The organism is Klebsiella sp. C360 (assembly GCF_048822415.1).
Taxonomy (GTDB): domain Bacteria; phylum Pseudomonadota; class Gammaproteobacteria; order Enterobacterales; family Enterobacteriaceae; genus Klebsiella; species Klebsiella quasipneumoniae.
Genome location: NZ_JBMEZZ010000009.1, coordinates 1 through 55479 on the forward strand (window position 1 = coordinate 1; position 55479 = coordinate 55479).

Genomic DNA, 55479 nt, shown 5'->3' on the forward strand with positions numbered 1-55479 from the left:
CATCCGGCGAGGCGGCGGTGGTCTGCGGGTTGGTAATGACGTCGACCTTTTTGTCGGCCGCGGCGTCAATTTTCGCCTGGCGGTCGGCCAGCGCTTTATCAACGGCTTTGGCGACAATGGCGTCGATCTGTTCCTGAGTAAATTCTTGCGCCATTACGGAAATTGGGCACAGCGCGGCGACAACCGCCATGGCTAAAGGCAGTTTTTTCACAGTATTCATGGTTATCTCGCTTTAATAATTAATATATTTCAGATAATAACCATCCCATTCTGGCTAAAATAAATAACCAAAATAAGCTGATTTGTTTTTTTAGGGTACAGCGACGCCGGAGAGTAATATTCTCGCTGACGTTATTCCATATTAATTAACGCTGGTACAGATGGATTAATTCTTCTGAGAACTCGCGGGCCAGCAGCGAATTCATCAGATGATCCTGGGCATGTACCATAATAAGCGTCATAGGCTGACGCGCTTCACCGGCATCCTGCTCGATGAGCTGGGTCTGCATCTGATGCGCCCGGCGGGCGTAACCGTCGGCCTCATTTAAGAGTAAACGCGCTTCGTCGATATTTCCGGTTCGGGCCGCATGCAGCGCTTCAAAACATAATGAGCGTGACTGTCCCGCATTGACGATAATTTCCATTACCGCATCTTCTAATTCAATCATGTGTATTCCTGAGGTCTTTATTATTTAATAATGCAGTGAAAGTCCTTTTTCTGCATTATGACGCTGTCATCATATTATCTCTCCGGGGCGGAGAGGAATTAGCTAACGGTTTCTGCCACCGGAACGCTATTTTTGGTTTTCTCAACTTCGGTTTTCATTAAGGAACGTTCATAGGCGCGCAGGAACGGCAGGTAAATCACCGCCGACATCACCATGCAGATAAGGCACATCACTACCGGGCTCAGCGTCCAGTTGGCCGCCCACGAGGCGCCAATCGGTGCCGGCGTGGTCCACGGAGTGAGAGACACCACCTGGCTCAGCCAGCCAAGACGCGTCGCGCCGTAAGCCAGCACCGCGTTGACCATCGGTACGCAGACGAAGGGGATAAACATCATCGGGTTCATGATGATCGGCGCCCCGAACAGGATCGGCTCGTTGATATTAAAGAAGCTCGGCACGATGCCCATCTTGCCGATGGTGCGCAGATGAGTGGCCCGGCTACGCAGCAGCAGGAAGGCCAGCGGCAGGGTCGAACCGACGCCGCCAATCAGCAGATAGTGATCCCAGAAACCCTGCAGATAGACGTGCGGCAGCACCGTGCCGGCCGCCAGCGCCGCCTGGTTTGCCGACAGGTTGGCCATCCAGAACGGGTTCATAATGCCGGTGACAATCAGCGAGCCGTGGATCCCGGCGAACCAGAAAATCTGGCACATCAGAACGGAGAGCAAAATCGCCGGCAGCGAGTCGGAGGCGGAAACCAGCGGCTCCAGCAGATGCATGATCGCCTGCGGCAGGATCATCCCGGTCTGCGCTTCTATAAACAGGTTCAGCGGATGCAAAGTACCAATCACCACCAGCACCGGGATCAGGATTTCAAATGAACGGGCGACGCCGGTCGGCACCTCTTTCGGCAGACGGATGGTGATGTTGTTTTGCTTCAGCCACGCGTAGACGCGGGTGGAGTAGATGGCGGTGATCAGGGCGGTAAAAATGCCCTGGCCGGACAGATACTGAGTGGAAATTTTACCATCGGCATAGGGCGCGGCGACCAGCAGGAAGGCCATAAACGCCAGCAGACCGGACATCACCGGATCGAGCTGAAACTGACGACCGAGGCTGGCGCCAATGCCGACCGAGATAAAGAAGGTCATTACGCCCATGCTGAGGTTAAACGGCAGCATCAGCTGTTCGCGGTAGTGCTGGGAGAAATCGAGCCAGCCGCGGGCAAAGCCGTTGGTGGTATCGGGTGAAAACGGCGGAAAGATAAATACCAGCATGAAAGAGCCGATGATCATAAACGGCAATGCGGCAGTGAAGCCATCGCGGATAGCGATAACATATTTCTGCTGCCCAAGGCGTCCTGCCAGCGGAGTAATAGATTGCTCGATCACGGCAATCATGGACTGATACAGAGAACTCATTTCAACACCTCTCAGTGCGCCGCTGGGATCAGCGACAGAGCATAATTCAGGACGTTGTCTCCCCGCTGCATGCCGTAGTCCATCGTATCGATGGGCTGAACCGGAATGTTGAGGGAAGCCGCTTTGTCAGACAGGGTTTTCAACATGTATTTCACCTGGGGGCCAAGCAACACCACCTGATACTGCGGAAACTGGATGTCAAATTCGGAAACGCCATAGGCGTCAATCTGCACCGGCAGATCACGTTCATTCGCCGCCTCCACCATCTTTCTGACCAGCAGACTGGTGGACATTCCGGCAGAACAGCACAGCATAATCTTGTACATCGACGACCATCCTCAAAATGTAAAAAGTTATTGCGTGGATGATTTGATATCAGACGGAAACCGGTTTCCATTTATAAAAAGCAGAACTGTGATAGTGGTCAAGATCTCCTGCTTATGGGGCGGATTTATTGGATTTGGCTCACATTATTCTGTCGATTTGGCGATGTTTTGCGCTGAAATGGAAAATCGGTTTCCAAACAAATGGCGAAATGGATATACTGCGCTGGTCATAATTGAAGCGATTCAGGTTTACGGGATTTTAGCGGGGCGCGGCGCCCGCGCAGGGGAAAATGATGTCGACAATCAATGATGTTTCACGACTTGCCGGGGTTTCCAAAGCCACGGTGTCGCGAGTGTTGAGCGGCTCACGTGGCGTGAAGGAGGCCAGTCGTCAGGCGGTGCTGCAGGCGGCGGAAACGCTCAATTACCGGCCAAACATGATAGCCCAGTCGTTGCTTAGCCAGTCCACCAGCTGCATCGGCGTCATCTGCGCCCAGGACAATATCAATCAAACCACCAGCTATCTCTACGCCCTGGAAAAACAGCTCAGCCAGCACCAGAAGCACCTGCTGCTGCGCTTCGCCAACACCAGCAGCGGCGTGATGAACTCGCTGGAGGAGTTGACCTGCGGGCTGTGCGATAACGTGCTGATCATCGGCGCGCGTTTTCCTCTGAATATTAACCGCCCGGACGTAGTGCTGGTGGACTGCCTCGACAGCGAGGGCGAAAACAGCATTCAGTTCGATCACGCCTTCGCCGCCGAAACCGCCTGTCACTATCTGATAAGCCAGGGCAGAAGGCAGATTGCGCTGATCCATCCCCAGAGCAGCGGCTTCGCCGATCAGGTGCTGCTGGGCTACAAGCACGCGCTGGAAAAAAACTTTTTGCCGTTTAATCGCAATCTGGTGTTTCTGGATAACACCTCGCCGTCGGTGGCGGTGCAGGAGCTGGTCAATAACGCCACGACGCTGAACTTTAACGCGCTGCTGGTGAGCGATGAACAGCAGGCGCAGCGCGTGGTGCCGCAGCTGCAGGCGTTTAACCGCGCCGTTCCGCAAAATGTGATGGTGTTTAGCCTCGCCGGATCGTTAGAGCTGCCCGGTATCCCGACTATCCCGGCGATTGAATATTCCATGGACGCGATGGCGTCGCGGATCGTCAACTGGTTGACCGAGAAAACGGACAACCCGGGCGGCAGTCCGCTGCGCGGCGATTTAATTATTCCGAAGCACTGATCGTCGCTCTTGCCCTGACCCGCCGCCGTTGGCTGCGGGTTTTTTAATGGCTGTTTTTTGTCGTATCCCTCACATTATAAATAAAACTCATATCTGTCGCCGGGTTTTCGAACCGGACAGCCTGCGTGACCTGCCTTAAGTTGAGTACGAAAGTTCCACTCAAAAAACACTAACCAGAACATTCGTACCGCCTGCTTGAGGAAGTCACCCTATGAATCACATGAACGTTGTCGATGTGAAAGCGTGGATAGATGCCCGCCCGGTCTCGCGCTTTCAATGGAACGTGCTGCTGCTCTGTTTCATCATCATTATGCTGGATGGGTATGACGCCGCGGTGATGGGCTTTGTCGCCCCGGCGCTCATCGAGGACTGGGGCATCAGCCGGGCTGAAATGGGGCCGATTCTTGGGGCGGCCATGTTCGGCGTCGCCATTGGCGCGCTGGTGGCGGGCCCGCTTTCTGACCGCTACGGCCGAAAGCGCATTTTACTCTGGTCGGTGGCGTTGTTTGCGCTGTTCAGCCTGGCCGGCGCCGTGGCGCAAAGCCCATCGCAACTGGCGCTGATGCGTTTTCTTACTGGCCTTGGACTTGGCGCGGTGATGCCCAACTGCGTCACGCTGGTGGCGGAATATATGCCGGAGCGGCGTAAAGGGGTGATGATCACCCTGATGTACAGCGGTTTTAACGTGGGTTCCGGCCTCGGCGGCTTTATCGCCGCCGGATTGTTATCGCATTACAGCTGGCATTCGGCGCTGATTTTTGGCGGCGTGCTGCCGCTCGTGGTGCTTCCCTTTATGATCGTGATGTTACCTGAGTCGGCAATGAGCATGGTGGCGCGCCGATTACCTGGCGAGCAGATCGCCAGGGCGCTTAACCGGCTTGGGGGCCAGTTTACGGCTGAAACCGTTTTCCAGCTGAATGCGCCGCCCATCACGCGGAGCAGTAAAGTGGCGCAGCTGTTCCGGCATGGCTATGCCCGCGGCACGATAGCGCTGTGGCTGACCTATTTTATGGGCCTGTTCGTGATATATCTGCTGAACGGCTGGCTGCCAACCATTCTTCGCTCCGGCGGGTTGTCGCTGCAGCAGGCGGCGATGATGACCGGCTTGTTCCAGCTTGGTGGCCCGCTGGGCGGGATCCTTGTCGGTATGCTGATGGATCGTGCCTCGGCGAAAGCGGTGATTGCGGCAACCTATTTTCTCGGCTGCCTGTGCTTGATGTCCCAGGGGTTGATGGATTTCGGATCGGCGGCGCTATCGGTGCTGATTTTTATCAGCGGGATGTGCATTAACGGCGCGCAGAACGGTCTGCAGGCCTATTCGCCAGCCTATTATCAAACCGAAATCCGCGCCACCGGCGTCAGCTGGATGCATGGTATCGGCCGTACCGGCGCTATTCTCAGCTCCACGCTGGGCGGGATGCTGATGCTGGCCGTACCGGGACACTCCTCGATCTTTTTAGTGCTTGCGCTACCGGCCTGCCTGGCGGGGATCTGTATTTTGTTGCACCGTATGAATCACGCTAAGCCTCGACTCACAGAGGCAGAACTGGACGCTTTGTCATCCCCCCTGGAACACCGATAAGTGGAGTTATCAGATGGCTAACATTCTCGGCGGTATCGCCGTCTCTCATACCCCGACTATCGGCTTCGCGGTCGATCATCATAAACAGCAGGACCCGGCATGGTCGCCGATCTTCCAGAGCTTCGAACCGCTGCAGCGCTGGCTGGAGGAGAAAAAACCGGATGCGCTGGTGTACATTTTTAATGACCATGTGACCGCCTTTTTCTTCGATCACTATTCGACTTTTACGCTGGGAATCGACAATCAATATGACGTTGCCGACGAGGGCGGCGGACCGCGCTGCCTGCCCCCGGTACAGGGCAACGCGGCGCTCTCAAGGCACATAGGCGCCAGCCTGATGGCCGATGAGTTTGATATGTCGTTCTTTATGGATAAAAAGCTCGACCACGGCCTTTTCTCGCCGCTTTCGGCGCTGTTGCCCTGGGATGAAGAGCAGGGGTGGCCGACGGCGGTGATCCCGTTACAGATCGGCGTGCTGCAATTTCCGGTACCAAGCGCGCGTCGTTGTTACAAACTCGGCCAGGCGCTGCGGCGGGCGATTGAAAGTTTCCCGGAAGATATCAATGTGGCGATTGTCGCGACCGGCGGGCTCTCTCATCAGGTCCATGGCGAGCGCTGCGGATTTAATAATCCTGAGTGGGACGCCCAGTTTGTTGACATGCTGGTTAATGACCCGGAAAAGCTTACCGAAATGACCCTTGGCGAATATGCCGAACTGGGGGGAATGGAGGGGTCTGAGGTGATCATGTGGCTGGTGATGCGCGGCGCGCTATCAGCCAATGTCACCGAAACCTGGCGCGACTATTACCTGCCGTCGATGACCGGTATCGCTACGCTGATCCTTGAGAACAATGCGCGCATGCCCCCCGTCGATACCCTGACGCGCCATCGCCAGCATATGGCGCAGCAGTTGGCCGGGGTGGAGAAACTGCCGGGAACCTATCCTTTTACCCACGAGCGCAGCCTGAATGGCTTGCGGCTTAACCGTTTCCTGCATCGGCTGATTGAGCCTGCCTGGCGCGAACGTTTTCTGCAGTCGCCTCAGTCGCTTTATGCCGAAGCTGGACTGAGTGAGGAGGAAAAGCAGTTGCTCAACGCACGCGACTGGCGTGGATTGATTCAGTACGGCGCCAGTTTCTTCCTGCTGGAGAAAATGGGCGCGGTGGTCGGCGTATCCAACCTGCATATTTACGCCGCGATGCGCGGGCAGACGCTGGAGGCGTTTCAGCAAACGCGTAACCAACAGGTAACTTACTCAGTGGCGGGTAAACGTTAAACGGTCCCGCCCTGAACCTGCTGATAAATAAAACGCAACAGCGCCTGCGTCGCCGGGGAGGGCAGGCTGCCGGCGCGAAACGTCAGTCCGATACGCCGGGTGGTATCAGGCAGGGGGACCGGCAACACGCTGAGCAGCCCGTTGTCTGTCTCAAAACGCATCTGGCTGGCGGAAACCGCCGCCAGCATGTCTGAGTCCCTCAGCAACCCTCGCACCATCGCCGCATCCCCGGTCTCCACCGTCGGCTGAGGCAGCGGCAATCCTAAGGTGACAAACGCCCTATCCAGCAAATGGCGTGCCGGGGCGTTGGCGCGCGGTAGCACCCATTGCGCTGTCGCCAGCTGGCTACGCGGGTCTGGATGGCGTAGCAGTGGGTGGTTATTACGCAGTAAAATCAGCATATCCTCTTCGAATAACGCCTCGCTACAGAGGTCCGGTAGATCTTCATCCTGGCGCAGCGCACCGATAATAAAATCGATATTACCTGCCCGCATATCGGCGACCAGCGACTCATACGGGCTTTCATTGGTCATGAGAGTAATGCTCGGGTGCTGTGCCAGAAAGGCGGCGATGGCGGTGGGCAGTAGCCGGGTGCGACTCAGCGGCAGAGCGCCAATACGCACGGTGCCCTCCAGTACCCCACGACGGGCGGCGAGATCGCTCCAGATATTTTCCAGTTCGTTGAGCGCTCTGCTGACCGGCGGATAGAGCAGTTCTGCGGCAGGCGTGGGGCGTACCCCTTCTGGCGTTCGGCGAAACAGCGCCGAATCCGCCCCTTTTTCCAGGACCTTCAGCGCGGCGCTGACCGCCGGTTGGGTGATCCCCAACTGTTGCGCGACGGTTTGGGTATGGTTGACGTGATAGAGCTGAATAAAAATGGCTAACCGGCGGGTATTGAACAGCCAGCCGGCGTCCGCCAGGGGGCCGCTGGTGCGGGTATGGTGTTTCTGCAACAGCGCCGGAATGGCCTGCAGGTCGTCAATCGCCCGCCGGGCGCGCGGCAGGATGCACTTGCCATACTCGGTGGGCACCATGCCGCTGTAATGGCGTTCGAATAGCGTGACGTTCAACGCGGCTTCAAGATCGCGGATAGCCCGGGTTATCGCTGACTGCGTGCGGAATAAGTCATCGGCAGCACGCGAAACGCTTCCGCGCAGCGCGACCTGACAGAAAAAACGCAGCTGCATGATATTTATGATTTTATTGTGCATTCTCTTCAGCATTATTCGTCAGGCCTGATACAGTGAGTGAGTCGACAACATAAATAAAAATCATAGCCTTCGCAAGTTAACGAATTACCTCCCAACGGCGGGACATGACAAGCTGAAAAAAACAACAGAGGAAGCCATCATGTCTCATCCGGTTAGCGAAAAAAGTGCCCTTGTCGTCAGCGCCCACTCGGCCGATTTCGTTTGGCGCGCGGGCGGTGCGATAGCCCTGCATGCCCTGCAGGGCTATCAGGTCCATGTGGTCTGTTTGTCCTTTGGCGAGCGCGGCGAGTCCGCCAAACTATGGCGTAAAGGCAACATGACGGAGGAGGCGGTGAAGCAAGTCCGTCGCGAAGAGGCGCAGGCTGCTGCCGAGATCCTGGGCGCCAGCGTCGAATTCTTTGATATCGGCGACTATCCGCTGCGCGCCGATAAAGAGACGCTATTTCGTCTGGCGGATGTGTATCGCCGTATCCAGCCCCACTTTGTCCTGACGCACTCCCTGCACGATCCCTATAACTACGATCATCCGCTGGCCTCCCATCTGGCTCAGGAAGCACGGATTATCGCCCAGGCAGAGGGCTATCGCCCCGGTGAGAAAATTGTCTCTGCTCCCCCGGTTTACTGTTTCGAACCGCACCAGCCGGAGCAGTGCAATTGGAAACCCGATGTGTTACTGGACATCACCGCCGTCTGGGAGAAAAAGTATCAGGCCATTCAGTGCATGCAGGGTCAGGAGCATCTGTGGGAATACTACACCCGCGTGGCGCTGCAGCGCGGGGTACAGGCCAAGCGCAATATCGGCATCACGGCCGCGCGCGATATCGTTCACGGCGAAGCCTTCCAGAGCATCTTCCCCCGCGTAACGGAGAACCTGGCATGAACCTGTTAAATAAAAAAGGCCTTGTGATCCGCCATCTGCCGCGCCATGACGAGGCGGTTTTGCGCCGCTGTGAGGCGGCCGGGGTGGCGACGCTTCATGAGGCCTGGGATCGTCAGGGGCTGATGGGGCCGACAATCCGTCCGATTCAGCAGGGTGTCAGTCGGGCGGGCAACGCGGTAACCGTGCTGGTGACGCCAGGTGACAACTGGATGTTTCATGTCGCGGTCGAGCAGTGCCGCGCCGGCGATATTCTGGTGGTGGCCCCGACGTCGCCGTGCGGCGATGGCTTCTTCGGCGATCTGCTGGCGACGTCTCTACAATCGCGCGGCGTGGTCGGTCTGGTGGGCGATATCGGCATTCGCGATTCGCAGACGCTACGGGAGATGGGATTCGCCGTCTGGTCTCGTCAGGTGTATGCCCAGGGAACAGTGAAAGAGAGCCTCGGTTCGGTTAACGTGCCGGTGATTTGCGCAGGCCAGCTTGTGCAGCCGGGCGATGTCGTAGTGGCTGACGACGACGGAGTCGTGGTGCTGCCGCACGCTCAGGTTCGTGATGTGCTTGATAAAGCGGAAGCCCGCATGAGTAATGAACTTGCGAAGCGTGAGCGAATGCGCCATGGCGAGTTGGGACTCGATATTTACGCTATGCGCCCGCGTCTGGCGGAAAAGGGGCTGCGGTATTACGACAGTGCTGATGAGGTGGAGGAGTAAGATGGCGCAACGTGGGATCCCTTGTCTGTGGATGCGCGGCGGCACCTCGAAGGCGGCCTGTTTTCTTGCTGACGATTTGCCTGCCGATCCGGCGCAACGTGATGCGGTGCTGCTGGCGGTGATGGGCTCGCCAGATCCTCGGCAAATTGACGGGATCGGCGGCGCCGATCCGCTGACCAGTAAAGTGGCGATTATTCGCCGCTCTGCACGGCCTGACGCCGATGTGGACTATCTGTTTGCCCAGGTGAACGTGGCGGGGGCCACGGTGGATTACGGCCAAAATTGCGGGAATATTCTTGCCGCCGTTGGCCCTTTCGCCATCGAGCGTGGGCTCGTTCCCCACGATGCGCCGCTTACTCGGGTGCGTATTTATATGGAGAACACGGGGCAACTGGCGGTGGCAGAGATCCCCTGCGATGCCGAGGGAGTCAACTACGTCGGCGAGAGTCGTATCGATGGTGTGCCGGGCAGCGCCAGTCCAATCCTGCTCCATTTTCTTGATGTGGCAGGCTCCAGCTGCGGGACACTGCTGCCGACCGGCAGGGTCCGCGACCGTTTTGATGGCGTCGAGGTGACCTGCATCGATAACGGGATGCCTGTGATCCTGCTGCGCGCTTGCGATCTGGGATGCACAGGCTATGAGACACGCGAACAACTGGATAATGATGACGCGCTTAAACGTCGCCTCGAGTCGATTCGTCTGCAGGCCGGGCCACTGATGCAGTTGGGTGACGTCAGCCAGCGTACGGTGCCAAAGATGACCCTGATCGCCGAGCCGCGACACGGCGGCGCCATCAGCAGCCGCACCTTTATCCCGCATCGCTGCCACGCGTCGATCGGCGTTTTTGGCGCGGTGAGTGTCGCCAGCGCCTGTCTGATCCCGGGCACTGTCGCGCAGGGCATGGCGCAGGTCGCGCCAGGCGAGACGCCGCTGCTCAGCGTTGAGCATCCGACAGGTGAATTTAGCGTGACGCTTCAGCTTGACGCTGATGGCGCCCTGGCAGGCTGCGGCCTGTTACGCACGGCGCGACTGCTGTTTGCTGGCGAAGTTTTTATTCCGGCCCGCGTCTGGCCGTGTGAGGAGTAATGATGACGACAATCGCGTTTATTGGTTTTGGCGAGGCGGGTGGCATTCTGGCGGCAGATCTGGCCCGTGAGCATGCGGTGACCATTTGGGATTGCAAGCTCAATGGCCCGGAGCGAGAGGCAATGGTCAGGAAAGCCAGTGAGTCGGGCGTTCAGGTGGGAAGTTCGCTGGCGCAGGCGCTGGAGAGCGCCACGCTGGTTTTTTCTACTGTGACCGCCGGTGAGGCGCTAAAGGTCGCGCAGCTGGCCGCCGCGCTGCTGCAGCCGGGGCAATATTTCCTCGATCTCAACTCCGTGGCGCCGGAGACGAAACGGCAGGCGGCTGGCCATTTTCTTCCCGGCGTTTACATTGATGTCGCGGTGATGGCGCCGGTGCCGCCGGCCCGATTGCAGACACCGTTATTGATCGGCGGGCCGCAGGCGGAGGCGATGGCGCCGCGTCTGCAGGGGCTGGGGCTGAACGCCCGCTATGGCGCCAGTACGGTGGGCCAGGTGTCGGCGATAAAAATGTGCCGCAGCGTGATGATCAAGGGTCTTGAAGCGCTCACCACTGAATGTCTGTTCGCGGCCCGTGAATATGGCGTCGAGGAGGAGGTGCTGAGCTCCTTGCATCATAGTTTCCCCTCTCTGGGCTGGACGGGGACGTTTCCCGACTATCTGATCAGCCGGGTGGCGGAACACGGAATTCGGCGCAGCGAAGAGATGGAAGAGGTGGTGAAAACCCTGCGTGACGTGGGTAGCCGCGGGGTCATGAGCAAGGCGATCGCGAAAAGCCAGCGCCAGCTTCCGCACCAGATGGCTGCCCGTAGCCTGAGCTACAGGCAGTTGACGCCGTTTGACTGGAGAACGCTGGTCGCCAGGCTGAAATAGTCGCTATTTGGCCGGACAGACGATTTTGTCGATCGCGGCCTGGTAGCTTTTCTGGTTATTGCGCTCTTTCGCCAGCGTTGCTTCGCGGACCGCGTTCTTGTTGCCGTCGGTCGCCAGCACGTTATTGGCAAAATCGTTGTCGCTGAGGTGGCTTGCTGGCGCGCATTTTTCCTTCACCGCTTTAAGCACCTGCTGCTTTTGCTGTTCGAACTGCAGGCTTTGCAGCGGTGATTCAGCCCACGCCGACGTGGCGCTCAGGGCGGTGACCAGGCATACCATCCAACATGCTTTCATCAGGCTTCTCCTTCCGTAATCGCTTCCGTCAACTATATGCGCAGGCGGGCAAACACGCAAATAGCGGTTAATTTAACTTGTTGAAAAGGCGTTTGTTATCATCGCCTCAGGCGGCTCTCACCCGCCGCCGCGAGTCGATGGCGATCAGCACCACCGAGGCCAGGATCAGCAGCGTGCCCAGCCAGTCCGGCAGCGTGAAGGTGATCCCCAGCAGCAGAAGCGACAGCAGGGCGCTGCTCAGCGGTTCGGCGCAGCTGAGGATCCCGGCTTTGGCGCCGCCAATCTTCTGCGCGCCGTTAAGATAAAGGCTGAAGGTCAGCGAAGTACCGATCACCACCAGGTAGAAAAAGGCTAACAGCAGGCTGCCGTTAACCACAAAATCGGTGCCCTGGCCGCCATAAAACGGCAGCAGCATCGCGCCGCCGAACAGCATGCTCCATCCCACTATCGGCAGCGTCCCGTAGCGGGCAATCAGCGTCGAGGGATAGGTGGTATAAAACGCGGCGGCAAACGCCGAGGCGATCCCCCAGAACAGCGCCGCCGGCGAAATCGACAGCGTCGTCGGGTTGCCGTGGGTCACCAGCAGAAAGGTGCCTGCCAGCGAGGTGCAGATAGCCCCCAGCACCAGCGGAGTGGGGCGCGCTTTACGGGCGAGGGCGAACCAGGCGACGATGATCGTCGGGGACAGGAACTGCAGCACCGTGGCCGTGGCGGCATTCGATTTTTCAATGGTCATCAGAAAGGTGAACTGCACGGTTAACGCGCCAAACAGCGAGAAAAACAGCAGGCTGACGGCGTCGCGGCGGTTTTGCAGCACGCGGAAAATGCGGTCGCCGTGAACAAAGCCGAGCATCAACAGGATCAGCCCGGCGAACAGCAGACGCGTCATGGTCAGAAACGGCGACGACATCTGGCTTTCCTGCATAATAAACTGCGCGCACACCCCGGAACTGCCCCACAGCACGGCGGCAATCAGTACGTTCAGCATCCCTTTTTTGCTGGAGCCCATCTTTTCCTCTGGCGAAATATGACAAAGGGGAATCATAGCATGCGCCCGCCCGGGGCGGCGGGGCAGGAAATGGTAGTCGGGCGCGGCGGGGTAACGATTTTGCAGGCCCGGTAAGGCGAAGCCGCCGCCGGGCATTCACCGACAATCGCGTTCTAACTTAAATCGACATTTTTACTGCCGAACAGCCAGGTGAGCGCAAAGCCGCACAGGTAGGAGACCGCCAGTCCGCCGGCGTAGACCGCCATCCCGGCGTAAATCCCGCTGCCGGAGGTCATCAGCGGCAGCGCCACCAGCCCGGACGGACCAAACACCGTGTTCAGGCCGACCGGCAGCCCCAGCCAGGCGATCAGCCCGACGAAGAAGCCGCCGCAGGCGCCGCCGAGGCAGGCGGTGACAAACGGCTTCATCCGCGGCAGGGTGACGCCGTAGATTAGCGGCTCGCCAATCCCGAGGAAGCCCGGAATAATCGCCCCCTTAATCTGGGTTCGCAGCAGCGAATCGCGCTTCGCCCGCCAGAACAGCGCCAGCGCCGCCCCCACCTGCCCGGCCCCGGCCATCGCCAGGATTGGGAACAGTGAGTTAAAGCCCTGGGCATCCACCAGCGCAAAATAGACCGGGACAAACCCCTGATGGACGCCGAACATCACCGCCAGCAGGAACAGACCGGCCAGCACCGCCGAGCCAAACGGATTGCCGTTAAGATGCAGGAACAGCCACGACATGCCGGTAAACAACCAGCCGCCAATCGGCATGATCACCGTAAAGGTCACCGCGCCCATGATCAGCAGCGTCACCGCCGAGGTGAGGATCATATCGAGGTTGGCCGGCATGACCCGCCGCACCTGGCGTTCAACCCACGCCCCAAGGATGGCGGCGATCAGTACGCCGATGATATTGCCGCGCGGATCGATGCCGTGGCCGAAGAAGGTGGAGATCCCGGCGTAGACGCCGCTGGTCGCCTCCGGGTTGTAGCCCAGCACGAACAGCGAGGCGATAATCGCGCCGTTCACGCCGGAGCCGCCGAACGCCTTCTGGGCATTATAGCCAATCAGGATACTCAGGAAGGTGAACATCCCTTTGCTGAATACCTTCATATAGCCAATCAGCGCCACCAGGCTGGCGTTCGGATGGGCGTTCTCCAGCACGAAAACCTGTTCCGCCAGGGTGGCGAAGCCCAGCAGCAGCCCGACGGCGATAAAGCCGGGGATCAGCGGCGTAAAAATGGTGGCGAATTTGGCGAGAAACTTCTGCACCGCGCTGGTCTGCTTGCCCTTCAGCGCCTGTTTTTTCTCCGCCGCGACGTCGGCCAGCGTCGGCGCGGCGGGCGCCTCCTCCAGCAGGCCGTTCATCATCTCGGCGGCGGTTTGCGCCTTGCCGGGGCCGAGCACCACCTGGAACTGCTCGTCGCTGACGATCACCCCCATCACGCCGTCAATCTGGCGTATGGCGGCGGTGTCGGCCAGGCCTTCGTCGCGCAGGGTCAAGCGCAGGCGCGTCATGCAGTTGCCTGCCTGCGCGACGTTAGCGGCGCCGCCTGCGTGGGCGAGGATCCGCGCTATCATCTCTTTCGTTATTTTTGCCATTGCCCGTTACCTGTCTGTCGGCGCTCAGGTGTTGCTGAGCGCCTTGCGGATATAGCCGTTGTTCTTCGCCAGCAGCGACTGCGCCGCTTCGGCGCTTAAGTCCGCCAGCACCATCACGATCGCCGTTTTACAGTGGCGGCCGCAGGCCTCCAGCGCCTTCTGGGCAGTGGGACGATCGCAGTCGGTCGCCTCCATCACGATGGAAACCTGGCGCTCAATCAGCTTGGCGTTGGTCGCTTCGACGTCGACCATCAGGTTGCTGTAGACCTTGCCGACGCGGATCATCGCCCCGGTGGAGATCATGTTCAGCACCAGCTTCTGCGCGGTGCCGGCTTTCAGGCGGGTCGAGCCGGTCACTACCTCCGGGCCGACCACCGGGGTGATGGCGACGTCCGCCAGCTGAGCCATTTCGCCATGCGGGTTACAGCTGACGATGGCGACAAAGGCATTCTGACGATGGGCATACTCCATGGCGCCAATGACGTACGGCGTGCGTCCGCTGGCCGCCAGCCCCACCAGTACATCGCGGTTGCTGAAGTTCAGGTTCTGCAGATCCATCGCCCCCTGCGCTTTGTTGTCTTCCACGTTTTCCACGGCGCTGAGAATCGCTTTATGTCCGCCGGCGATGATCCCCACCACCTGCTCCGGACGGGTGCCAAAGGTCGGTGGGCATTCGCTGGCATCGAGGATCCCCAGACGCCCTGAGGTGCCAGCGCCGATATAAATCAAGCGGCCACCGGCCTGCAGCGCCGTCGCGACCTTATCCACCACCTCGGCAATCTGCGGCAGATAGGGCGTAATCGCCTGGGCCACCTGCTGGTCTTCCTGGTTTATCACCGTCAGCATCTCGAGGGTGGAAAGGGTGTCAATGTTGGCGCTGTTGGCGTTGCGTCGCTCGGTCAGCAGTTTGCTCAGGTCAATACTCATAGAAACCTCGTTATTCTCAGTCGTGCGCAGTATAAGGAATTATTTATTCCTTGCCTGTGAAGAGTATCACGATTAGTTCGAGGAGAATAATATGAGAATGGTAGAGATGCCGCGAAATAGTGCGGTAATCAAGGTGGAATATTTTATTACCGCACCTGGCGTTTAGCGCGCGCTGCGCGGCTGGCTGAGGCCCATCAGCAGCGCCAGCAGGTAGCAGATCGCCATCGCGAGGCTCATCTTCAGCATCGTTTCGCCGCCGAGGCCCGCCAACGGCGCGGCGATGCCGCCGAAAACAAACATCAGGGTGCCCATCAGCGCGGACGCGGTCCCGGACTGGGCGGCGTCGACGGCGCTCATCGCTTCCGCGCCGGCGACGGTACTGATGCCGCTCATCAGCGACACGGTAAAAAACAGGCCGATCAGCGCCAGAACCGGCAGCTGCAGCCAGGCAAACAGCAGCATGATCGCCGCGCAGCCCACCGCCAGCGTCAGGCCGCCGCGCAGCAGGCCTTCGGCGCTGAAGCGGCGCGCCAGACGGGAAAAGATCATCGCCGCGATAATCAGCCCGATACCGTTCAGACCAAACAGCAGGCTGAACTGCATGGCGCTCATGCCGTATTCGCTCTGCATTACGAAGGAAGAGGAGCCGATGTAGGAGAACAGCCCGGCCATCATAAACGCCTGAATCAGGCAGAAGCGCAGAAAACGACGATTCTTCAGCACCGGCTGGCCGGGCCGCTGGCGGGCGGCATGGGTCGCCGCGGCCGGGCGCGTTTCCCGCAGGATAGTCAGGCTCATGACCAGCAGCGCGCCGCCAATGGCGGCCATCGTCCAGAAGAGAATTCGCCAGTCGAAGGCGGTGATCACGTAGCCGCCCAGCACCGGGGACAGGACCGGCGCAATGCCGTTCACCGTCATCAGCAGGGCGAAAAACTGGGTCAGCAGGGTGCCCTGGTATTTATCGCGGGCGATGGAGCGCGACAGCACCGAGCCGCCGGCGCCGGCGAAGCCCTGTAAAAAGCGCCAGACAATCAGCATGTTGATATCCCGGGTCAGGGCGCACATCGCCGAAGAGAAGATAAACAACAGCAGGGACAGCGCCAGCGGTTTCAGGCGGCCAATGCGGTCGCTCAGCGGGCCGAAAAACAGCTGACCCAGGCCGAGGCCAATCAGCGCGGCGGTCAGCGACAGCTGGGTCTGGGTGCTGGTGGCCTGCAGCTGCTGAGTGATCTCCGGCAGCGCCGGCAGATAAAAATCCGTGCACAGCGGCCCAATGCCCGACAGCAGGCCGAGGATCAGCGCCCAGGAGAGGGAAACACGTGGCATAACGATTCCTTACAGAAGCCGGGCGCGGTCGCCCGGCGGGTGAAATTAACTGGCGCCGCCGCCCAGCGACTGCCAGAGGGTGATCCGGTTATTGAGGTCGGTCTGCTGCAGGGATAGCAGCGTCGTCTTCGCCGACCACAGCGTGCGCTGGGCGGTGAGCACCGACAGATAATCGCCGACCCCAGCCTGATAGCTCTTCATGGCGATATCCAGCGAGGTCTGCTCGGCGGCGACATACTGTTGCTGGGCATCGAGCTCTTCATTTAGCGTTTCCCGGCGCGCCAGCGCATCGGCAACGTCCTTAAAGGCGCTCTGAATCGATTTCTCGTAGGTGGCGATCAGCCCCTTCTTCTCCGCTTCCGCATAGCGCAACTGCGCCAGGTTGCTGCCGCCGGTGAACAGCGGCAGGCTAATGGAGGGGGCGAACGACCACACCTGCATCCCGTGGCTGAACAGCGACGACAGCGAGTCGCTGCCGACGCCGGCGCTGGCGGTCAGGGAAATCGACGGGAAGAAGTTCGCCCGCGCCGCGCCGATATCGGCATTGGCGCTCTTCAGATTATGCTCCGCTTCCTGAATATCCGGCCGGCGCAGCAGCACCGACGATGACACCCCCGCGGGCACCAGGGCGATGCAGTTATCCCCGAGACTGTCGAGGGTGCCGGGCAGCAGGCTCTCCGGCACGGTTTCCCCCGCCAGCAGGTAAATAGCGTTTTTATCCTGCGCCACCAGCGTGCGGTAGCTGGCGACGCTGGCGCGCGCCTGCTGATAGACGCTTTCCGCCGAGCTTAAATCGCCGGCGGAGGCGGTGCCCACCGCCATCTGACGGGCGACGATGTTGCGCGAGTTTGCTGCGCTGTCCATGGTCTGCTGCGCCAGCGCCAGATTGCTGTTATCCGTCGCCAGGGTCACCCAGGCGGTGGTCAAATCGGCAATCATCGTCAGCCGGGTATTCTGCGCGGTGAATTCGCTGGCAAGCCAGGTTTCGCGCGCCGCGCGCGACAGGCTCTGGTTCTTGCCAAACAGATCCAGCTCGAAGCTGGAGACCGCCCCGTCGGCCTGCGAAGCGGAGCTCAGGCCGCTGGCCACCGTTTTGCTGCGCGTATGGCTCAGCTCGGCATCGACGGTGGGGAACAGCGACGCCCGCGTCTCGCCGTACTGGGCGCGCGCGGCCTCGATATCGGCCAGCGCCTTTTGCACATCGCGGTTGCTGTTCAGCGCGATACTGACCACTTTTTTCAGCCGCGCGTCATTGACCACTTTCTGCCAGTCGCCGACCACCGCCGTCGATTCGCCGTGCGCCCCGGGGAGGGTAGCCGGCACCGGCGCGGCCGGGCGATCATAATGCGGATCAAGCGAGACGCAGCCCGCGGTCAGGAGCGCGATAAACATAAAACTCAAACGAAACATACCTTACTCCTGAGAAGGACGTTGGCGGGTGAAGAAGCGTTTCACCAGCACGAAGAACAGCGGTACGAAGAACACCGCCAGCAGGGTGGCCGTCAGGGTGCCGCCGATGATGCCGGTGCCGATCGCCACGCGGCTGTTGGCCCCGGCGCCGGTGGCGATGGCCAGCGGCAGCACCCCGGCGATAAACGCCAGCGAGGTCATGACAATTGGGCGCAGACGGGTCTGCGCGGCGCGGATCGCCGCCCGGGAGAGCGAATAACCCTCATCCACTGCGGATTCAGCGAACTCCACGATCAGGATGGCGTTCTTCGACGACAGGCCGATGGTGGTCAGCAGCGCCACCTGGAAGTAGACGTCATTGCTTAAGCCGCGCAGCGTCGCCGCCAGCGCCGCGCCGAGCAGGCCGAGCGGGATGACCATGATCACCGAGAACGGCACCGACCAGCTCTCATACAGCGCCGCCAGGCACAGGAACACCACCAGAATCGAGATGGCGTACAGGCTCATCGCCTGGCCGCTGGCCAGCTTTTCCTGCAGCGAAATGCCGCTCCACGCCCAGGTGGAGCCCGCCGGCAGGCTGTCGGCCAGCTTTTCCATCTTGTCCATCGCCGCGCCGGAGCTGAAGCCGGCGGCGTTTTCGCCCTGGATCTCAAAGGCGGCGGAGCCGTTGTAGCGCACCAGGCTTTCCGGGCCGTATTGCCAGTGGGTGGTGGCGAAGGCGGAGAAGGGCGTCATGCTGTTATCGCTGCCGCGAACGAACCATTTGCCGAGGTCGGAGGGCACGGCGCGCGCGTCGCTCTCGCCCTGGATGTACACCTTCTTCACCCGGCCGCGGTCGATAAAGTCATTCACGTAGGTACCGCCCCAGGCGCTGGAGAGGGTATCGGTCACGTCGCTCAGCGACAGCCCCAGCGAGACCGCTTTGTTGTTATCGATATCCACCTGCAGCTGCGGCATCTGCGGCAGGTCGTTGGCGCGCACCGACTGCAGCTCGCCGCTCTGGTTGGCCGCCGCCAGCAGCTGACTGCGCAGCTTCATTAGGCTGTCGCGGTCGGTACCGCCGCTGGCCATCAGCTCGAAGGTGAAGCCGTTGCTCTGTCCGAGACCGTCCACCGACGGCGGGGTCATGGCGAACAGGGTGGCGTCGCGGATCGTCCCCAGCTCTTTATTGGCGCGCAGGGCGATGGCCTGGGCGGTATTGTCGTCGCCTTTGCGCTGCGACCAGTTGTTCAGCGACACGAAGGCCATCCCGGCGTTCTGACCGCTGCCGCTAAAGCTGAAGCCGTCGACGGTGAAAATGACGTTGGTATTGGCTTTCTCTTTGGTCAGGAACCAGTCGGTGACCTGGCGACGCACCTCGGCGGTACGCACCGCGGTGGCCCCGGCGGGCAGGGTGTACTGGACCATGATCTCGCCCTGGTCCTCCACCGGCAGAAAGCTGCCCGGCAGTTTCCACATCGCCAGCGCCATCGCCCCGCAAATCAGGACGTAAGCGCCCATCATCACCGCGCCACGGCGCAGGCCGCCGAGCACGCGGCGCTGGTAGCCCGCTTCCGTGCGCCCCCACAGGCGGTTAAACGCGCCGAAGAACCCTTTGGTATGAGGCCTGGAGTGGCTGAGCAGCGCGCCGCACAGCGCCGGGGTGAGGGTCAGGGCCACCACCACCGACAGCATCATCGCCGAGATAATGGTCACCGAGAACTGGCGATAAATGACCCCGGTCGAGCCGCCGAAGAAGGCCATCGGCAGAAAGACCGCCGACAGCACCAGGGCGATCGCCACCAGCGCGCCGGAGATTTCGCCCATCGATTTTTCGGTGGCTTCCCGGGCGGGCAGCCCTTCGTCGCGCATAATGCGCTCGACGTTCTCCACCACCACAATGGCGTCGTCCACCAGCAGGCCGATCGCCAGCACCATGGCGAACAGCGTCAGGGTGTTAATCGAGTAGCCGAACAGCGCCAGCACGCCGAAGGTGCCGAGCAGCACCACCGGGACCGCTACCGCCGGGATCAGCGTGGCGCGGAAGTTCTGCAGAAACAGATACATCACGCAGACCACGAGGATAATCGCTTCGAAAAGGGTCTGAATCACGTCTTCGACCGAGATTTTGATGAACTCGGTGCTGTCCTTTGGATAGGCGATATCGTAGCCCTGCGGCATCTGACGCTGGAATTCGGCGATTTTGCTTTTCACCAGGGTCGCGGTGTCCAGCGCGTTGGCGCCGGGGGCCATCATCACCGCGATCCCGGCGGCCGGGTGGCCGTTGAGATTGGCGGTAGCGGTGTAATCCTCGCTGCCCATCTCCACCCGCGCGACATCGCTCAGGCGCACCACCGAGCCGTCGGCCTGGCTTTTCACGATGATCGCTTTGAACTGGTCAGGGGTTTGCAGCCGCGACTGCGCGCGCACGGTGGCGGTCAGCTGCTGGGCGCTGGACGATGGCAGGGCGCCGATTTTACCGGCGGAGACCTGCACGTTCTGCGCCTCAATCGCCGACTGGACGTCGGAAGGCATCAGCGAGTAGGAGGCGAGTTTAGTCGGGTCCATCCAGACGCGCATCGCGTATTCGGCGCCGAACACCTGCAGGCTGCCGACGCCCTCTACGCGCGCCAGCGGGTCCTGCAGGTTGCTGACCAGCCAGTCGGAGATATCGGAGCTGGTGGCGCGGTCGGTTTTGTCATACACCGCGAGGATCAGCAGGAAGCTGCTCTGCGATTTTTCCACCGTCACGCCGGACTGCTGGACTTCGCTCGGCAGCCGCGATTCCGCCTGCTGGACTTTGTTCTGCACCTGCACCTGGGCGGTGTCCGGGTCGGTCCCCTGCTCAAAGGTGACGGTGATGCTGACCGAGCCGTCGGAGCTGCTGGTGGAGCTGAAGTAGAGCAGATGGTCGAGGCCGGTAAGCTGCTGCTCGATCACCTGGGTGACGCTGTTCTCCAGGGTTTCGGCGGAGGCGCCGGTGTAGGTGGCGGAGATTTTCACCGCCGGCGGGGCGACGTCCGGGTACTGGCCTACCGGCAGAGTGCGGATCGCCAGCACGCCGGCGAGCATAATCAGAATGGCGATCACCCAGGCAAAGACCGGGCGACGCACGAAGAAACGGGAGAACATCAGGCGTTGCCTCCGTTATTGTTGACGGCAACGGCCTTCACCGTCTGGCCAGGGGCCACTTTACCCGTGCCTTCGACGATCAGCTTGTCGCCCGCTTTCAGGCCGCTCAGCACCAGCCATTTATCGCCGTAGGTGTCGCCGGTTTCCACGGCGCGCTGCGCAACTTTGTTGTCGGCATCGACCACCAGCGCCGTGGCGTCGCCTTTGGCATCGCGGGTAATCCCCTGCTGCGGGGCGAGGATCGCGTCGTTCATGATGCCTTCATCGATGCGCGCGCGGACAAACATCCCCGGCAGCAGGACGTGCTGCGGGTTGGGGAAGATGGCGCGCAGGGTTACCGAGCCGGTGGATTCATCGACGGCGACTTCGGTGAGCGCCAGACGCCCTTTTTCGCTGTAGGTGCTGCCATCTTCAAGGATTAACGTCACGCTGAGGGTATCGCTGTTGCTGGCCAGGCTTTGTTTGCGTAAACGCAGGAGATCGACGCTGGATCGCGTCAGATCGACATAAATGGTGTCGAGCCCGCGGATCGTCGCCAGCGCGGTATCCTGATCGGCGGAGACCAGCGCCCCCGGCGTGACCGACGAGATGCCGATGCGTCCGGCAATCGGCGCGGTGACGGTGGTCCAGTTCAGGTTGATGCGCGCGCTCTCCAGCGCCGCTTTCTTCGATGCCACGCTGGCCTTGTCCTGGGCGCAGGTGGAGGCGGCGTCGTCGGCATCCTGGCGGGAGACGCCGTTATCCCGGACCAGTGACGCGTAGCGCTGAGCCTTCTGGCAATCGGAGACCACCAGCGCCTGGGCCTGTTTCAGCGCCGCCGCCGCTTCATTCCAGGTCGCGCGATAGCTGGAGGGATCGATCTGGTAAAGGGCCTGCCCGGCCTTCACCATATCGCCTTCGGTAAACAGGCGCTTCTGGATGATGCCGCCCACCTGCGGGCGTACTTCGGCGCTGAGCGAGGCGGTGGTGCGGCCGGTGAGCTGGCTGACTACCGGAACCGGCTGGCTTTGCAGAGTGACCACGCCCACTTCCGGCGTGGGTTGCTGCGGGGCAGATGTCTGCGCATTATCGCATCCGCTGAGGAGAAATAATGCTGTCGCGATGGGAGCTATGATGTATTTCATTATATTTTCTCAAGATATAAGACGTCCGCCCCGTTTATTTAAAAACGAGGGAATAGGTTGGGCGCTGAGGCATTTTCGGCTAAGCGAAAATGACAAAAAAGGAACACAGATGTTCCTGAACGTGATTGTTATTGTGTCTCCGCTGAAGCCAACCTCTTCGGCCTTCAGGAGGTGAAAAGTGCATCTCCTCTGGTTTTGTGGTGAGAATGATCATTCTCATTTTTTCCCATTATACGATCCGCCGCGATAATGGAAAGGTTTTTTTGCTTACTTTTAGAACGCAAAAAATTAAGGCAAATAATCATGGAGAAAATAAGAATTTTTTGTGAAAGTGGAGAGGGAAAATAACCTTTCGGCACCGCGATACTGGAGATAGTTAATGGCGTTAATTATTACAAAAAGCATTAATCCCGACGACCAACAAGAATTGTTTGTCGGTCTGCGGCACTATAATCAGCAGTATCTTGATGCGGCGCAGTTTGGCGATCTGGGCGTTTACTCCCGCGATGCGCAAGGGGTGATGCAGGGCGGGCTGATTGCCAAACGTAAGGGTAACTGGCTGTGCATTGAGTATCTGTGGGTCAGCGAAGCGACGCGCGGTCGCGGACTGGGGAGCGAGCTGATGCAGGAGGCGGAGCGGCAGGCGCAGGCGCTGGGCTGCAGCCATCTGCTGGTGGATACCTTTAGCTTCCAGGCGCTGCCGTTTTATCAGAAATTAGGCTATCAGCTGCAGATGTCGCTGCCCGACTTCCCGCACGCGGGGATGCAGCGTCACTATTTGTCGAAGGCGCTGTAACGGTCCTGATATCGCCGGGCGGTCAGGTACCGTACCTGTGATTGTGCCGGATGGCGGCATAAATGCCTTATCCGGCCTACATAGTTCTCCCGTAGTTTCGCCCCACCCAGGACCGGCAAGCGCAGCGCCGCCGGGCAGGATATCAGGCACGGCACCAGTATTCTTGCCGGGTGGCGGCTGCGCCTTACCCGGCCTACGGTTCGTGCTGTGCCCGCCATGATGCCGAGCGGCCTGTTGTTGATATACCCACTTGCGCGACTGAAACTGCCGGTGCTGGCGGCCTCAAAATCGCTGAGACGTTCCCGGAAGGCCGGGGCAGCCCGCATGGATGCGGGCTGAGGGCCGTGTTTTGCATGGACGCTGCCTCGGCCCGACCCGAAGCCTGCAGGGATAAGTCGAAGGTACCACGTAGCGGCGATTTTGCTGGCCGGAGCCCGGGGGTACAGGGGGCGGCGGCGACTGGCCGCCCCCTGTGCGCTCCCTGCGCCATAAGAGACATAGCGCAGAAGAAATATCGGGAGCGCAATCTGCCCGGACATAACACGGGAGTGGTAGCCCTGCTAAGCGTAGCGCGAGCAGGGAAATTTACGGTTGTGCCGTTATTTCTGTAGCCCTGCTAAGCGCAGTGCGAGCAGGGAAATTTACGGTTGTGCCGTTATTTCTGTAGCCCTGCTAAGCGTAGCGCGAGCAGGGAAAATCCCGGATGGCGGCGCGTGGCGCCTTATCCGGGCTACAAAAGCGTCAAAACCACGCCTTAACCCCCGACGCCATGGCCCATTAACGCCAGCGCGTGGCTGACGATGGTCTGGCGGTCGACCGCCTGTAAACGCGGATCGCTGTGGATGCGCGAAAACGGCACCAGCACCAGGCTAATCACCGTGGTAAACAGCAGCTCCGGCGACAGCGCCGGGTTAATCTTGCCCTCCCGCTGCCAGCGGCGCACCGCCTCCAGCATCACCTGAAAACGCTCCTCGCCGAAGCGGGCGTCCATATGCTGACGCAGGATCGGCATCTCGCCGATGATCTCCTGCATCCACAGCGGCGCGAACCAGGCGTTTTTCTCCGCCATGTGCGCCAGCGTCTCGACCATCATCGTCAGCGCCAGCACCGGGTCCTGCGGATGGTCGACAAAGATGCGGCTGATGTGGTTGCGCAGCGGCATAAAGCGCTCTTCGATCAGTTGCGTCACCAGCGCATCCCGCGAACTGAAATAGTAATGCAGCATCGCCGGCGTCACCCCGGCCTCTTTGGCGATGGCGTTCAACGACACGCGGGCCGCGCCGTCGCGGGCAAACAGCGTCAGGGCGATGTCCATCAGCTGTTCGCGGTTGGCGGTACCCGGTTTTTTACCGCGCGGCCGCCCCGGGCGGCGGGGGGTATCCTGATCCTTTTGTGCTGTCATGATATGGCGATCTCTTGACCCGACTCATTCTTTCACTAAATATTAATTATGCATTTAATTAATTTCAAGCGAGTGTTGTGATGACTTCTCAAGTCGCGAACCCACCGGTGCAGTCGATACGCCTGCTGTTTAGCGCCTTGCTGCTGGTGATGCTCCTCTCCGCGCTGGATCAGACCATTGTCTCCACCGCGCTGCCGACGATTGTCGGCGAACTGGGCGGGCTGGACAAGCTTTCCTGGGTGGTTACCGCCTATATCCTCAGCTCCACCATCGCGGTGCCGCTGTACGGTAAATTCGGCGATCTGTTCGGCCGCAAAATCGTGCTGCAGGTGGCGATTGGGCTGTTTCTTGTCGGCTCCGCCCTCTGCGGGCTGGCGCAGAACATGACCCAGCTGGTGCTGATGCGCGGCCTGCAGGGGCTCGGCGGCGGCGGCCTGATGGTCATCAGCATGGCGGCGGTGGCCGACGTCATCCCGCCCGCCAGCCGTGGCCGCTATCAGGGGCTGTTCGGCGGCGTTTTTGGCCTGGCGACGGTGATCGGCCCGCTGATCGGCGGCTTTTTGGTGCAGCACGCCTCCTGGCGCTGGATCTTCTACATCAACCTGCCGCTGGGCCTCTTCGCGCTGCTGGTGATCGGCGCGGTATTCCACAGCAGCAATAAACGCAGCCAGCATGAGATTGACTGGCTGGGGGCGATTTACCTCAGCATGGCGCTGCTGTGCATCATCCTGTTTACCTCGGAAGGGGGCAGCGTTCATGCGTGGAATGACCCGCAGCTGTGGTGCATTCTGGCCTTCGGCATCGTGGGGGTCATCGGTTTTATCTACGAAGAGCGAATGGCCGCCGAGCCGATTATTCCGCTGTCGCTGTTCCGCAACCGCAGCTTCCTGCTGTGCAGTCTGATCGGCTTCGTCATCGGCATGTCGCTGTTTGGATCAGTCACCTTCCTGCCGCTCTATCTGCAGGTGGTGAAGGAGGCGACCCCCACCGAGGCCGGGCTGCAGCTGATCCCCCTGATGGGCGGCCTGCTGCTGACCTCGATTATCAGCGGGCGGATTATCAGCCGTACCGGTAAATATCGCCTGTTTCCGATCCTCGGTACCCTGCTTGGCGTGACCGGCATGGTGCTGCTGACCCGGATCACCATTCACTCACCGCTGTGGCAGCTGTACCTGTTTACCGGCGTGCTGGGGGCGGGTCTGGGGCTGGTGATGCAGGTGCTGGTCCTGGCGGTACAGAACGCGATGCCGGCGAAGCTTTACGGCGTCGCCACCTCCGGCGTGACCCTGTTCCGCTCGATCGGCGGCTCCATCGGCGTGGCGCTTTTTGGCGCGGTGTTCACGCACGTGCTGCAGAGCAACCTGCAAAAGCTGTTGCCGGAAGGCGCGGTACTGCCGCCGGGAATGAATCCGGTGGCGGTGCAGCACCTGCCCGCGGATATCCGCCTCGACTATCTCGACGCCTTCGGCGCGGCGATCCACGCGGCGTTCCTCATGGCGGCCTGCATTATGGCGGTGGCGTTTGTCCTCTCCTGGCTGTTAAAGGAGGCGCCGCTGAAGACCGCGACGCACTAAGCGGCCCCGGCGATGCGCAGCAGCGCCTGACGCAGCGCCGGCGCGGCAAAATCGATAAATTTTCGCAGCTTAAGCGGCGCCAGGTCCCGGGCGGTATACAGCAAATGGACCGGCGCCGGCTCCGGCTCGACGCGCTCCAGCAGCAGACGGAGCTCACCCTGTCGCAGGCCGTCCAGCGCCTGATAGTGCAGTAAGCGAGCTACGCCCACCCCCAGCCGCGCGGCATCGGCAGCGCTCTCCGGCGTGGTGACCGATAACGCCGGCGGCAGGTTAATCAACTGGTCCTCGCGCTCAGCGGCGCGAAAGCGCCAGCCGCGATAGGGCATCGGCGATTCAATGCGGATGATCGGCAGCGCCGCCAGATCGCGCGGCCGCTGCGGCTCGCCGTATTTCGCCAGCAGCGCCGGATGGGCGCAGGCCACGATGCGCATCCTGCCGAGGCGGGTGGCCACCATGCTGCTGTCCGCCAGGTCGCCTATCCGCACCGCCAGATCGATATGGTCGCCCACCAGGTCGGCGTTACGATCGCTGAGCAGCAAACGGACGTGAATCTGCGGGTAACGGGCGATAAATTCAGCGATCACCGGGAGAACGTGCTGGCGTCCAAACATTGTCGGCGCAGAGATCACCAGCTCGCCTTTCGGTTCCTGATACTCGCCCGTCGCCTGGCGTTCGGCGTTTTCCACCTCCTCAAGGATCCGCCGCGCGGCAGCGACATAATCGACCCCGGCGTCGGTGAGCGTCAGTTTGCGGGTGGTCCGCGCCAGCAGGCGCACCCCCAGCGCGTTCTCCAGCTCGCCGATATGGCGGCTGACGGTGGTCAACGGCATATTCAGCGCCCGCGCCGCCGCCGACATACTCCCCAGCTCGGTCACTTTCACCAGCAGCGCCATCGCGCTTAATCGATCCATTATTCTCCCGATTTTTGGAAAGATGATTGCCACGAAACCAGTATTATCATTTTTCGCAGTACAGTCCATGATGGCGCCAGACAACAGGAGGCGCTATGGCAGCAACCTTTCTCGATATCGCCATCACCCCGGACGTGATGGATGTGCAGCATGAAATGGGCAGCGACCAGCTGTGGCAAACGCCGCACAGCCGCCGCCAGGCCGACCGCTTCGGCGATAGCGAAGCGGGGATGATCGCCACCCGCGACAGCTTTTATCTGGCGACGGTGTCGCAGAGCGGCTGGCCCTACATTCAGCATCGCGGCGGCCCGCCGGGGTTTCTGCATCTGCTGGACGATACCACCCTGGCGATGGCGGATTTCGGCGGCAACCGTCAGTACATCACCACCGGCAACCTGCGCGGCAGCGACCGGGCCTGCCTGTTTTTAATGGATTATCCGCGCCGTGCCAGGCTGAAAATCTACGCCACCGTCGAGGTCGTGGCGGCAGAGAACCACCCGCCGCTGCTGGCGCAGGTGGCGCCGGCCAACTATCGCGCCCGCATCGAGCGCCTGTTTCTTTTTCATCTGCAGGCGTTTGACTGGAACTGCCCGCAGCACATTACGCCGCGCTACAGCGCGCAGCAGGTGGCGGAGTACAGCCAGAACCTGCAGCAACGTATTCATGACCTGGAGCAGGAGAATCAGCGCCTGCAGCAGCAATTAGCCCGCAGAGGAGAGTCAGCATGACCGAACAACGTCCCCCGTTACCGCCGTTTACCCGCGACAGCGCTATCCAGAAGGTCCGCGCTGCGGAAGATGGCTGGAACAGCCGCGATGCCGAAAAGGTCGCTCTGGCCTACACCATGGACAGCGAATGGCGCAACCGCAGCGAGTTTGTCCACGGCAGGGGGCAAATTGTCGAATTCCTGCAGCGAAAATGGCGTAAGGAGCAGCAATATCGGCTGATTAAGGAGCTGTGGGCATGGCAGGAAAATCGCATCGCCGTGCGCTTCGCCTATGAGTGGTGCGACGACAGCGGCAACTGGTTTCGCGCGTACGGCAATGAAAACTGGGAGTTTGATCAGCACGGGCTGATGCAGACGCGCTACGCCTGCATCAACGACCTGCCGATCGCCGAAAGCGAGCGCCTGTTCCACTGGCCCCAGGGGCGTCGTCCGGACGATCATCCGGGGCTCAGCGACCTGGGGCTGTAAAACCGGCGCTGCGCGACGGATTAATCGGCTTTCGGGAAGTCGACCACCGTGTCGTTAACCCGGTTCACCATATTGGTGAACAGGATCGCGCTGATGGCGCTGATAATCTCAATCACCTGCTGGTCGCTAAAACCGGCGTTGCGCAGCGCGGCGACGTCGGCTTCCGGCAGCGTGCCGGTGGTGGTCACCAGCGTCTGCGCAAATTTCACCAGCGCATCAAGCTGTGCCTCTTCCGCATACTCCCCGCGGCGCAGGGCGTGGATCTGTTCGCTGCTGAAGCCGGCTTTTTTCGCCATCAGCGTATGTGCGGCCAGGCAGTAGTCACAGCCGGTGGCTTCGCTGACCGACAGGTTAATGGCTTCCAGCTGTTGGGCGCTGAGGCTGCCTTTATGTAGCATCGCATTGTGCGCCAGCGCCTGCTGCAGCGCGGCCGGCGAGTGGCCGCCGATGGTCAGGTAGGCATTCGGCACTTTGCCCATCGCTTTTTTGATCCCGGCGAAAATATCGGCGGCTTTGCCGGTGGCGTCTTGTTCACGGATATCAGCTAAACGGCTCATGGTTAACTCCTGTTGTTTTCGAGGGTGTGTGTTGGCATTGGGGTCATCTTAGGCGGTTGCCGCATGCTAGACTGGCGGTCTTCGTCTCACCTTTTTGTCTTATCGTCTCAGGAGAAGCATGGACAGTCTCAGTCATCTGCTGGCGCTGCTGGCGCCGCGCTGCGAAGTGAACCTGCACTGTCGCTTCGGCGGCCGCTGGCAGGCCGGTCACCAGCAAATGCGCACCGGCGTGGTGCCATGGCACGTGGTGCTGCGCGGCGAGGGGCGGCTCAACGTCGGCGGCCAGACCCATCACCTGCGCGCGGGAGATGTGGTCCTCCTGCCGCACGGTTCGCCGCACCTGATGGAGAGCCTGGTGGAGTGGGGCCAGGTGCTGCCGGTGGCGCATCGCTTTAACGGCACGGTGACGGAAATGCGCGCCGGCCCGTCGGAGGGGGCGCTGGAGATGCTGTGCGGCGAATTCTATTTTGGTCCGCACGTCAGCTGGCTGTTCACTGAGGCGTCGACGCTGATCCATCTCCATACCGATGCGCGCGAAGACTGCCCGGAGCTGCAGCCGTTGCTTAACATACTGGTCCGCGAAAGTCTGGCGCAGCGTCCCGGCGGCAGCGCTATCGTGCGCAGCCTCGGCGATACGCTGCTGGTGCTGCTGCTGCGCATGCTGCTTGGCGAGCAGCAGCCGCCAGGCGGGCTGCTGCGTCTGATGAGCGATGAGCGCCTGATGCCGGCGGTGCTGGCGGTGATGGCGACCCCGGAGCAGCCGTGGACGCTGGAAACCATGGCCGCCCGCGCCTTTCTGTCGCGTGCCACCTTTGCCCGCCATTTTGCCCGCGTTTATCACCTGACGCCGCAGGCGTGGCTGTCGCAGCTGCGAATGGCGCTGGCCGCCCGGCTGCTGCGCCTGGAGCGTCAGACCAACCTCGAGGTCATTGCCGAACGCTGCGGCTTTCAGTCGCTGGCGTCCTTCTCGAAGCGCTTCAAAATGCGCTATGGCGTGACGCCGGGCGAGTGGCGACGGGGCTAGCGCTTCGCGCCTGGCGAAGATGATTTTATTTCCGGTTGCGTGGTTTGCTGTTTATTACCCCACCCGAAAGTCGCTATAGTTTTGCACGAAAAAAACAATGACAGTCAGGACGGACAGGGTGAAGAGGATGAGATTACGTTTACGTGCCGCCGCCGCGGTAATGCTGGCGGGTCTGGCGCTGGTCGGCTGCGACCAAAAGGGTAATGAAGCGAAGCACATTAAGGTCGGCGTGATTAACGGCGCTGAACAGGATGTGGCGGAAGTGGCGAAGAAAGTGGCCAAAGAGAAGTATGGTCTGGAGGTTGAGCTGGTGGGGTTCAGCGGCTCGCTGTTGCCTAACGAATCGACCAACGCCGGGGATCTGGACGCCAACGTCTTCCAGCATCGGCCTTTCCTTGAGCAGGACAACAAAGCGCATAACTACCATCTGGTGGCGGTAGGCAATACCTTCGTCTTCCCGATGGCCGGCTATTCGCGCAAGATAAAGTCAGTCGCCGAACTGAAAGACGGCGCGACGATCGCCATCCCCAACGATCCGACCAATCTCGGGCGGGCGCTGCTGCTGCTGCAAAAAGAGAAGCTGATAACCCTCAAAGCCGGTACCGGCCTGCTGCCGACGGCGGTGGATATCACCGACAACCCGCATCATCTGAAAATTATGGAGCTGGAAGGGGCGCAACTGCCGCGCGTACTCGACGATCCTAAAGTCGACGTGGCCATCATCAGCACCACCTACCTGCAGCAAACCGGGCTGTCGCCGGTTCGCGATGGCATCTTTATCGAAGATAAAAACTCGCCCTACGTGAACATCATCGTGACCCGGGAAGACAATAAAGACGCGGAAAACGTGAAGGAGTTTATGCAGTCGTACCAGTCGCCGGAGGTGGCGAAGGCGGCAGAGACTATCTTCAACGGCGGCGCGGTGCCGGGCTGGTAAGCCAACTTACAGGGAGAGGCGCGTATGGTACGCCAACGGCAGGCCGATCTGCTGCTGATTGCCGCGACGGTGATTGCCGCCTGCGGCTGGATTTTTTCCCGCGAGGCGATCGCCGGCATGCCGGTATTCGCGTTCCTTGGGCTGCGCTTTTTCTTCGCCGCGCTGCTGCTGCTGCCGTTTTGCCGCGGGTTTCGCCCGCAAAAGCAGCACTGGCCAAAGCTCATCATCAGCGGGCTATGGTTTGCGCTCAACCTCTGCCTGTGGATCTACTCGGTCTCCACGACGGCGTCGCTCGGCGAAGGGGCGTTTATCATGAGCCTGTCGATGATGTTCGTCCCGCTGACCGCGTGGGTGATGATGAAGGTGCGTCCGCCGCGGGCCTGGTGGGAGTGCCTGCCGATCGCGGTGGTGGGCCTGGGCCTGCTCAGCCTGCACATGCCGATAGTCTTCCATCCCAGCCAGGGCTGGTTTTTGCTGACGGCGCTGGTGCAGTCCATCTGGTTCTGTTACACCAGCCGCTGCGCGCGTGAAGTACCGCTGATCCCCCTGACCACCGTGCAGCTGGCGATCACTGGTATCGTCGGGTTGACCCTCTCCGCTGCCGTTGAACGCTGGGACCAGCCGATGACCCTGCCGACCTTCGGCTGGCTGGTGGCCAGCATTGTCATCGCCACCAGCCTGCGCTTCGGTCTGCAGATGAAGGGGCAGAAGTACGCGGCGGTGGCCAGCGCGGCGATCATCATGGTGCTCGAACCGCTGCTGACGGTCATTGCCGCCGCGCTGTGGTATGGCGAACAGCTGCCGCTGCAGAAGATTATCGGCGGCGTGCTGATCCTGGTTGCCCAGCTGTGGTTCCGCTGGCGGATGCTTAAGCCGTAGCCTGCCCGGTGCGCGGCTGCGCCATCAATTGCAGCAGCGGCACCAGCGACAGCCCGTCCGGCATTTCGCCGCGGGCGATCAGCTGGTTTATCTCCTCAAAGGTAAACCAGCCGGTTTCCATCACTTCATCCTGATCCGCATCCATCCCCACCCAGCGTAAACCGGTGGCCAGCCAGGTGATAAACAGCTGATCGCTGCTGCCGTAGGAGGGGTTGAAGCGAATGATCTCCTCGACGCGTTGCGCCTGCCAGCCGGTCTCTTCCCGCAGCTCGCGCAGCGCGGCGACCGCCGGATCTTCCCCTTCGTCAACGCCGCCTGACGGAATGGCCCACACCACCTTGTCGATCAGGTAGCGGTAGTGGCGAATCAGCAGCACTTTGTCATCCTGGATAGCCACAATCCCCACCGCCGGGCGCGGATAGTGAATGGCGTAAAAGTCGCGGCGCTCGCCGGGGGCGATATCAATACCCACCTTGCGCATGCTGAACCACGGCGTCTCGGCGATGACCTGCGGGTCGTGCATATCGGCGGCGGTCAGTTTTTTCTTCATCCTGCCACTCCTGTCAAAAATGGAGCCTTCAGAACAACATAGCCGGAGGCGGATAGCAATCGCCGCAGGTTGGCCCGATTTCATCGATCCTTGCCCAAATGCCCCTATTGCGCCAGGCTGGTACTCAGTACGATGTTCGTCAAATCACCCCCCCTGAGGAACGCCAACATGAACATCACCCATATCCGTAACGCGACCCAGATTATTGAATACGCCGGGAAAAAGTTTCTGATCGATCCGATGCTGGCGGACAAGGGCGCCTGGCCGGGTTTTCCTGGCACCGCGCGCAGCGAGCTGCGCAACCCGCTGGTGGCGCTGCCTTTTTCCCGCGATAAAATCATCGACGTTGACGCGGTGATCGTCACCCATACCCATGACGATCACTGGGACGAGGCGGCGATCGCCGCGATCCCGAAAACCCTGCCGGTGTTCGTCCAGCACGAAGCCGACGGCGCGCTGCTGCGCAGCCAGGGTTTCCAGGATATCCGCCTGCTGACGGCAGACAGCGAATTTGCCGGCGTGCGCCTGCTGAAAACCACCTCCGGCCAGCACGGCAGCGATCGCACCTACGCGGTGCCGGCGATGGCCGAACGCCTGGGCGAGGCCTGCGGCGTGCTGTTTCGCCATCCGCAGGAGAAGACGCTGTGGCTGGTGGGGGATACCATCTGGCGTGATGAAATTGCAGCCGACCTGCTGAAGCTGCGCCCGGACGTGGTGGTCCTCAACGCCGGCTACGCCCACGTCATCGGCTTTGGCCCGATTATCATGGGCAAAGAGGATCTCCTGAACGTACACTTCACCCTGCCGGAAGCGAAAATCATGGCGATTCACCTGGAAGCGGTCAACCACTGCCTGGTGAGCCGGGAAGAGATGCGCCAGTATGCGCTGGATAATCAGATAGCCGAGGTAGTGTGTATCCCGCAGGATGGGGAAACCGTGGTTTATTAACGTGCGCAAGGGGAAGGAACGATGAAACTCACCGACGTGGCGATTGTTGCCGTAGAGGGCTTTAGCCCGTTTCATTACGCCGTTCCCTGCATGCTGTTTGGCGATTCGGTCTCTGAAAGCAAACGCTTTAACCTGCACATTTGCGCCGAGCGGCCGGGGCTGCTGCGCGCCCGCGACGGCTTTGCGCTGTACGCCAGCGGCGATTACGCCGTGCTGGAACAGGCGGATATCGTGGTGGTGCCTTACTGGGGCGAGGTTGACCGCCGCCCGCCGCAGGCGCTGCTTGATAGCCTGGTGCGGGCCCGGAATAACGGCGCGGAAATCGTCGGTCTGTGCCTCGGCGCGTTCGTTCTGGGCTACGCCGGGCTGCTGGACGGGAAACGCGCGGCGACCCACTGGGAGTTTGAGCAGGATTTTCAGCGCCGGTTTCCGCAGGTGCGGCTGGATATCAACGCCCTGTACGTCGACGACCAGCGGATCATTACTTCGGCGGGCACCGCGGCGGCGCTGGACTGTTGCCTCTACATCATCCGCCAGCGTTTCGGCAGCCTCGCGGCCAACCAGATCGCCCGGCGGCTGATTGTTTCACCGCACCGCGAGGGCGGCCAGGCGCAGTTCATCGCCCAGCCGGTGCCGAAAAACACCCGCGATGCGCGAATCAACTGCCTGCTGGATTATCTGCAGCAGCATATTGCCGAGCCGCATAATCTCGATTCGCTGGCGCGGGTGGTGGCGATGAGCCGCCGCAGCCTGACCCGCCACTTCGCCCGGGCGACCGGGATGAGCATTACCGACTGGCTGACCGCCGAACGCCTGCGCCGCAGCCAGAGCCTGCTTGAGGCGGGCGATCTGCCGGTTGAGCAGGTGGCGGAGGCGGTGGGCTATCTCTCTGCCGTCACCTGGCGTCAGCAGTTTAAAGCGCGCTTTGGCGTCAGTCCGACCGAATGGCGGCGCACCTTTCGCCGCGGCGCTTAGCCGGCGAGGGTCGCGCTGTCGATCACGAAGCGGTATTTCACGTCGCCCTTGACCATTCTTTCCCAGGCTTCGTTGATCTCATCCCCGCGGATCAGTTCGATATCGGCGACGATGCCGTGTTCAGCGCAGAAGTCGAGCATCTCCTGAGTTTCCGGAATACCGCCGATCATCGAGCCGGCAATCGACCGGCGGCGGAAGATCAGATTGAACACTTCCGGCGACGGATGCGGCGTGGCCGGAGCGCCCACCAGCGTCATGGTGCCATCGCGTTTCAGCAGCGTGGTGAAGGCATCGAGATTGTGCGGCGCCGCCACGGTGTTGAGGATGAAATCGAAGCTTTTGACGTGGGCCGCCATTTCGTCTTCGTTACGCGACACCACCACCTCATCGGCGCCCAGCGCTCTGGCCGCATTACGCTTGGATTCGGAGGTGGTAAAAGCCACCACGTGAGCCCCCATGGCGTGGGCCAACTTGATTCCCATATGCCCAAGGCCGCCGATGCCGACCACGCCGACTTTTTTACCCGGTCCGGCGTGCCAGTGGCGCAGCGGCGAGTACGTCGTGATCCCGGCGCACAGCAGCGGCGCGACGGCGGCCAGCTGCGCTTCGGGATGGGTTATCCGCAGCACGTAGTGTTCTTTAACCACGATCTGCTGTGAATAGCCGCCCAGAGTGTGGCCCGGCGCGTCCTGAGTCGGTCCGTTGTAGGTCAGCACCATATTGTCGCAGTAGTTCTCCAGCCCCTCAGCGCACTCCTCGCACTGTTGGCAGCTATCGACCATGCAGCCGACGCCCACCAGATCGCCGACGGCGTAGCGCGAGACAGCGTCGCCGACCGCGGTGACCCGGCCCACAATTTCATGCCCCGGCACGCAGGGATAGAGCGTTCCCGCCCATTCCGATCGCGCCTGGTGGAGATCGGAGTGGCAGACGCCGCAGTAGGCGATGGCGATCTGCACATCCTGCGGCCCCGGTTCGCGGCGGGTGATGGCCATTGATTCCAGCGGCTGGCTGGCGGAGTAGGTACCTATAGCGTTGATCAGCATAGCGAAACCTCTTGATCGAATAGAGCGGGAGATGGATGCGGGTGGTCAGTGGCATCGATAAGGGTAGCCTGGACTGGGAGAGATGCGAGGGGGAAAGCGGCATCAGACACGGCGTAAGCGAGCGAGTCGCCGGAGCCGCAATTTATAAGACAGGTTTATCATTTAAGCGGCTAAGCCGTATAAATATTTACGAAAATTATTGTTTTTTAGTGATGGAAAATCGAGGTAAACCGCTTATGCCGATAATAATGCTTACACTCTTTTTATTATGGAAACGACTTGGTTTTTATTCATGATTGCGCGTGTTGATACTATTACCGCTGAAAATCATGCCCTTCAACCTGACTTAATGACACAACACGATGTCGAAACCTGACGCCAACGGCCAGAATTCCCGGTCATTACCCTCTTTTTTTTATGGACGACGAACAAAACCGTTACCTGCGGTGGAATCCTTATTATCCGCGTTCCGGCCTGTCAGCACCCCTTTTGAACTGGCGCAGTCAAACTATTACCATTTTCCCTTGGCCCAAAGCGAATCCGGCTTCATTCTCCTCGAAGAAGGCGTGGCTTCAGTTTGCTTTGCGGAAAATCAACTGGTGATATCGACGGTCCTCGCCCCGGCAATATTGGGATTAATTGATAATTATGGCGTGTTTAACGGGCTCCCGGATAAACGCCACTGTTCTCTGTTTGCTGAGACGGATTTAAGCGGGCGCTGGATAGCGCATCAGGCCGCGGTCAATATCCTGAATGAGAAAAACCTGTGGCAGGAGATGGCCCATATCCTGACGCAGCGGTTGATGGTGTTGAGCATGCGCGAGCGGGAGCTGCTGGGGGTGGACTCTTACCAGATGGTGCGCATCCTGTTAATGGAGCTGGCGGTCTATTCGGAGACGTATCGTAGACAGATCAATGTATTAAGGTTTATCCAGCGGCGTACCAACCTGTCGCGTAGCCGCATTATGTCGATTCTGTCGGAGCTGCGCAAAGGCGGTTATATTATTATCCACCGCGGGGTGTTGATGACTATCGCCCAACCGCTTCCCGCCAATTTTTGAGCCTGGCAGGCGAAGGGCGTGATTTGTCGCCCCCCACCTGCTGGTCCGCTTAGGGCTCAATCGCCGTCAGGTAGTCCAGCCGCAGCGGCTCAGCCAGCAGACGCTCCATCTGCGTAACAAACGCCTGAAAATAGGGCATCTCTACATGCGCATCAAGGGCGTCCTGTCCACGCCACGCTTCGCGCATGTAGAAAGTGTCCGGCGCGTCGCGCAGCTGGAACAGCGCGTAGTCGAGATTGCCCGGCTCCTGTCTCGTCGGCAGGAGCAGCTTCTGCAGGGCCTGGCGCAGCGCGTCCGTTTGGCCTGGTTTCGCCTTGAGCACGGCGAGAAGGGTTATCATCTTAAAATCCCTCCAGCACGATCTTGCCCACCGCGCGTCCGGTTTCCAGCTGGCGATGCGCTTTCTGCAGATTGTCGGCAGTGATGGCGCCGTAGTGTTCGCCGAGGGTGGTTTTGATCGTGTGGTTGTCGATCAGGGCCGCCACGCGGGTCAGCAGCTGATGCTGGGCGATCATGTCATCCGTCTCAAACATTGAGCGGGTGAACATAAATTCCCAGTGCAGGGAGAGGCTTTTGGCTTTCAGCGGCACCACGTCCAGGGTCTCCGGATCATCAATCAGCGCTAGCTTGCCCTGCGGGGCGAGGGCGTCAATCAGCGCGTTGAAGTGCTGGTCGGTGTTGGTCAGGCTGGCGACATGGGTCACCGCGTTGATGCCGATACGCGCCAGCTCGTCGGCGAGCGGCTTGCTGTGATCGATAACATGGTGCGCGCCCGCCTCGCGGACCCACCGTTGACTCTCCGGACGCGAGGCGGTGCCGATCACCGTCATGGCGGTCAGTTTACTGGCCAGCTGGGTCAGGATCGAGCCCACGCCGCCCGCCGCGCCGACGATCAGCAGCGTGTCGCCCGCGTTGCCGCCTTCCGTGACGCCGAGACGGTGAAACAGCAGCTCCCAGGCGGTGATCGCCGTCAGCGGCAGCGCGGCGGCGGAGGCGTTATCGAGGGTGCGCGGTTTGTGCGCCACCAGGCGCTCATCCACCAGCTGATATTCACTGTTGCTGCCGGCCCGGCCCAGGGCGCCGGCGTACCAGATCTCATCGCCTGGCGCGAACAGCGTCACTTCCTCGCCGACGGACTGCACCACGCCAACGGCGTCCCAGCCCAGCACCCGCGGCGTGTCGCCCTGGAAGCCGGCGCGCACTTTGGTGTCTACCGGATTGACCGAGACCGCCTTCACGGCAACCAGCAGGTCACGCCCGTGGGCGGAGGGGACCGGCAGGTCGATCTCGGTTAAAAAAGGGATATTGTCGCCGTCAGCGGCGGCTTGAGTAATGGCGATAGCTTTCATAACTGCTCCGGTCTGTGAATCGGGTGAATAAAGCGATGACGCGATAGTAGACCGGTGCCGGGAGGGGAAAAACGGGTTAACGGCAATAACAGTTATATGCAGAAAGTGAAAATCAGCCCACCTGATAGAAATCGAGCATCACCCCATCCTGAGTACGCCCGCCAGCGCAGATAAACAGCGAGGTGGTTAGCCAGCTGAGCGCGGGGGTATCCACCTCGAAGGTGGGGACGGTGCGAAAATAGATATCTTCCGGCGGAATAGTGCTAAAAAAGCGCATATCGTCGGCGAACAGTTGGTCATGATAGTGGGCCGGCACCCGGCGGATACCGTTGTTTTCCACGTACACCGTCCCTTCCTCCACCTGCAGGGCATAGCGGGCGGATAGCCTGCATGTGCCGTCGGGCCCGATAATCTGGCTATCGACGCCGCCGGGCAGCACGTGGCCGCGTAATTGACCCGAGACGCTGCCGCCGAGAATCGGGATCAGCTGGCGCTTGCCGGTCTGCGGACTGCGGGAGACTATCACCGGTTTATCAACCTGGATGGTAATGGAAAAACAGTGTCTCAGTTCGGGGGTCATCATGGCTCTCCTGTTTCGGTTGGCAACGGCACGCGGCCTTTGCGCCAGTGTAACGGGTTTGCAGGAGACAAAATAACGCAGGGTTTGGATGAAAATGATTGGCTGAGATGATGGGTTTTGCGACTCAGTTTGGTTGGGCGTGGCTGTGGGCGAGCAGAGGCAAACTGGCGGAAGATCACAGGAGTTGAACCTGCCCGGGACCGCTGGCGGCCCCAACTGGATTTGAAGTCCAGCCACCTCACCGGAGATGACGATCTTCCGCGCCTCGATTGCTACATGGAGGCGGGGCGCATTATAGCTACTTTCAGCCGTTTACCACATACCTGAACGCACTTTTTTACTGTTAAAACTGGACTTTGCAGAACAGTCTGAGACAAATCCGTTCAAAATCCATGAGTTACACTTTTTCATACTCTTTTCAGGCTCACGCGATCGCAAAATACATGAAACATATTCTGATAATGACCTAATTCATCTTCCTGCGGCAAAGGCTGACAAATAATGTAACCGGTACCCATCCGTGGTGCCGCTAAGGGAATTGTGCCCATATGAAAGATCCTGTTTTGTCCGTCAAAGAGAAAATTGGCTACGGCATCATGGTCGACGGCGCCACCCTCCCCATTATTCTCGCCTTGTTCACCCTCGTTCCGGCGGAGAGGGTTTTTTTATTCCATTTTTGTACAAAAAGTAACATTCATTTCAGTCTGGTGACTCAGGCCGCAGACGCTATTCCTGAACGGTGATAGCGTATGCTGCCGCTGAGAGGAGCCCGCCATGGACTTAGAAAATATCTTTCGTGACGTGAAGCTAAGCAAAACGGAAATGACCGTGCTGCGCTTTATCCAGAACGACCCGGAGCTGTGTATCCGCCAGGGGATCCGCGCCGTGGCGGAGCAGTGCTACAGTAACCCCTCCTCGCTGGTGCGGTTGGCGAAAAAGCTTAAGTTCAGCGGCTGGCTGGAGCTGGTCTATTTCATCAAGTTCAATATCACCATGCCGAAGCTCGATGTCACCAACGATATCGACTATATGAGCATTCAGCCGGCGGAGGCGCTGACGCCGCTGCTGGCAAGCCTTGCGCAGCAGCGCGTCCTGATCCACGGCAGCGGTTTTTCGCAGCTGATTGCCCAGTATATTTATAACAAGTTCCTCGTCACTGGGGTGAATGCCAGCCTGGCGCTGTGGCCGGATTACGAAATCCTTGAGCAGAAAAACGCCGCTCGCTTCGACTCCATCTGGATCATTTCTAAATCCGGGCGCAGCAGCTCGGCGCTCAACTGGGTGAAGGCCCTGGAGGGGAAGGAGATCAACCTGGTCTGCTTTACCGGTGATTATCAGAGCCCGCTGGCGCAGGCTGCGGATACGGCGTTTATCATTCACGATCCGCAGAAGTTCGACGATGATATTTACTGGAGCAACCCGTTTTTCGGCTACTGCATCCTAGGCTTTGAGCGGCTACTGAAGATGTGGTTTACCCGCGCACCTGGCAATAGGTAGCTCCGCTAAGCGCAGTGCCGCCGGGCAATATATCAGGCGCCGCGCCGCCATGTTGCCGGGTGGCGGCTGCGCCTTACCCGGCCTACGCCTCCAGGTCCGGTCAGTGATTTACCGCCAGGCGGCGAACTGCTTATCGTCGAGATAAGCTTCGACCAGGGTTTTCGCCAGCGACCAGGAACCGATCAGCGGGTGCGCCATCAGCGCCCGCACCGCCAGCGACTTATCCTGCTGCAGGATCGCCGCTACCGCCAGCCGCTCATACTCTTTCACGCAGGAAATCATGTTCTTCTGCGCCGTCGGCACCTTCGTCGGCGTGACCGGCCTGAGGCCCTCCCGGCTCAGGTCGCAGCTGATCTCAATCACGTCGTCAGGGCGCAAAAAGTCGAGCGTGCCATTATTCTGGATCGACACCACGATCCGCTTGGTGGTGGTGCTGTTCACCGCTTCCAGAATATCCAGCGCCACCCCGGCATAGCCGCCGGTGTCCGGCTCTTCGATAAACTGCCGCAGCGTCAGCGGCTCGCGGGTATGAAATTTCTCCTGCCGGGATTCGTTCTGCATATAGCTGTTTTCCCGGCGCAGGTAGTGCTGCATCCAGATATTGAAGGCGGCTTCCGGCTGCGTTCTGGCATCCACGGTGCGCAGCGCCTGGCGCATCTCCTGATTGATACGGGCGATCTGCTCCCCGCGCGTTTCGCCTGCCCCCTGAATCGCCTTCAGCGCCTCGTCGCGATAGTAGTAATAATAGAGATATTCGTTGAGTAACTGGTTATCGCACAGCCGCACCAGCTCGGGTGAGAAGTACTGCATCGCGGTCTTCTGGTACAGCGCCGGGCTGGCGATCAGCCGCTCGGTCACCGCTTCCCCGCGCACGGTGAAGTGGGTAAACCAGGAGAAATGGTTCAGCCCATAGCATTCCACGCTCAGGTCGCGCTCCTCACAGCCGAGGATCGCCGGCAGTTCACGAATCAGCTCGGAAGGCGCATCGCAGATCCCATAGACCCGACGCTTAAAGCCGGACTTGACGATCGCTTCCGTCACCAGGCCTGACGGGTTGGTAAAGTTAAACAGAATGGCGTCTTCGGCGGCATGCGCTTCGATCAGCCGGCAATAGTCGAGGATCGCCGGGATCGAGCGCATGGCCATCGCGAAGCCGCCGGCGCCGGTGGTCTCCTGGCCGAGGGTGTTATGTTGCAGCGCAATGCGCTCGTCGCGAATGCGGCTTTCATCGCCGCCGACCCGCAGGGTGGTAATAATATAATTGGCGTTTTGCAGCGCCGCGACCGGGTCGGTGGTGGTCGTGAAATGAATATCCGGGCGAATGGTCGTAAATACATAGCGGGCAATTTCGCCGAATATCGCCAGATTATCCGCAGAGTTATCGAGAAAAACCACCTCCGTTAAACCAATGCGGTGAGCATTATATGCCAGAGATTTCGCTAAAAATGCAGAGCGAACGCCGCCCCCGCCTAATACGGTTAATTTCATACAAACTCCTCATTAATTTTCTGCTAACCAGTTATCAACCCGGGAACGTACCTGTCCCACTTTTACGCCATAAATAACCTGAACTTCATTACGATTGCGCACCACGCCGTTGGCGCCGGTATTTTTTAATTGCGCGTCATCAACTTGCGCCATATCGCGCACGGCTACGCGCAGACGTGTAAAACAATTATCGACGGAGAGAATATTCTCCTTGCCCCCGAGGCCGCGGATAATGTCATCGGTAACCGACTGCGGCTGCGCGACTTTCTGGCGGTACTCCGCTTTGCTGTAGAGCTTCACGTTCTCGTCATCTTCCCGGCCCGGCGTTTTCAGATTCAGCTTCACCACCAGGGTGCGGAAAATCACGTAGTAGACGGCGAACTGGCCGATCCCGATAAGGACATATCCCGGCCAGCGCGTTAAGGAGACCGGCAGCGGCAGGTTATAGATCAGAAATTCGATCAGGCCCGATGCGCCCCAGGGGCGTACGGTGAAGAGGTCGCAAATGGCCTGCGAGGCGGCGGTTAACGTCGCATGGATCACCCACAGCAGCGGCGAGACAAACAAAAAGGTGAACTCAATCGGCTCGGTGATGCCGGTCAGCATGGAGGTGATAATCGCCGGCAGCAGAATCGCCTTAGCCATTACTTTTTTCTCCGGCTTCGCGGTGTGGTAGAACGCCAGCGAGGCGCCGGCGAGGCCGAAGATGGTGGTCATCCCTTGCTGTGAGAAGCGTAGGGCCTCATTCATCACCGGGGTCAGATCCGGGTGGCGCATATAGGCGAGGAAAATGGCCTGGGTACCGGAGACCACCTGGCCGTCCACGTTCAGGGTGCCGCCAATCTGGGTGAGCTGGAAGGGGGACCAGACAAAATGGTGCAGGCCGGTCGGGATAAGAAATTTTTCAAAGAAACCATAGACGAAGACCCCGGCGACCCCGGCATTTTTCATAAAGCCGGTGAGGGCGGAGATGCCGTGGGTCATAAACGGCCAAATCCAGGTAAAGGCGATGGCGTAGAAGATAACCACCGGCGTCATCGCCACCAGCGTCAGCTTGGCGCCGCCGTACATCGACAGCGCGCCGGGCAGGTCAATGGTAGAGACTTTATTGTGCACCCACGCGATGGTGCAGCCGAGAATAATGCCAAGGAAAACGCCCATATCCACCACCACAAAGCCCAGTAGCTGGGTTTGCCCGGTGCCATAATATTCACCGTTAATTTTTTCGGCGAGTCCGTGGGTGTGTTCCAGCCAGGAGTGGTTGGCGCCAAGAAACATAATGAAGCACATCACCGCAACCAGCGCGACTTCGGTTTTTTTATCTTTTGCCAGACCATAGCTAATGCCGACGCAAAATAATAAGCCGAGGTTGCCAAATAAAGGCCAAAAGGTGTCGCCGAGCATCTGCCCAAGCTGGTGCAGGAAACTGGTTTCAGCAATTAATGTCGGATTAGTTAATACTGAACTGAGGGCCAGAATTAAGCCAATGACCGGCAAGAATAATACGGCGCCGATCATGGCCCGGGAGAATTTTTGCATATTCTCCAGAATACGCTGACGTATTTCAGGCATGATTGATCCTTTTATATTTTTGTAGGGACAGGGAGCGGTTTTTTATCGACTTCCAGTATTTTGGTTATAGCAACTCTGATATTTGAAGGGAACCAGTAGCGGTAAATAGGCACAGATAGCCGCTTATTGCACACAGGTTTCAGAATGCCTGCAGACCCTCTCCCTGACAGGGAGAGGGCATAGCCAGAGCGGCGTTTTTGCTGAGAAACCTTCCCTCTCCCGTGGGGGAGAGGGGGATGGGATATCGCTATGGCGTGACGGGAGCGGGCGCTGGCGCGGCGGGGGCGGTATTGACCTCGCCGTTGCGCATCGTTTGCGCCACCTGCTGTTTCTCCATGTTCACGGCGCTAAGCTGTGCGTTGACCGTCGGCTTGAGCGGGGCATCGGCCTGCACGCTGCCGCTGGCGGTCAGCTGGAGATTGCCATCCCCGCTGATGGGGAGCGAAGGCCAGCCCCAGGCCTGCAGAATATTCAGCGGCACGCCGCGGCCGTTCAAGCTCAGATTGACCTGGCGCTGCGGCAGCTGGGATACCGCGGCGGTGGCCTGCAGGATACCGCGCTCGGTGAACGCGCTGAGCTCAGTGATATTGAGCGTCGACGCCGTGGCGCTCAGCTTGAGTGAAGGGCGGCGCACGTCAATTCGGTTAAAAGTCGCCGCCGCGGCGTTCAGCGTCGCACTACCGTTCCACACCCCCCAGCTGCCGTTTTTCACCAGTTGAAGCTCGCCGCCATAGCCATCGAGAGCGGTAATTTGCCATGGGAAGGCAGGGTCCACATCGATGATCAGGTTGCGGCTGGCGCTGAATTTTTTCAGCGTCAGGCTTTGCAGCCAGGCCGGCAGCGGCGTCATCCACAGCGGCTTCCAGTTCGCCGGCAGCGTGTACTCCAGCCCGGCGAAGGCGGTGTCGTCGAGCACCAGCGCGTTACCGGCGCGCAGCCAGTTGCCGGAGGTTCGCACCATGCCGCCCTCCCAGCGCGAGGAGAACTGGCGCAGGGCAATACCCTGGGGTGAAAATTCGGCATTCACGATCGGGTCGAAAAAGTGCAGCGAGCCGTAGATAAATTCGCTGGCATTCATCGACAGCGTGCCGTCCTGGCTCTGCCAGCCGCCGTGACTGAGCGTCAGGTTGCGCAGGTTCAGGTCGAGGTCGGTTACCGCCCAGTCCGGCCCCTGCAGGCGGGCGTCGGTGATATCCAGGCGGCCAATCTGCAGAGAGGGGACCGTGGTTAACGGCGCGAAAAAGTCGGCCAGCGAGGCGGCGCTCTGCAGTCGGATCTCATTTAGCTGAAGGTTATCCACCAGCCAGCTGCCGTCGGAGCTGCGTTTCGCATTGCCGGTTAAGGTACCGCGGGCGACATCGGCGCCGAGGGTGGAGAGGGTGACTTCGCCCTGATCAATCTTGCCCTGAATCAGGACGTTGCTGGCTTCGACGCCGTTGAGCGTCATTGAACCCGCGCTCATCTGGATCTGCGCCGTTTTCCCCAGCACATTGCCTGCCTCCGGCGCCCATGGGCTGACGCCGCCGGTGACGCGCTGCGCGCTGAGCGCCCAGCCGGTTTCCGGACTATTGAAAGCCATATTGCGCAACATCAGCCGGTCGGCAGCGAACGGCAGGTCGGCAGAGTGGGGGGACAGATTCAGGGTGCCGTCGTTAAGGACAATCTCATCCGCATGCAGCGGGTCGCTAAACTGGCGGGTGCTGAAACCAATATCGACCGTTTTCGCCACCAGGGTTGCCGGCTTGCCTTCCCGGCCAAAGGTGACGTTTTGCAACTGCACATGCAGAGGGGAGGAGAAATCATGATCCATCGCATCGAAGGAGACCTGCCAGCCGGTGCCATTGCTGAGCCAGGCGCTGGCCTGGCGGGCGCCCCAGTGGGTTTGCAGCAGGAACCACGCGCCAACCATGACGAGCAGCAGAGCGACTAGCAGCCAGAGAATCAGCTTTCCAAGAAATTTCATGGTCTTCCATTCTGTGAGATGCACATAACCGTGTTATGCCCGATTTAGGCGCACTTCTCAAGGCAGGCGTGGTTTATTTCCGTGACGGAGCAGGCGGTGGAGGACAACAGGGGGGCGTCCCGGCCGATGGCACGACCGGGGGCGCGTTAAATCAGGCTTTTTCCGGCGGGTAAATTAAATTCAGAACAATCGCCGTGATACCGCCGGCGGCGATGCCGGAGGAGAGCAGATTCTTCAGCCAGTCCGGCGCGAACTGCAGGATCAACGGCTGTTGCGACACGCCGAGGCCCACCGCCAGCGACAGGGCGATAATCAGGATCGCCCGGCGATTCAGCGGCTCGCGGGAGACGATGCGCACGCCGGACGCGGCGATGGTGCCGAACATCACCAGCGTGGCGCCGCCGAGCACCGGCTCAGGGATATGCTGTACGAAACCGCTCACCGCCGGGAACAGCCCGAGGACGATCAGCATCAGCGCTACCACAAAGCCGACGTAGCGGCTGGCGACGCCGGTCAGCTGGATCACGCCGTTGTTCTGGCCGAAGCAGGAGTTCGGGAAGGTGTTGAAGACCGCGGAAACAAAGGAGTTGAGGCCGTTAGCCAGCACGCCGCCTTTCAGGCGTTTCATATACAGCGGACCGGAGACCGGCTGCTCGGAGACATCGGAGGTGGCGGTGATATCGCCGATGGTTTCCAGGGAGGTGATCATAAACACCAGCATCAGCGGCAGCAGCAGGCTCCAGTCGATGCCGAGGCCATAGTACAGCGGCGTCGGAACGGTGATGAGGCTGCTGTTGGTCGGGGCGGTGTTGGCCGGCAGCATATCGAGGAACCACGCCGCCAGATAGCCCGCCGCCATGGCAATCACCAGCGAAGCGATGCGCAAATAGGGATTACGCTGGCGGTTGAGAATGATGATCAGCGCCAGCACGATGCCCGCCAGCAGCAGGTTCTTCGGCGAGCCGAAGGTGTGGTCGGCCATCGCCGCGTAGCCGCCGCCGATGGAGGTCAATCCGACCTGAATCAACGACAGGCCGATAATCATCACCACCACGCCGGAGACCAGCGGGGTAATGATGCGGCGCGCCAGATGCAGGACGCGGGAGAGAACCATTTCCGTGCAGCTGGCCAGCATCAGGGTGCCGAACAGGGCGGCCATCATTGTCGGGACGTCGGCGCCGCCGGTTTTCAGCGCGGTGCCGCCCATGATGAGCGGGGCGACAAAGTTGAAGCTGGTGCCCTGGATGGAGAGCAGTCCGGAACCGACCGGGCCCCAGGCTTTGATCTGAATAATGGAGGCCACGCCCGAGGCGAACAGCGACATGCTGATGATATGTTGGGTATCTTGCGCCGGGAGACCGAGAGCCTGGCAGATTAACAGCGCCGGGGTGATCACCGCGACAAACATCGCCAGCAGGTGCTGGAAGGCGGCGAACAGGGTTTGCGGTAGCGGTGGGCGATCTTCGAGGCGGTAGATTAATTCGCTGGCTGGTTTATGCGCAACCGGTTGCGCATTTTCTGACTCTGCGGTGTTAACGGACATCACAAGCAATCCCAAGGTGGCAAAGCGGGAATTTTATCGGACTGTAGACCAAAAGCAAACGTTTGCCAGCGTTTGCCCATAAAAATTTATGCCGTGAATATGCGCAACGAGATAATTAACATTTTGTATGCTAAATCGCATCATTCAGGATACAAAATATGTTTTTCTGTCATTTTTTCCGCCGTTCTGCGTAAAATCCCCCTCTGACTCCTCATGATGAGAAGCTAAAGACACCAGGAATATCGTCGCGTGTGAATGGATCATGCGCCATAAGGAGCTTTTTATGTTTCATCTCGATACCTTATCGACGCTCGTTGCCGCAACGCTTGTGCTGTTACTCGGCAGAAAACTCGTCCAAACCGTTCCCCTCCTCAAGCAATACACCATTCCTGAACCTGTTGCCGGCGGTCTGCTGGTGGCGCTGGCGCTGCTGGTGCTGAAAAAAAGTATGGGTATCGAAATTGATTTCGATATGAGCCTCAAAGATCCGCTGATGCTGGCATTCTTCGCCACCATCGGGCTTAACGCCAACCTCGCCAGCCTGCGGGCGGGCGGCAAGGTGCTGGGTACCTTTCTGATTGTGGTGGTTGGTCTGCTGCTGCTGCAGAACGCTCTCGGTATCGGCATGGCGAAGCTGCTGGGGCTGGATCCGCTGATGGGTCTGCTGGCCGGCACTATCACCCTTTCAGGTGGCCACGGCACCGGCGCGGCGTGGAGCAAGCTGTTCGTTGAGCGCTATGGTTTTGCCAATGCCACTGAGGTGGCGATGGCCTGCGCGACCTTCGGCCTGGTGCTTGGCGGTCTGATCGGCGGCCCGGTGGCGCGTTACTTGGTGAAACACTCTTCCTCTCCTGACGGGACGCCGGACGATCAGGTGGCGCCGACCGCCTTTGAAAAGCCGGACGTGGGGCGGGTGATCACGTCGCTGGTGCTGATCGAGAGTATCGCCCTGATCGCCATCTGTCTGACGCTGGGCAAGGTGGTTGCGCAACTGCTGGCGGGCAGCGTCTTTGAGCTGCCGACCTTCGTCTGCGTGCTGTTTATCGGCGTGATCCTTAGCAACAGCCTGGCGCTGGCGGGGTTGTATCGGGTATTCGATCGCGCGGTGTCGGTGCTGGGTAACGTCAGCCTGTCGCTGTTCCTCGCCATGGCGCTGATGAGCCTCAAACTGTGGGAGTTGGCCTCCCTGGCGCTGCCGATGATTATTATCCTGGCGGTCCAGGCGTTGGCGATGGCGCTGTATGCGGTGTTCGTCACCTACCGGATGATGGGCAAAAACTACGATGCCGCGGTGCTGGCGGCGGGCCACTGTGGGTTTGGTCTGGGGGCAACGCCGACGGCGATTGCCAATATGCAGGCGATTACCGACCGTTTTGGCCCGTCGCACATGGCCTTCCTGGTGGTGCCGATGGTGGGGGCGTTCTTTATCGATATCGTCAACGCGCTGGTGATTAAGCTGTTTCTGCTGCTGCCGGTGTTTGGCTGATAAAAACCCGGAGGCGGTGCGCTACCTGATTATGCGGTCTGCGGGCTGTGTAGCCCGGGTAAGGCGTTTACGCCGCAACCCGGGGATACCCCGGGATTTATGCGTTGGCGCGGCTTCTCCCCGGCTCGCGCTGCGCTTAGCCGGGCTAAGGGGTGTGCGGCCTGCTGGTTGTATCCCGGCCAAGGCGTTTACGCCGCCAGCCGGGAATACCTCAACAATCTTACGCTTCGTCGTGCTCTTCCCACGCCAGGGCGCGTTTCACCGCTTTCTTCCAGCCGCTGTAGCGATAGTTGCGCTCGGTGGTTTCAATGCCCGGGCGGAATTCGCGCTCAATCACCGCTTTCTCCTGCAGCTCATCAAGGTTCTGCCAGAAGCCGACCGCCAGCCCGGCCAGATAGGCGGCGCCCAGGGCTGTGACTTCGCGCACTTCCGGACGCTCCACACGGGTGCCGAGGATATCGGACTGGAACTGCATCAGGAAGTTGTTGGCCACCGCGCCGCCGTCCACGCGCAGGGCATGCAGACGGATACCGGAGTCAGCCTGCATTGCTTCCAGCACGTCGCGGGTCTGATAGGCGATGGACTCCAGCGTCGCACGGATAATGTGGTTCGAGTTCACGCCGCGGGTGAGGCCGAAAATCGCGCCGCGGGCATACGGGTCCCAGTAGGGCGCGCCAAGACCGGTGAATGCGGGCACGACATACACGCCGTTGGTGTCCTTCACTTTGGTGGCGAAGTACTCGGAGTCGAACGCATCGCTGATGAGCTTCATCTCGTCGCGCAGCCACTGAATGGAGGCGCCAGCCATAAACACCGCCCCTTCCAGAGCGTAGTTCACCTCGCCGCGCGGACCGCAGGCGATGGTGGTCAGCAAACCGTGAGTGGAGGTCACCGCTTTTTCGCCGGTGTTCATCAGCATAAAGCAGCCGGTGCCATAGGTATTTTTCGCCATCCCTTCCTTGACGCACAGCTGGCCGAACAGGGCCGCCTGCTGGTCACCGGCGATCCCGGCGATAGGAATACGGGTCCCGCCTTTACCACCGATGTTGGTCTGGCCGTACACTTCGGACGACTTGCGCACTTCCGGCAGCATGGCGCGCGGAATATCCAGCGCGTCGAGCATCTTATCGTCCCAGTCCAGGTCGTGGATGTTGAACAGCATGGTGCGCGAGGCGTTGGTGTAGTCGGTGACGTGCACGCGACCCTGGGTCATCTTCCAGATAAGCCAGGTGTCCACGGTGCCAAACAGCAGCTCACCGCGCTTCGCACGCTCACGGGAACCTTCGACATGGTCGAGGATCCATTTCACCTTGGTGCCGGAGAAGTAGGGGTCCACCACCAGGCCAGTGGCCTTGCGGATATACTCCTCCATCCCATCACGCTTGAGCTGCTCGCAGATCTCTGCGGTGCGGCGGCACTGCCAGACGATGGCGTTATAGATCGGTTTGCCGGTCTCACGCTCCCACACCACCACGGTCTCACGCTGGTTGGTGATACCGATGGCCGCGATCTGATCGGAGTTGATATCCGCTTTGGCCAGCGCTTCGACCAGCGTCGAGCTTTGGGACGCCCAGATTTCCATCGGGTCGTGTTCGACCCAGCCTGGCTTAGGATAAATTTGTTCGAATTCTCGCTGGGAGACGCTGACGATATTGGCATCATGATCCATCACAACGGCCCGGGAGCTGGTAGTGCCCTGGTCAAGCGCAACGATATATTTTTTGTCGGTCATAGTCGGTGTCCCGTAGTCAGATTACAGCGAAGCTTTATGTTGAGTGGTGGAAGAGGAGGGGCTCTGTTGCTCTTCGTCCACGCAGGTGTCGCAAGGCAGGTGGCGGCCAATCAGCTTACGATAGCTGAACGCGCCCAGCGCCGCGCCGACCACCGGTGCGCACAGCGGCACCAGGAAATAAGGTATATCTTTGCCGCCGGTGAAGGCGACATCACCCCAGCCGGCCAGCCAGGCGAAGGCTTTCGGGCCGATATCACGCGCCGGGTTCATGGCGAAGCCGGTCAGCGGGCCCATGGAGGCGCCAATCACCGCGATCAGCAGGCCGATCAGCAGCGGCGCCAGCGGGCCGCGCGGCACGCCGTTGCCATCGTCGGTCAGCGCCAGAATGACGCCCATCAGGATAGCGGTAATCACCATCTCTACCGCGAAGGCCTGCACAAAATTGATATGCGGGTTCGGGTAAGTGGAGAAGATGCCAGCCAGATCAAGGCTTTCCACGCTGCCGCGTACCATATGGTGGGTGGTTTCATAATCGAGGAAAAGATTGTAATAAAGCCCGTAAACTAATGCCGCAGCGCAAAAGGCGCCAGCGAATTGCGAAATAATAAAAGGAACCACTTTGCGGCCATCGAAGCAGGCGAACAGCCAGAGCGCGATGGTCACCGCAGGGTTAAGGTGCGCACCGGATACCCCGGCGGTCAGGTAGATCGCCATGGCGACGCCCAGACCCCAGATGATGCTGATTTCCCATTGTCCGAAGCTGGCTCCCGCGACCTTGAGCGCAGCCACGCACCCAACGCCGAAAAAGATCAACAACCCGGTACCGAGGAACTCTGCGATGCACTGGCCTTTTAAGGTTGATGTTTGGCTCATAATCGAATCCTGAAGCGTGATGATGATTATTGTATGTAGGGTGGTCACAGACGACCATATTGCCATGTAGGCATAGTGTTAATTTATCGTTAACGAGCAAAAACGAGAAATATCGAACTTCAAATGTGTGTACCACGTCAAGAAAATGAGCGTTTTCGCGCCATTCGCGCGCATTGAGCGCGCTGCCGGAGCGTTTCACCTCGCATTTTGTTAACCATAAAATTAACAATGGCTCATGAAGTACGAGCGAACTGCGCTGAAAGTACCAGGTAAAGACTGAAAAGTGTTGCAAACCGCAATCTGCGCGGCTTGCCGCTGGACAGGGGAGGCGGGGATTCATACAATCGACGATAACACCGCTATGTGCGCTAATTTTCGTTAAGGCGGGACCGCGTATACGAAACACCAGTTTCTATCAACGCCTTGCAAGTTCAGGAGAGGTATGACGATGTCATTAGAAGTGTTTGAGAAATTAGAATCTAAGGTTCAGCAGGCGATTGATACCATCACTCTGTTGCAGATGGAAATCGAAGAGCTGAAAGAAAAGAACAACACCCTGGCGCAGGAAGTTCAGAGCGCGCAGCATGGTCGTGAAGAGCTGGAGCGCGAAAACAGCCAGCTGAAAGAGCAGCAGCAGGGCTGGCAGGAGCGTCTGCAGGCGCTGCTGGGCCGCATGGAAGAAGTCTAATCGCTTCGCACCCTCTCCCGCCAGGGAGGGGGTGATCCTTATCCCTTCCTTTATTCTCGCAAGTTATAGCCAATCTTTTTTTATTCTTTAATCATTGAATCGCTTTCTGGCACGCTTAGCCCATCACAACACGACATAAAGAGAGCGGTGCGATGAATAAGTGGGGCGTAGGGTTAACTCTGTTGCTGGCATCCGCCAGCGTTCTGGCAAAAGACATTCAGCTATTAAACGTATCTTATGATCCAACGCGCGAGCTGTACGAACAGTACAACAAAGCGTTCAGCGCGCACTGGAAGCAGGAGACCGGCGACAACGTGGTGATCCGCCAGTCGCACGGCGGCTCCGGCAAGCAGGCGACCTCGGTGATTAACGGTATTGAAGCGGATGTGGTTACGCTGGCGCTGGCCTACGACGTCGACGCGATCGCCGAGCGCGGCCGTATCGATAAAAACTGGCTTAAGCGCCTGCCGGATAACTCCGCGCCCTATACTTCCACCATCGTGTTCCTCGTCCGTAAGGGCAACCCGAAACAGATCCATGACTGGAACGACCTGATCAAACCGGGCGTGTCGGTCATTACCCCGAACCCGAAAAGCTCCGGCGGCGCTCGCTGGAACTACCTGGCGGCCTGGGGCTATGCCCTGCATCAGAACCATGGCGACCAGGCGAAAGCCCAGGAGTTCGTCAAGGCGCTGTATAAAAACGTGGAAGTGCTGGACTCCGGCGCGCGCGGTTCGACCAATACCTTCGTAGAACGCGGGATCGGCGATGTGCTGATCGCCTGGGAAAACGAAGCGCTGCTGGCGACCAACGAACTGGGCAAAGACAAGTTTGAAATCGTGACTCCGAGTGAGTCGATTCTGGCTGAGCCGACCGTTTCGGTGGTCGATAAAGTCGTGGATAAGAAAGGCACCCGCCAGGTGGCGGAAGCGTACCTGAAGTATCTCTACTCGCCGGAAGGCCAGGAGATTGCGGCGAAGAACTTCTACCGTCCGCGCGATCCGAACGTGGCGAAGAAATATGCTAATGAATTCCCGAAACTGAAGCTGTTCACCATCGATCAGGAGTTCGGCGGCTGGACGAAAGCGCAGAAAGCGCACTTCTCCAACGGCGGCACCTTCGACCAGATTAGCCAGCGTTAAACCTCTCCAGCCCCGCTCCGGCGGGGCTTGCTGCCATCGCCCTGCAGCGGCTGTGCTTGCGCGGGCCCTCAGGCCGCCAGCGTAGCCCGGGCGAGGCGTCAGACGCCATCCGGAAAAGCGCCCCGCCCGTCATCTGTTTTCATTTAGTCATCAAATTACGTTACTCTTCCGCTTCAGGCTTAACAGGGAATGAAAATGAGAAGAGTAAGATACTTTTTGCTGGCGCTGCTGGTGGCGATCCTCGCGGCGCTGGCCGGCGGCTACTACTGGCTGCACTCTGGCAACCCGGACGCGTTGCGCAAGATTGTTCTGCAGCAGTGCGTTCCCCATCAGCAACAGCAGCAAAACCCGTCGCCGTGCGCCGAAGTGAACCTCAAGGGCGGCTATGTGCTGTTTAAAGACCGTAACGGCCCGCTGCAGTATTTGCTGATGCCGACTTACCGCATTAACGGCACCGAAAGCCCGCTGCTGTTGGATCCGCTGACGCCCAACTTCTTCTGGCAGGCCTGGCAGGGGCGTGAAATCATGAGCCAGCGCCACGGCGCGCCGGTTCCGGATAACGCGGTATCGCTGGCAATCAACTCGCGCAGCGGACGCACGCAAAACCATTTCCATATTCATATCTCTTGCCTGCGCCCCGATGTGCGCGCGCAGTTAGATAAGGATGCGGCGGCGATCAGCAGCCGCTGGCTGCCGCTACCGGGTGGGCTTGAGGGCCATGAATACCTGGCGCGCCGGGTGACGGAGGCGGAGCTGGCCCAGCGCAGCCCATTCCTGATGCTGGCGGAAGAGGTGCCGGAGGCGCGTCAGCATATGGGACGCTTCGCGCTGGCGATGGCCCAGCAGAGCGACGGCTCGCTGGTGCTGCTGGCGACGGAGCGTAACCTGCTGTCTCTGAACCGGGCCTCGGCGGAAGAGATTCAGGATCATCGCTGCGCCATCCTTAACGCAAACCACTAGTTCTGGCGTTTACCTGTCTTACCTGTCGTCGTATTCTTGCTGAAAAAAACGACAGGAGACAGGCATGTCGCTCTGGCTTACCCACCCGCTGTTCCTCCCTTCACTGATTGTCGGCGTCACCATTGTGCTCTGGGCGACGTCGCTGCTGCCGGAGTTTATCACCGCGCTGCTGTTTTTCGCTGCGGCGATGATGGCGAAAATCGCCCCGCCGGAGGTGATCTTTGGCGGCTTTGCCTCCTCGGCCTTCTGGCTGGTGTTCAGCGGCTTTGTGCTCGGCATCGCGATCCGTAAAACCGGGCTGGCGGACCGGGCGGCGCAGGCGTTGTCGGCGCGGCTAACCGACTCCTGGCCGCGGATGGTCGCCAGCGTGGTACTCCTGAGCTACGCCCTGGCGTTCGTGATGCCTTCCAACATGGGGCGCATCGCGCTGCTGATGCCGATCGTGGCGGCGATGGCCCGCCGGGCGGGCATTGCCGACGGTAGCCGCGGCTGGTTCGGCCTGGCGCTGGCGGTGGGATTCGGCACCTTTCAGCTGTCGGCGACCATTCTGCCCGCCAACGTGCCGAATCTGGTGATGAGCGGCGCGGCGGAAGGCTCGTACGGTATCCACCTGAATTATGTCCCCTATTTACTGCTGCATACGCCGGTGCTTGGCTGGCTGAAAGGGGCGGCGCTGGTGGCGCTAATCTGCTGGCTGTTTCCTGGTAAGCCGCATCCGCCGCGCGACCTGGCGCCGCTGCCGGCGATGAGCCGCGACGAGAAGCGTCTGGCGTGGCTGCTGGCGGTGGTCCTCACGCTGTGGGTGACCGAGAGCTGGCACGGCGTCGGCCCGGCGTGGACCGGCCTGGCGGCGGCGGTGGTAACGCTGCTGCCGCGGGTGGGCTTTATCAGCGGCGAGGAGTTTGCCAGCGGCGTGAATATGCGCACCTGCATCTACGTCGCCGGGATTCTGGGGCTGGCGATCACCGTCACCCAAACCGGGATTGGCGGCGTGGTGGGCAATGCGCTGCTGGAAGTGATGCCCCTGGATAAAGACAATCCTTTCACCAGCTTTCTCGCTCTGACCGGGATAACCAGCGCGCTGAACTTTATTATGACCGCCAACGGCGTGCCGGCGCTCTACACCACCTTTGCCCAGAGCTTTGCCGACGCCACCGGCTTCCCGTTGCTGAGCGTAATTATGATTCAGGTGCTGGGCTATTCCACGCCGCTGCTGCCGTATCAAGCGTCGCCGATCGTGGTCGCGATGGGGTTAGGCAAGGTCCCGGCGAGGGCGGGGATGCTGCTGTGTCTGGCGCTGGCGGCGGTGAGCTATTTGATTTTGCTGCCGCTGGACTACGCCTGGTATCAGCTGTTGGGGAAACTGTAGCGGCAAAAAAAGCCCGGCTTGCGCTGTGCGAAGCCGGGCTTCAGAGATTTATCAGTCATCCCGGTCGCGTGTCGCCGCCGGGAAAAGCGGATTAGGCTTTTTTCGCCGCTTCTGCAGCTTTCACGATCACCGCGAAAGCGTCTGCTTTCAGGGAAGCGCCGCCAACCAGCGCGCCGTCGATGTCCGGCTGGGTGAACAGCTCTGCTGCGTTGCCAGCGTTAACGGAACCGCCGTACTGGATGATCACTTGCTCAGCGATTTTGGCGTCAGCTTTAGCAATGTGGTCACGGATGAATTTGTGCACCGCCTGAGCCTGAGCCGGGGTCGCGGATTTGCCGGTACCGATAGCCCATACGGGTTCGTAAGCGATAACCACGCCTTCGAAAGCGGCAGCGCCCTGCGTTTTCAGTACCGCGTCGATCTGACGCGCGCAAACTTCTTCCGTTTTGCCCGCTTCGTTTTCCGCTTCGGTTTCACCGATGCACAGTACCGGAGTCAGACCCTGCTCTTTCAGCACGGCGAATTTCTTCGCGATCAGCTCGTCGGATTCTTTGTGGTAGGTACGACGCTCGGAGTGGCCGATGATGATGTACTGCGCGCCGATATCTTTCAGCATTTCGGCGGAGGTTTCACCGGTGAAAGCGCCGGACAGGTTCACGTCAACGTTCTGCGCGCCCAGGTGGATGTGGCTGCCTTCTGCCGCACGCTTAGCCAGGTCCAGATACATTTCCGGCGGGGCGATGGCAACTGCACAGCCGCTTACGCCAGCCAGCTCGGTACGCAGGTTCGCAACCAGTTCGTTTACCATGTGGCGGCTGCCGTTCAGTTTCCAGTTACCCATCACTAAAGGATGTCGCATTTTAATTCTCCACGCTACTTAAGCGAATTAAGGAATATAGCCGCCCCCGAGGGCAGCATGGTCTGTGAAACAGTATAGAGACTCGTCACTGGAAAGGCTTTGCTTTTTGTCATTTATTGTTACCTTCCAGCGTTTCAGATAGCGCCAGCTTAATCGGTTCAATAGCGAAGGTCAGACCCTTTTCGCCATGATCTGCCACCACATAGCGCACGGCGCCCTCGGTGTCGGCGAAGTAGCGTTTGCCTTTGCCGGCGGTCAGCAGTTTCTGCAGTTTTTGCTGGCTCTGCGCCGGGCTAAGGGTGGGCACGAAGGCGCGGATCATGGCGCTCATATACTCCAGCGCTTTGGCCTTCGCCGCTTTTTGCTCCGGCCCCTGGATCGGTAGCCAGGTGATCTGCATGGATTTGATCTTCAGCGTGCCGCGCTCCAGCGCGGTGGAGGCATAGAGATTTTCGTTTATCTTGCTGGCGGCGC

Annotated in this window: 55 protein-coding genes, 1 tRNA gene and 1 pseudogene (1 of these 57 only partly in view); 26 read left to right on the forward strand and 31 right to left on the reverse strand. The window is 59.9% G+C overall.

Translation table 11 applies throughout. From position 1 onward, the window contains the following. The 4 genes and pseudogenes from ACOI7D_RS20590 to ACOI7D_RS20605 all read right to left on the reverse strand — a co-directional run. Positions 1-220: pseudogene (locus ACOI7D_RS20590) on the reverse strand (hypothetical protein); the annotation flags it as partial. A 145-nt stretch (positions 221-365) separates the two neighbouring features. After that, on the reverse strand, positions 366-668 hold the full coding sequence (locus tag ACOI7D_RS20595; RefSeq protein WP_004205145.1) for a PTS lactose/cellobiose transporter subunit IIA: 303 nt from the start codon (positions 666-668) through the stop codon (positions 366-368). 98 nt (positions 669-766) lie between these two features. Continuing rightward, positions 767-2089, reverse strand: a complete 1323-nt coding sequence (locus ACOI7D_RS20600) for a PTS sugar transporter subunit IIC (RefSeq protein ID WP_023291424.1) — start codon at positions 2087-2089, stop codon at positions 767-769. 11 nt (positions 2090-2100) lie between these two features. Further along, positions 2101-2415 carry a PTS sugar transporter subunit IIB gene (locus ACOI7D_RS20605; protein WP_023291423.1) on the reverse strand — a complete coding sequence of 105 codons (315 nt, stop codon included), beginning with the start codon at positions 2413-2415 and terminating at the stop codon, positions 2101-2103. Here ACOI7D_RS20605 and ACOI7D_RS20610 point away from each other — a divergent pair. From ACOI7D_RS20610 to ACOI7D_RS20625, 4 genes are all read left to right on the forward strand, one after another. Continuing rightward, on the forward strand, positions 2408-2725 hold the full coding sequence (locus tag ACOI7D_RS20610; RefSeq protein ID WP_124070018.1) for a hypothetical protein: 318 nt from the start codon (positions 2408-2410) through the stop codon (positions 2723-2725). The genes ACOI7D_RS20605 and ACOI7D_RS20610 overlap by 8 nt on opposite strands. Further along, the gene (locus ACOI7D_RS20615) at positions 2709-3650 is read left to right on the forward strand and encodes a LacI family DNA-binding transcriptional regulator (protein WP_109546798.1); all 942 of its coding nucleotides are present in this window, start codon (positions 2709-2711) and stop codon (positions 3648-3650) included. The genes ACOI7D_RS20610 and ACOI7D_RS20615 overlap by 17 nt, the downstream gene beginning before the upstream one ends. A gap of 211 nt (positions 3651-3861) precedes the next feature. Then, positions 3862-5232, forward strand: a complete 1371-nt coding sequence (locus tag ACOI7D_RS20620) for an MFS transporter (protein ID WP_023291421.1) — start codon at positions 3862-3864, stop codon at positions 5230-5232. Between the two features lie 13 nt (positions 5233-5245). Then, positions 5246-6508, forward strand: coding sequence for a gallate dioxygenase (locus ACOI7D_RS20625; protein ID WP_023291420.1), 1263 nt, complete (start codon positions 5246-5248; stop codon positions 6506-6508). On the opposite strand, the gene ACOI7D_RS20630 is transcribed toward ACOI7D_RS20625, so the two are convergent. Beyond that, the gene (locus ACOI7D_RS20630) at positions 6505-7731 is read right to left on the reverse strand and encodes a LysR family transcriptional regulator (RefSeq protein WP_101976656.1); all 1227 of its coding nucleotides are present in this window, start codon (positions 7729-7731) and stop codon (positions 6505-6507) included. The two genes, ACOI7D_RS20625 and ACOI7D_RS20630, sit on opposite strands and share 4 nt — an antisense overlap. 127 nt (positions 7732-7858) lie before the next feature. Here ACOI7D_RS20630 and galB point away from each other — a divergent pair, with 127 nt between their 5' ends. The 4 genes from galB to ACOI7D_RS20650 are packed head-to-tail and all read left to right on the forward strand — an operon-like array spanning position 7859 to position 11265. Continuing rightward, positions 7859-8599 (forward strand): 4-oxalmesaconate hydratase, encoded by a 741-nt coding sequence (galB, locus tag ACOI7D_RS20635; protein ID WP_012540275.1) that lies wholly within the window; start codon positions 7859-7861, stop codon positions 8597-8599. Then, positions 8596-9309: a 4-carboxy-4-hydroxy-2-oxoadipate aldolase/oxaloacetate decarboxylase gene (locus ACOI7D_RS20640; protein WP_023291418.1), complete on the forward strand. Its 714-nt coding sequence runs from the start codon at positions 8596-8598 to the stop codon at positions 9307-9309. The genes galB and ACOI7D_RS20640 overlap by 4 nt, the downstream gene beginning before the upstream one ends. A gap of 1 nt (position 9310) precedes the next feature. Beyond that, positions 9311-10396, forward strand: coding sequence for a 4-oxalomesaconate tautomerase (locus ACOI7D_RS20645; protein ID WP_044525076.1), 1086 nt, complete (start codon positions 9311-9313; stop codon positions 10394-10396). Between the two features lie 2 nt (positions 10397-10398). Next, positions 10399-11265 carry an NAD(P)-dependent oxidoreductase gene (locus ACOI7D_RS20650; protein WP_109546799.1) on the forward strand — a complete coding sequence of 289 codons (867 nt, stop codon included), beginning with the start codon at positions 10399-10401 and terminating at the stop codon, positions 11263-11265. Between the two features lie 3 nt (positions 11266-11268). On the opposite strand, the gene ACOI7D_RS20655 is transcribed toward ACOI7D_RS20650, so the two are convergent. The 8 genes from ACOI7D_RS20655 to eefA all read right to left on the reverse strand — a co-directional run bounded on the left by ACOI7D_RS20655 (position 11269) and on the right by eefA (position 22049). Continuing rightward, the gene (locus tag ACOI7D_RS20655) at positions 11269-11559 is read right to left on the reverse strand and encodes a YicS family protein (RefSeq protein WP_023291415.1); all 291 of its coding nucleotides are present in this window, start codon (positions 11557-11559) and stop codon (positions 11269-11271) included. Positions 11560-11665: 106 nt separating this feature from the next. Further along, the gene (locus ACOI7D_RS20660; protein WP_004205129.1) at positions 11666-12568 is read right to left on the reverse strand and encodes a DMT family transporter; all 903 of its coding nucleotides are present in this window, start codon (positions 12566-12568) and stop codon (positions 11666-11668) included. A gap of 152 nt (positions 12569-12720) precedes the next feature. Then, positions 12721-14151, reverse strand: coding sequence for a PTS N-acetylmuramic acid transporter subunit IIBC (murP, locus tag ACOI7D_RS20665; protein ID WP_023291414.1), 1431 nt, complete (start codon positions 14149-14151; stop codon positions 12721-12723). A gap of 24 nt (positions 14152-14175) precedes the next feature. Continuing rightward, positions 14176-15078, reverse strand: a complete 903-nt coding sequence (murQ, locus tag ACOI7D_RS20670) for an N-acetylmuramic acid 6-phosphate etherase (RefSeq protein WP_023291413.1) — start codon at positions 15076-15078, stop codon at positions 14176-14178. 162 nt (positions 15079-15240) lie between these two features. Next, positions 15241-16404, reverse strand: a complete 1164-nt coding sequence (locus tag ACOI7D_RS20675) for a multidrug effflux MFS transporter (RefSeq protein ID WP_060589907.1) — start codon at positions 16402-16404, stop codon at positions 15241-15243. Positions 16405-16449: 45 nt separating this feature from the next. Beyond that, positions 16450-17814: a multidrug efflux RND transporter outer membrane subunit EefC gene (gene eefC / locus ACOI7D_RS20680; RefSeq protein WP_109546800.1), complete on the reverse strand. Its 1365-nt coding sequence runs from the start codon at positions 17812-17814 to the stop codon at positions 16450-16452. Between the two features lie 3 nt (positions 17815-17817). Further along, on the reverse strand, positions 17818-20925 hold the full coding sequence (eefB, locus tag ACOI7D_RS20685) for a multidrug efflux RND transporter permease subunit EefB (protein ID WP_060589905.1): 3108 nt from the start codon (positions 20923-20925) through the stop codon (positions 17818-17820). Then, a complete protein-coding gene (gene eefA / locus ACOI7D_RS20690) occupies positions 20925-22049 on the reverse strand; it encodes a multidrug efflux RND transporter periplasmic adaptor subunit EefA (RefSeq protein ID WP_109546801.1) in 1125 nt (374 codons plus the stop codon). The genes eefB and eefA overlap by 1 nt, the downstream gene beginning before the upstream one ends. Before the next feature lie 206 nt (positions 22050-22255). On the opposite strand from eefA, the gene ACOI7D_RS20695 reads away from it, so the two are divergent. Continuing rightward, positions 22256-22378: a hypothetical protein gene (locus ACOI7D_RS20695; protein WP_032454401.1), complete on the forward strand. Its 123-nt coding sequence runs from the start codon at positions 22256-22258 to the stop codon at positions 22376-22378. Here the strand turns inward: ACOI7D_RS20695 and ACOI7D_RS20700 are convergent. Beyond that, on the reverse strand, positions 22338-22454 hold the full coding sequence (locus ACOI7D_RS20700) for a hypothetical protein (RefSeq protein ID WP_162543104.1): 117 nt from the start codon (positions 22452-22454) through the stop codon (positions 22338-22340). The two genes, ACOI7D_RS20695 and ACOI7D_RS20700, sit on opposite strands and share 41 nt — an antisense overlap. Between ACOI7D_RS20700 and ACOI7D_RS20705 the strand changes: the two genes are divergently transcribed. Continuing rightward, positions 22429-22845: a GNAT family N-acetyltransferase gene (locus ACOI7D_RS20705; RefSeq protein ID WP_044525071.1), complete on the forward strand. Its 417-nt coding sequence runs from the start codon at positions 22429-22431 to the stop codon at positions 22843-22845. The two genes, ACOI7D_RS20700 and ACOI7D_RS20705, sit on opposite strands and share 26 nt — an antisense overlap. 754 nt (positions 22846-23599) lie before the next feature. Here the strand turns inward: ACOI7D_RS20705 and ACOI7D_RS20710 are convergent. Next, complete coding sequence (locus ACOI7D_RS20710) at positions 23600-24247, reverse strand: TetR/AcrR family transcriptional regulator (protein WP_023291407.1); 648 nt, start codon at positions 24245-24247, stop codon at positions 23600-23602. An 80-nt stretch (positions 24248-24327) separates the two neighbouring features. On the opposite strand from ACOI7D_RS20710, the gene ACOI7D_RS20715 reads away from it, so the two are divergent. Then, positions 24328-25821 carry an MDR family MFS transporter gene (locus ACOI7D_RS20715; RefSeq protein WP_032454395.1) on the forward strand — a complete coding sequence of 498 codons (1494 nt, stop codon included), beginning with the start codon at positions 24328-24330 and terminating at the stop codon, positions 25819-25821. Here the strand turns inward: ACOI7D_RS20715 and ACOI7D_RS20720 are convergent. Continuing rightward, a complete protein-coding gene (locus ACOI7D_RS20720; protein WP_023291405.1) occupies positions 25818-26732 on the reverse strand; it encodes a LysR substrate-binding domain-containing protein in 915 nt (304 codons plus the stop codon). The two genes, ACOI7D_RS20715 and ACOI7D_RS20720, sit on opposite strands and share 4 nt — an antisense overlap. Before the next feature lie 95 nt (positions 26733-26827). Here ACOI7D_RS20720 and ACOI7D_RS20725 point away from each other — a divergent pair, with 95 nt between their 5' ends. Both ACOI7D_RS20725 and ACOI7D_RS20730 read left to right on the forward strand, forming a co-directional pair. Further along, positions 26828-27460 (forward strand): pyridoxamine 5'-phosphate oxidase family protein, encoded by a 633-nt coding sequence (locus ACOI7D_RS20725; RefSeq protein ID WP_048298581.1) that lies wholly within the window; start codon positions 26828-26830, stop codon positions 27458-27460. Continuing rightward, complete coding sequence (locus tag ACOI7D_RS20730) at positions 27457-27927, forward strand: DUF1348 family protein (protein WP_109546803.1); 471 nt, start codon at positions 27457-27459, stop codon at positions 27925-27927. Before ACOI7D_RS20725 ends, ACOI7D_RS20730 begins: the two co-directional genes overlap by 4 nt. Before the next feature lie 20 nt (positions 27928-27947). Here ACOI7D_RS20730 and ACOI7D_RS20735 read toward each other — a convergent pair whose 3' ends face one another. Then, entirely contained in the window at positions 27948-28484 is a 537-nt protein-coding gene (locus ACOI7D_RS20735; protein ID WP_004145017.1) for a carboxymuconolactone decarboxylase family protein, read from the reverse strand. Between the two features lie 118 nt (positions 28485-28602). On the opposite strand from ACOI7D_RS20735, the gene ACOI7D_RS20740 reads away from it, so the two are divergent. From ACOI7D_RS20740 to ACOI7D_RS20750, 3 genes are all read left to right on the forward strand, one after another. Further along, positions 28603-29508, forward strand: a complete 906-nt coding sequence (locus ACOI7D_RS20740; RefSeq protein WP_117140858.1) for an AraC family transcriptional regulator — start codon at positions 28603-28605, stop codon at positions 29506-29508. A 127-nt stretch (positions 29509-29635) separates the two neighbouring features. Continuing rightward, the gene (nlpA, locus tag ACOI7D_RS20745) at positions 29636-30445 is read left to right on the forward strand and encodes a lipoprotein NlpA (RefSeq protein ID WP_023291400.1); all 810 of its coding nucleotides are present in this window, start codon (positions 29636-29638) and stop codon (positions 30443-30445) included. A 24-nt stretch (positions 30446-30469) separates the two neighbouring features. After that, positions 30470-31324, forward strand: a complete 855-nt coding sequence (locus ACOI7D_RS20750; RefSeq protein ID WP_023291399.1) for a DMT family transporter — start codon at positions 30470-30472, stop codon at positions 31322-31324. On the opposite strand, the gene ACOI7D_RS20755 is transcribed toward ACOI7D_RS20750, so the two are convergent. Next, the gene (locus ACOI7D_RS20755; RefSeq protein WP_109546805.1) at positions 31314-31874 is read right to left on the reverse strand and encodes an NUDIX hydrolase; all 561 of its coding nucleotides are present in this window, start codon (positions 31872-31874) and stop codon (positions 31314-31316) included. The genes ACOI7D_RS20750 and ACOI7D_RS20755 overlap by 11 nt on opposite strands. Positions 31875-32042: 168 nt before the next feature. Between ACOI7D_RS20755 and ACOI7D_RS20760 the strand changes: the two genes are divergently transcribed. Both ACOI7D_RS20760 and ACOI7D_RS20765 read left to right on the forward strand, forming a co-directional pair. Then, the gene (locus ACOI7D_RS20760; protein ID WP_023291397.1) at positions 32043-32822 is read left to right on the forward strand and encodes an MBL fold metallo-hydrolase; all 780 of its coding nucleotides are present in this window, start codon (positions 32043-32045) and stop codon (positions 32820-32822) included. A gap of 21 nt (positions 32823-32843) precedes the next feature. Continuing rightward, on the forward strand, positions 32844-33797 hold the full coding sequence (locus ACOI7D_RS20765; protein WP_023291396.1) for a GlxA family transcriptional regulator: 954 nt from the start codon (positions 32844-32846) through the stop codon (positions 33795-33797). Here ACOI7D_RS20765 and ACOI7D_RS20770 read toward each other — a convergent pair. Beyond that, entirely contained in the window at positions 33794-34843 is a 1050-nt protein-coding gene (locus tag ACOI7D_RS20770) for an NAD(P)-dependent alcohol dehydrogenase (RefSeq protein WP_109546806.1), read from the reverse strand. The genes ACOI7D_RS20765 and ACOI7D_RS20770 overlap by 4 nt on opposite strands. 362 nt (positions 34844-35205) lie before the next feature. On the opposite strand from ACOI7D_RS20770, the gene ACOI7D_RS20775 reads away from it, so the two are divergent. After that, complete coding sequence (locus tag ACOI7D_RS20775; protein ID WP_109546807.1) at positions 35206-35904, forward strand: winged helix-turn-helix transcriptional regulator; 699 nt, start codon at positions 35206-35208, stop codon at positions 35902-35904. Between the two features lie 49 nt (positions 35905-35953). On the opposite strand, the gene ACOI7D_RS20780 is transcribed toward ACOI7D_RS20775, so the two are convergent. The 4 genes from ACOI7D_RS20780 to ACOI7D_RS20795 form a co-directional block, all read right to left on the reverse strand. After that, positions 35954-36244: a putative quinol monooxygenase gene (locus ACOI7D_RS20780; protein ID WP_023291393.1), complete on the reverse strand. Its 291-nt coding sequence runs from the start codon at positions 36242-36244 to the stop codon at positions 35954-35956. Position 36245: 1 nt separating this feature from the next. Next, positions 36246-37253 carry a zinc-binding alcohol dehydrogenase family protein gene (locus ACOI7D_RS20785; RefSeq protein WP_244341727.1) on the reverse strand — a complete coding sequence of 336 codons (1008 nt, stop codon included), beginning with the start codon at positions 37251-37253 and terminating at the stop codon, positions 36246-36248. 112 nt (positions 37254-37365) lie between these two features. Beyond that, on the reverse strand, positions 37366-37833 hold the full coding sequence (locus tag ACOI7D_RS20790; RefSeq protein ID WP_032454383.1) for a DUF3237 domain-containing protein: 468 nt from the start codon (positions 37831-37833) through the stop codon (positions 37366-37368). Between the two features lie 165 nt (positions 37834-37998). Next, positions 37999-38093: transfer RNA gene (locus tag ACOI7D_RS20795), tRNA-Sec, on the reverse strand. A 288-nt stretch (positions 38094-38381) separates the two neighbouring features. Here ACOI7D_RS20795 and ACOI7D_RS20800 point away from each other — a divergent pair. Both ACOI7D_RS20800 and ACOI7D_RS20805 read left to right on the forward strand, forming a co-directional pair. Continuing rightward, on the forward strand, positions 38382-38576 hold the full coding sequence (locus ACOI7D_RS20800; protein WP_104466479.1) for a hypothetical protein: 195 nt from the start codon (positions 38382-38384) through the stop codon (positions 38574-38576). Positions 38577-38607: 31 nt separating this feature from the next. Beyond that, positions 38608-39330, forward strand: coding sequence for a MurR/RpiR family transcriptional regulator (locus ACOI7D_RS20805; protein ID WP_032454378.1), 723 nt, complete (start codon positions 38608-38610; stop codon positions 39328-39330). A gap of 108 nt (positions 39331-39438) precedes the next feature. Here ACOI7D_RS20805 and ACOI7D_RS20810 read toward each other — a convergent pair whose 3' ends face one another. The 4 genes from ACOI7D_RS20810 to ACOI7D_RS20825 all read right to left on the reverse strand — a co-directional run bounded on the left by ACOI7D_RS20810 (position 39439) and on the right by ACOI7D_RS20825 (position 45896). Continuing rightward, positions 39439-40818 carry a glycoside hydrolase gene (locus ACOI7D_RS20810; RefSeq protein ID WP_032454377.1) on the reverse strand — a complete coding sequence of 460 codons (1380 nt, stop codon included), beginning with the start codon at positions 40816-40818 and terminating at the stop codon, positions 39439-39441. Between the two features lie 12 nt (positions 40819-40830). Continuing rightward, complete coding sequence (locus ACOI7D_RS20815) at positions 40831-42390, reverse strand: PTS transporter subunit EIIC (RefSeq protein WP_060589887.1); 1560 nt, start codon at positions 42388-42390, stop codon at positions 40831-40833. A gap of 247 nt (positions 42391-42637) precedes the next feature. After that, the gene (locus tag ACOI7D_RS20820) at positions 42638-44353 is read right to left on the reverse strand and encodes an AsmA family protein (protein ID WP_104466480.1); all 1716 of its coding nucleotides are present in this window, start codon (positions 44351-44353) and stop codon (positions 42638-42640) included. 151 nt (positions 44354-44504) lie between these two features. Then, on the reverse strand, positions 44505-45896 hold the full coding sequence (locus tag ACOI7D_RS20825; protein WP_109546808.1) for a nucleobase:cation symporter-2 family protein: 1392 nt from the start codon (positions 45894-45896) through the stop codon (positions 44505-44507). A gap of 283 nt (positions 45897-46179) precedes the next feature. Here ACOI7D_RS20825 and gltS point away from each other — a divergent pair, with 283 nt between their 5' ends. Beyond that, the gene (gene gltS / locus ACOI7D_RS20830) at positions 46180-47382 is read left to right on the forward strand and encodes a sodium/glutamate symporter (RefSeq protein WP_109547579.1); all 1203 of its coding nucleotides are present in this window, start codon (positions 46180-46182) and stop codon (positions 47380-47382) included. Positions 47383-47602: 220 nt separating this feature from the next. Here the strand turns inward: gltS and glpK are convergent, their stop codons facing one another. Further along, on the reverse strand, positions 47603-49114 hold the full coding sequence (gene glpK / locus ACOI7D_RS20835; protein WP_004873089.1) for a glycerol kinase GlpK: 1512 nt from the start codon (positions 49112-49114) through the stop codon (positions 47603-47605). A 21-nt stretch (positions 49115-49135) separates the two neighbouring features. Next, positions 49136-49987 carry an MIP/aquaporin family protein gene (locus ACOI7D_RS20840; RefSeq protein ID WP_012967047.1) on the reverse strand — a complete coding sequence of 284 codons (852 nt, stop codon included), beginning with the start codon at positions 49985-49987 and terminating at the stop codon, positions 49136-49138. A 442-nt stretch (positions 49988-50429) separates the two neighbouring features. Here ACOI7D_RS20840 and zapB point away from each other — a divergent pair, with 442 nt between their 5' ends. The 4 genes from zapB (at position 50430) to ACOI7D_RS20860 (ending at position 54146) form a co-directional block, all read left to right on the forward strand. Then, positions 50430-50675, forward strand: coding sequence for a septal ring assembly protein ZapB (gene zapB / locus ACOI7D_RS20845; protein ID WP_086075620.1), 246 nt, complete (start codon positions 50430-50432; stop codon positions 50673-50675). 152 nt (positions 50676-50827) lie between these two features. Next, entirely contained in the window at positions 50828-51817 is a 990-nt protein-coding gene (locus ACOI7D_RS20850; protein ID WP_023291381.1) for a sulfate ABC transporter substrate-binding protein, read from the forward strand. Between the two features lie 189 nt (positions 51818-52006). Further along, entirely contained in the window at positions 52007-52777 is a 771-nt protein-coding gene (locus tag ACOI7D_RS20855; RefSeq protein ID WP_072199002.1) for a CDP-diacylglycerol diphosphatase, read from the forward strand. A gap of 64 nt (positions 52778-52841) precedes the next feature. Then, positions 52842-54146, forward strand: a complete 1305-nt coding sequence (locus ACOI7D_RS20860; RefSeq protein WP_023291379.1) for an SLC13 family permease — start codon at positions 52842-52844, stop codon at positions 54144-54146. Positions 54147-54237: 91 nt separating this feature from the next. Here ACOI7D_RS20860 and tpiA read toward each other — a convergent pair whose 3' ends face one another. Both tpiA and ACOI7D_RS20870 read right to left on the reverse strand, forming a co-directional pair. Next, positions 54238-55005, reverse strand: a complete 768-nt coding sequence (tpiA, locus tag ACOI7D_RS20865) for a triose-phosphate isomerase (protein ID WP_002922909.1) — start codon at positions 55003-55005, stop codon at positions 54238-54240. 109 nt (positions 55006-55114) lie between these two features. After that, positions 55115-55479, reverse strand: partial view of a YiiQ family protein gene (locus ACOI7D_RS20870; RefSeq protein WP_023291378.1) — the 3' portion only. The gene runs 235 nt beyond the window's last position; 365 of the gene's 600 nt are visible here — the last part of the coding sequence; its start codon lies beyond the right edge, outside the window — the gene reads right to left on this strand; it ends in the stop codon at positions 55115-55117.

Coding starts and splice junctions, on each gene's coding strand:
- ACOI7D_RS20595 (WP_004205145.1), bottom strand. CDS start 668: ATGATTGAATTAGAAGATGCGGTAATGGAAATTATCGTCAATGCGGGA.
- ACOI7D_RS20600 (WP_023291424.1), bottom strand. CDS start 2,089: ATGAGTTCTCTGTATCAGTCCATGATTGCCGTGATCGAGCAATCTATT.
- ACOI7D_RS20605 (WP_023291423.1), bottom strand. CDS start 2,415: ATGTACAAGATTATGCTGTGCTGTTCTGCCGGAATGTCCACCAGTCTG.
- ACOI7D_RS20615 (WP_109546798.1), top strand. CDS start 2,709: ATGTCGACAATCAATGATGTTTCACGACTTGCCGGGGTTTCCAAAGCC.
- ACOI7D_RS20620 (WP_023291421.1), top strand. CDS start 3,862: ATGAATCACATGAACGTTGTCGATGTGAAAGCGTGGATAGATGCCCGC.
- ACOI7D_RS20625 (WP_023291420.1), top strand. CDS start 5,246: ATGGCTAACATTCTCGGCGGTATCGCCGTCTCTCATACCCCGACTATC.
- ACOI7D_RS20630 (WP_101976656.1), bottom strand. CDS start 7,731: ATGCTGAAGAGAATGCACAATAAAATCATAAATATCATGCAGCTGCGT.
- galB (WP_012540275.1), top strand. CDS start 7,859: ATGTCTCATCCGGTTAGCGAAAAAAGTGCCCTTGTCGTCAGCGCCCAC.
- ACOI7D_RS20640 (WP_023291418.1), top strand. CDS start 8,596: ATGAACCTGTTAAATAAAAAAGGCCTTGTGATCCGCCATCTGCCGCGC.
- ACOI7D_RS20645 (WP_044525076.1), top strand. CDS start 9,311: ATGGCGCAACGTGGGATCCCTTGTCTGTGGATGCGCGGCGGCACCTCG.
- ACOI7D_RS20650 (WP_109546799.1), top strand. CDS start 10,399: ATGACGACAATCGCGTTTATTGGTTTTGGCGAGGCGGGTGGCATTCTG.
- ACOI7D_RS20655 (WP_023291415.1), bottom strand. CDS start 11,559: ATGAAAGCATGTTGGATGGTATGCCTGGTCACCGCCCTGAGCGCCACG.
- ACOI7D_RS20660 (WP_004205129.1), bottom strand. CDS start 12,568: ATGGGCTCCAGCAAAAAAGGGATGCTGAACGTACTGATTGCCGCCGTG.
- murP (WP_023291414.1), bottom strand. CDS start 14,151: ATGGCAAAAATAACGAAAGAGATGATAGCGCGGATCCTCGCCCACGCA.
- murQ (WP_023291413.1), bottom strand. CDS start 15,078: ATGAGTATTGACCTGAGCAAACTGCTGACCGAGCGACGCAACGCCAAC.
- ACOI7D_RS20675 (WP_060589907.1), bottom strand. CDS start 16,404: ATGCCACGTGTTTCCCTCTCCTGGGCGCTGATCCTCGGCCTGCTGTCG.
- eefC (WP_109546800.1), bottom strand. CDS start 17,814: ATGTTTCGTTTGAGTTTTATGTTTATCGCGCTCCTGACCGCGGGCTGC.
- eefB (WP_060589905.1), bottom strand. CDS start 20,925: ATGTTCTCCCGTTTCTTCGTGCGTCGCCCGGTCTTTGCCTGGGTGATC.
- eefA (WP_109546801.1), bottom strand. CDS start 22,049: ATGAAATACATCATAGCTCCCATCGCGACAGCATTATTTCTCCTCAGC.
- ACOI7D_RS20695 (WP_032454401.1), top strand. CDS start 22,256: ATGATCATTCTCATTTTTTCCCATTATACGATCCGCCGCGATAATGGA.
- ACOI7D_RS20705 (WP_044525071.1), top strand. CDS start 22,429: ATGGCGTTAATTATTACAAAAAGCATTAATCCCGACGACCAACAAGAA.
- ACOI7D_RS20700 (WP_162543104.1), bottom strand. CDS start 22,454: ATGCTTTTTGTAATAATTAACGCCATTAACTATCTCCAGTATCGCGGT.
- ACOI7D_RS20710 (WP_023291407.1), bottom strand. CDS start 24,247: ATGACAGCACAAAAGGATCAGGATACCCCCCGCCGCCCGGGGCGGCCG.
- ACOI7D_RS20715 (WP_032454395.1), top strand. CDS start 24,328: ATGACTTCTCAAGTCGCGAACCCACCGGTGCAGTCGATACGCCTGCTG.
- ACOI7D_RS20720 (WP_023291405.1), bottom strand. CDS start 26,732: ATGGATCGATTAAGCGCGATGGCGCTGCTGGTGAAAGTGACCGAGCTG.
- ACOI7D_RS20725 (WP_048298581.1), top strand. CDS start 26,828: ATGGCAGCAACCTTTCTCGATATCGCCATCACCCCGGACGTGATGGAT.
- ACOI7D_RS20730 (WP_109546803.1), top strand. CDS start 27,457: ATGACCGAACAACGTCCCCCGTTACCGCCGTTTACCCGCGACAGCGCT.
- ACOI7D_RS20735 (WP_004145017.1), bottom strand. CDS start 28,484: ATGAGCCGTTTAGCTGATATCCGTGAACAAGACGCCACCGGCAAAGCC.
- ACOI7D_RS20740 (WP_117140858.1), top strand. CDS start 28,603: ATGGACAGTCTCAGTCATCTGCTGGCGCTGCTGGCGCCGCGCTGCGAA.
- nlpA (WP_023291400.1), top strand. CDS start 29,636: ATGAGATTACGTTTACGTGCCGCCGCCGCGGTAATGCTGGCGGGTCTG.
- ACOI7D_RS20750 (WP_023291399.1), top strand. CDS start 30,470: ATGGTACGCCAACGGCAGGCCGATCTGCTGCTGATTGCCGCGACGGTG.
- ACOI7D_RS20755 (WP_109546805.1), bottom strand. CDS start 31,874: ATGAAGAAAAAACTGACCGCCGCCGATATGCACGACCCGCAGGTCATC.
- ACOI7D_RS20760 (WP_023291397.1), top strand. CDS start 32,043: ATGAACATCACCCATATCCGTAACGCGACCCAGATTATTGAATACGCC.
- ACOI7D_RS20765 (WP_023291396.1), top strand. CDS start 32,844: ATGAAACTCACCGACGTGGCGATTGTTGCCGTAGAGGGCTTTAGCCCG.
- ACOI7D_RS20770 (WP_109546806.1), bottom strand. CDS start 34,843: ATGCTGATCAACGCTATAGGTACCTACTCCGCCAGCCAGCCGCTGGAA.
- ACOI7D_RS20775 (WP_109546807.1), top strand. CDS start 35,206: ATGTCGAAACCTGACGCCAACGGCCAGAATTCCCGGTCATTACCCTCT.
- ACOI7D_RS20780 (WP_023291393.1), bottom strand. CDS start 36,244: ATGATAACCCTTCTCGCCGTGCTCAAGGCGAAACCAGGCCAAACGGAC.
- ACOI7D_RS20785 (WP_244341727.1), bottom strand. CDS start 37,253: ATGAAAGCTATCGCCATTACTCAAGCCGCCGCTGACGGCGACAATATC.
- ACOI7D_RS20790 (WP_032454383.1), bottom strand. CDS start 37,833: ATGACCCCCGAACTGAGACACTGTTTTTCCATTACCATCCAGGTTGAT.
- ACOI7D_RS20800 (WP_104466479.1), top strand. CDS start 38,382: ATGAAAGATCCTGTTTTGTCCGTCAAAGAGAAAATTGGCTACGGCATC.
- ACOI7D_RS20805 (WP_032454378.1), top strand. CDS start 38,608: ATGGACTTAGAAAATATCTTTCGTGACGTGAAGCTAAGCAAAACGGAA.
- ACOI7D_RS20810 (WP_032454377.1), bottom strand. CDS start 40,818: ATGAAATTAACCGTATTAGGCGGGGGCGGCGTTCGCTCTGCATTTTTA.
- ACOI7D_RS20815 (WP_060589887.1), bottom strand. CDS start 42,390: ATGCCTGAAATACGTCAGCGTATTCTGGAGAATATGCAAAAATTCTCC.
- ACOI7D_RS20820 (WP_104466480.1), bottom strand. CDS start 44,353: ATGAAATTTCTTGGAAAGCTGATTCTCTGGCTGCTAGTCGCTCTGCTG.
- ACOI7D_RS20825 (WP_109546808.1), bottom strand. CDS start 45,896: ATGTCCGTTAACACCGCAGAGTCAGAAAATGCGCAACCGGTTGCGCAT.
- gltS (WP_109547579.1), top strand. CDS start 46,180: ATGTTTCATCTCGATACCTTATCGACGCTCGTTGCCGCAACGCTTGTG.
- glpK (WP_004873089.1), bottom strand. CDS start 49,114: ATGACCGACAAAAAATATATCGTTGCGCTTGACCAGGGCACTACCAGC.
- ACOI7D_RS20840 (WP_012967047.1), bottom strand. CDS start 49,987: ATGAGCCAAACATCAACCTTAAAAGGCCAGTGCATCGCAGAGTTCCTC.
- zapB (WP_086075620.1), top strand. CDS start 50,430: ATGACGATGTCATTAGAAGTGTTTGAGAAATTAGAATCTAAGGTTCAG.
- ACOI7D_RS20850 (WP_023291381.1), top strand. CDS start 50,828: ATGAATAAGTGGGGCGTAGGGTTAACTCTGTTGCTGGCATCCGCCAGC.
- ACOI7D_RS20855 (WP_072199002.1), top strand. CDS start 52,007: ATGAAAATGAGAAGAGTAAGATACTTTTTGCTGGCGCTGCTGGTGGCG.
- ACOI7D_RS20860 (WP_023291379.1), top strand. CDS start 52,842: ATGTCGCTCTGGCTTACCCACCCGCTGTTCCTCCCTTCACTGATTGTC.
- tpiA (WP_002922909.1), bottom strand. CDS start 55,005: ATGCGACATCCTTTAGTGATGGGTAACTGGAAACTGAACGGCAGCCGC.